Raw genomic sequence first — 57,671 nt, forward strand, 5'->3', positions numbered from 1 at the left:
AGCGTGATGCTGTCCTCGTTCGGCTCGACCTTTTGGGACCAGTCAAAGAACGTCGAGAAATGATCGTGTTCGCTGTTGTGCACGAACTTCGCATTGACCTGATAGCCGCCCTGATGGCCGGCGAAGTCCCAGGCGCGGGCGTCCTGACGCGCGAAGGAGACATAGGCCGAGTTGCCATTGCCGAACTCACCCGTATCGAGGCGTGCGAAGGTGCGGAACGTGGACCAGCTTCCGAATACCTGTTCAATCTGCGCGCCGCGCTTCTTCAGCGGGTCCTGCGTCGTGAACTGGAGCGTACCACCGAGGTTGGATGTGGATGCCGTGCCGAGCGCACCGGCACCCGAGGAGACCGACGCCGAGCCGATGTTCTCGCTGATTGCCGCGCGCTGCGGGGACAGGCCGTCATAGTTGCCATAGGCCTGATCGCCCAGCGGAATGCCGTCGAGCGTGTAGCCGAGCTGGTTCTGGTTGAAGCCGTGAACGTAGAGCGAGGAGTTCTGCTCGTTATTGCCCCACGGATCGGCGTTGTTGAACACGACGCCCGGCAGCATTTCCAGCGCCTTGATCGGGTTCACGCCCGGAAGGATACGCTGGATCTGGACGTGGCTCAGCCCCTGTTCGGAGCGCGTGCGGCGTGCGGTGATGACGAGCTGTTCCGTACCGCCGGCCACGGCGTCAACCTTGGCCTTGTGTTTGGTGTCATGTCTGGCGGTCGTGTTTTTTTTCGTTCCTGTCGTTGCTGCCTCGACAGGATGGGGAAGGGCTGCAGCCAGCGCAAATGGCGAGCAGAAAACGGTCAGGAGCAGGCGGGAACGCAGCAGGTTGCGCGGCATTGAAAGTCTTTCCGGATGGAGAAGAGATCGAACGCGGCGGACCCTAATCTTTCCTGAAAGAACTGCGTGTGAAGCTCCTGTGAACGTACCGTTGCAGAACTGTGACAGCCGTCAGACCGTCTGCCATCCCAGCCCGACGATGGCGACGCGACGGCCCAGCGGCGTCTCCTGAAGGACGATAACCTCGCGCTCTTCCAGATAGTTCAGCTGCCGCCGGGCGCGGCCAAGCGAGTGTGTTCCATAGGCGCGAGCCAGAGCTTCGTCACCCGGGCAGGTTTCGCCGTCGAGTGCGGTGCGGGCGAGGAGCAGGAAGACGCCCTGCACATCTTCGGGCAGGGTCGCAGCGATAGCCTGGGCCTGTTTCCAGTCCTCGCTTTCGGAACGCTCGCGGTCCAGCCCGGCGCGGATGGTGGCCAGCATCCGGTGGAACGGTCCCAGTTCCAGCACATTGCGCGACAGGCCCTGAATCCTCGCCCGGAGCTGGAAGTCCTGATACAGGGTGGCCAGCGGTTTGTAGTCCGAACCTTCCCCGGCCACGACCTCGGCCACCAGCGACCAGAGCTGGTCAGGATCGGCTTCGACGACGACGGCTGCCGGAGCGGGTTCTTCGGCCTCGCGTTCGGCGCCATAAGCATCGAGCTGTGCCAGCAGGTCCGGCGGGGGCGGACGGGATTCCCGGCGGGGACGGGGTGTAAACTCGTGGACCGGCTCGAGAATGATGTCCCGCAGGTCTTCGGCTGAGACAGGCTCAAGCGGCAGAAGAACCGGCCCCGTGGCGTGGCTCGCGGTCGTCACAGGGCCGATGGTCACCAGCTTCGGACGGCGGCTCAGGGCCGGCCCGAGCGCCATGAACTGACCGCGCGCCAGATCCCGGAAGGACTCCGCCGCCCGGCGCTCCATGCCCAGAAGATCGGCCGCACGCGCCATGTCGATATCAAGGAAGGTCCGGCCCATGAGGAAGTTGGAGGCCTCGGCCGCGACGTTCTTGGCCAGCTTGGCAAGACGCTGCGTTGCGATGACACCGGCCAGACCGCGCTTTCGGCCACGGCACATGAGGTTCGTCATGGCTCCGAGCGACAGCCGCCGGGCTTCATCGGACGTGTCGCCGCCCGCGACAGGCGCGAAGAGCTGGGCTTCATCGACCACGACGAGAACGGGATACCAGTGCGCGCGCGGGGCCTCGAACATGCCGTTGAGGAAAGCGCCGGCTGCCCGAAGCTGCATTTCCGCTTCGACCTGCTCAAGATTCAGCACCACAGACGCGCGATGGGCGCGCACGCGTTCGCCCGCCGCGCGCAGGCTGGCTTCGGACTGGTCTTCAACGTCGATCACCAGATGGCCGTAATGGTCGGCCAGGGTGACGAAATCGCCTTCCGGATCGATCATGACCTGCTGGACAAGGGTGGCCGTCTGCTCCAGCAGGCGTCGCAGAAGATGCGATTTTCCCGAGCCGGAATTGCCCTGGACCAGCAGGCGCGTGGCCAGGAGTTCCGGCAGATCAATGCAGGTGTCGGAGCCGTCGCGGCCCTGTCCGAGAATGATGGATGTCATGGCGTCAGGCGATAGCGGAATTGGACGATTCTAGCCACCCAAGGACGCCATTTGCTGCGGCATAGGCCGTGGAAAAACAGCCCTGAAGCAGATAACCGCCCGTCGGTGCCTCCCAGTCCAGCATTTCACCTGCCACGAAAACCCCGGGGCGGGATTTCAGCATGAACCGCTCGTCCACGGCATCCTGCCGTATGCCGCCGGCTGTGGAGATGGCGCGATCAAGCGCGTCCATACCGATCAGTGGCAGGGGAAGGGCCTTGATTGTCTGGGCAAGCTGAAGAGGCGTGACGTCTTTCGGGGTGGCGGATTTCAGAAGGTCACGGGAGGGGGCATCCAGCGACAGGGCCTTGCGAAGCCGGTTGCTCTGGCTCTCGCGTTCCCGCTGGGCCAACAGGCGTTTCAGGACGTCATCGACTGAAAGCGTGGGGCGGAGGTCGAGCGTAAGGACTGCGCGTCCTTCATTCAGGATGCTTTCCCGCAGATCTGCTGAAAGCGCGTAGAGTGCCGAGCCTTCCAGCCCGCGCGATGTGAGGGTCAGGTCGCCACGGGTCTGCCGCGTGCCGAAGGTCAAGCCAACGGAATGAAGCACGCTGCCTTCGTGCCTTGCCGCAAAATCTGCGGCCCAGTCGGGCAGGAAACCACAATTCGCGGGGGCGAAAGGCGCTGTCTCATCCGTCATGAAATCCGCCCAGCGGCCGTCCGATCCCAGCCGGGACCAGCTTGCGCCCCCCATTGTGAGAACGGTCGCATCGGCTCTGACGGATGTCTGACCGTCCGCCGTGTCGAAGCGCAAAGTTGCGCCGTCCCAGCCGACAAAACGATGCCGGGTGTGGATCTGGACGCCCTGTTCGGCCAGTCGGCGGAGCCAGGCGCGCAACAGGGGAGAGGCTTTCATGGCCGTAGGGAAGACACGCCCTGAGGAGCCGGAAAAGCAGGCCTGTCCAAGTCCCTCGGCCCATTCTGTTAAAGCGGATGGCGGAAACGCGCGGATGGCGGGTTCGAGCCAGTTCCGTGCTTTGCCATAGCGGCTCAGAAAACGGTCCAGCGGCTCCGAATGGGTCAGGTTCAGCCCGCTGCGTCCTGCCATCAGCAGCTTGCGTCCCACGCTTGGCATCCGGTCGAAAACCCTCACCCTGCATCCCCGCGCGGACAGGATTTCTGCCGCGAACAGTCCGGCGGGACCGGCTCCTATAATGGCGATGGATGGGGGAGGGGGCGCAGCATTCATAAGCGCCTGATTGCCATGTGAAGCAGGATTTGTCAGGCTCCGCGCCCGCAGTTCTGGCGGGAAAGGAACATGGCATGCAGGTTTTTGAGACAATCGGGGCATTTCGGGCAGCGCGGACGGCTTATCCGACCCTCGGTTTCGTTCCGACCATGGGGTTTCTGCATGAAGGCCATCTCGGGCTGGTCCGGCGGGCTAAGGCGGAAAACGGCGCGGTGGCGGTCAGTATTTTCGTTAATCCCACACAGTTCGGCCCGAATGAGGACTATGCGTCCTATCCGCGCGATCCCGAGCGAGATCTGGCGCTTCTGAAAGAGGCCGGGGCCGATCTGGTGTTTCTGCCAACGCCCGATATGCTCTATCCACCGGGTTCTGTCACCCGGATTGAAGTCGGCGGTGTAGCAGAAGAACTCGAAGGCCAGTCCCGTCCCGGACATTTCTCCGGTGTGGCGACGGTGGTCACCAAACTGTTCAACATCGTCCAGCCGCAGCGGGCTTATTTCGGGCAGAAAGATGCCCAGCAATGCGCGGTTGTGCGCCGCTTCGTGGCGGATCTGGATATTCCGGTTGAAATCGTGGTCTGCGATATTGCGCGTGAAGCGGATGGGCTTGCGCGTTCCAGCCGTAATGTGCGCCTGACAGCCGAAAACCGTCAGAAAGCTCCGGCCCTGTTTCGGGCTTTGCAGGAAGCCACGCGGCTGTTCCGTAATGGCGAGCGGGATGTGGACGTTTTGGAAAATGCCATGCGCGCGGTCCTGACCGAAGCCGGACTTCCGGATATCGACTATGCGACGGTTGTGAACGCAGACACGTTCCGCCGCGAACAGCCTTGTTCCGATAACGCTCTGGCGCTTCTGGCCGTGCGGGCCGGGGAGGTCCGGCTGATCGACAACATGCCGCTTTGAGTTGCTCACCCTTCGTGCGGTATAAGCATGCACTGCTGACGTACGGAGGATTTCAGGCATGCAGAAAACCATCATGCGTCGCGTGGCCCAGGGTCAGGGCCACGAACCCGCCGATCTGGTCATCCGCAATGTCCGGCTGTTCGATCTGGTCACGGGCGATCTTATCCCGACCGATATCGCCATCTGCGGCGATCGGATTGTCGGGACTTACGGTGAATACGAAGGCGTCCGGATGATCGATGGCGCGGGCCGGATTGCCGTGCCGGGCTTCATCGACACCCATCTGCACGTTGAATCTTCGCTCGTCACGCCGTTCGAGTTCGATCGCTGCGTTCTGCCGCATGGTGTGACAACGGCCATCTGTGATCCGCATGAAATGGCCAATGTGCTGGGACGTGCGGCGTTCGATTACTTTCTGGCTGCCGCCGAGCGGACCATCATGGATCTGCGCGTCAACCTGTCGAGCTGTGTTCCAGCCACGTCCATGGAGACATCGGGCGCGGTTCTGAACGTGGATGATCTGGTGGCGTATCGGGACCATCCGAAAGTGATCGGTCTGGCCGAGTTCATGAACATTCCGGGCGTTCTGAATGGTGATCCGGGTTGCGTGGACAAGCTGGCTGCTTTTGCGGACGGGCATATCGACGGTCACGCACCGCTCATGCGCGGCAAGGCCCTGAACGGCTATCTGGCGGCCGGTATTTCAACCGACCACGAAGCCACGGCTGCTGATGAAGCGCTGGAGAAAGTCCGCAAGGGCATGACGGTCCTGATCCGGGAAGGATCGGTCTGCAAGGATCTTGAAGCGCTGGTGCCGCTGCTGAACGTCGCGACTTCGCCGTTCTTCGCGTTCTGCACTGATGACCGCAATCCGCTTGAAATCGCCCATGAGGGCCATCTGGATTTCCTGATCCGCCGGGCCATCGAACTGGGTGTCGAACCTCTGGCCGCATACCGGGCTGCCTCCCTGTCTGCGGCCACAGCTTTTGGCCTGAAGGATCGTGGACAGATCGCGCCGGGCAAGCGCGCGGATATCGTTCTGCTCGATGATCTTGAGCGCTGTCAGGTGTCGGACGTCATTTCCGCCGGTCGTCTGGTGAATGATGCGCTGTTCGCAGGCCGCGAGATCGTATCGCCTGTCGGGCTGGAGAGCGTGAAACTGCCGCGTCCGGTCATCGCGCAGGACATGGTGGTTGAGGGCAGCGGGAAAGACCGCCCTGTCATGGGAGTCATTCCGGGCCAGATCATCACGGAATTCCTGCGGCTGGACCTGCCTGAAGACCATGGCCACGTTCTGCCGGATCTGGAACAGGATGTCGCCAAGGTCTGCGTCGTGGCGCGGCATGGGCATAACGACAACATCGGGCGCGGTTTCGTGCGGGGTTTCGGTCTGAAGGAAGGCGCGCTGGCGTCGTCCGTCGGGCATGACAGTCATAATATCTGCGTTGTCGGAACCAGTGACGCCGACATGGCCTGTGCGGTGAACCATCTGGAAAAAACCGGTGGCGGCTTCGTGGCGGTCCGGAATGGACAGGTCCTTGCAGACCTGCGTCTTCCGGTGGCAGGCCTGATGAGCGATGCGCCTTACGAGCAGGTCCGCGATGATCTCATCATCCTGCGCAAGGCGGCGAAGACGATGGGCGTTGTTCTGGAAGAGCCGTTTCTGCAACTGGCCTTCCTGCCGCTACCCGTGATTCCTCATCTCAAGATTACGGATTTCGGGATGATCGATGTCCGGACCATGAGCATAGTCTGAAACAGGAAAAGGAAGTCTCGGCCTGAGATTGATCTCGGTCGGGACAGCCACGCTGATCAGGCAGAGTGTATCTGGTTTTGGGGAGTGGTGGACCTGACGCGATTCGAACGCGTGACCTTTGCCTTCGGAGGGCAACGCTCTATCCAGCTGAGCTACAGGTCCATGCGCCCTCAGATAACTGCTTCGGCGACAGATTGCCAGCCCTCTTTTTTGAAAGTTCTGTCGTCCGGACATACGCTTGGCAGAAGGTCATGGAAAAGTCTGTGTCTGGGCAGTGGCCTGCCATGCGGCAGCAGCGATATCGCCGCCTGATGGCAGGAAGCGGTTGGGGTCTGTCAGCCACGAGACGGCATCCTGTGCCGCGCCCCGGTGGTCCCGGCTGAGAAGATGATGGGCGCCGGGCAGTTCGTCGATCCGCGTGTCGGGGGGCAGTTTGCGCAGCAGACGCGCCGTGAAGGGTGGCAGGACGAACTGGTCACGGCCACCAAAAATAATGAGCAGCGGGGTCCGGGCCCGGGGGGCGGCCTTGTAGGCGGCCTGCATCAGAAGGGTCAGGCCATAGAGCGGATGGATCGTCGAACTGTGCAGGGTGAGGGGATCGAAATACATCCGCCGCAGGGCCTTGAGGTTGTCGCTTGCAACCCGGTGACCGGGAACGGCCGATCCGTCGAGCTTCCAGTGCGGGGTCAGGAGATCAAGACCGCCCAGAATGCTCTCCCAGGGCTGACCGATATCGAGCGCCGCAGGGGCAAGCAGGATCGTGCTGCTGATATGGGGCGTGTCTGTCGCGGCCAGAAGCAGGGCTATGGCACCCCCCATGCTTTCTCCCATGACGTGAATGGGTGTGCCGGGATAGCGGGTGTGCAGCCAGAGCACCTGTTCGCGGGTGTCCTGCACCAGTCTGGCCGTGCTGCTCCATTCCCCCCGGTCCGCAGTTCCGCCAAAGCCCCGGATGTCCGGCGCGACGAGCATAAAGCCCTGGGTCGTGAAGACCGGTGAGGCGAACTCCCAGGCATCCCGGCTGTCGCCGTAACCGTGCAGGGCCAGGATGATGCCGCGGGGGCTGGGTGTGAGGGCCGGATACAGTCGCAGGGGAATATGGGCGCCATCCGACATGTCGAGTGTGAGTGTCGGGGGGATGAGGGCCGTTTCCTGTGCTGTCGGATGCAGGTCCGGAATATGGGGTGCCGTGCAGCCCTGTAGCGCCAGCGGGGTCATCAGGCAGAGCAGTCCGAAGGAAAGACGTCCGAGGCGGTTTGAAACGGAAGGGAATGAGCCTATCATCACGGATGATTTTAGAACGTCCGCTCCTTCGGGGCGAGAAGGGAGACATTCGTGCCGCCAGAAAAACCTGATCTGGGAAAAGCCGATCTGGAAAAGCCTCATCTGGTACTGATCGACGGGTCCGGTTTCATCTTCCGCGCGTTCCATGCCCTGCCGCCGATGAGCAGCCCCCAGGGTGTGCCGGTCAATGCGGTCTATGGCTTTACGAACATGCTGGCGCGTCTGCTGCGGGACCATGTGGGAACGCATCTGGCCGTGATCTTCGATGCCGGCCGCACGACGTTCCGCAACGAGATCTATCCACAGTACAAGGCACACCGGCCGGAAGCTCCGGAAGACCTGCGCCCGCAGTTCGGCCTGATCCGCGATGCTACGGCGGCTTTTAACGTGCCGTCGATCGAGCTTGCCGGATGGGAAGCGGATGACCTTCTCGCGGCCTATGCCAAAGCGGCCGTGGAAGCGGGCGGCTGCTGCACCATCATTTCGTCTGACAAGGATCTGATGCAGCTCGTGCGTCCCGGCGTCGAGCTGATGGACCCAATGAAGCAGAAGCCGATCCGCGAGGCCGAGGTCGAGGCCAAGTTCGGTGTCCGTCCCGATCAGGTCGTGGACGTACAGGCTCTGATGGGGGATTCGACGGACAATGTTCCCGGTGTGCCCGGCATTGGTCCGAAAGGTGCGGCGCAGCTCGTAAACGAGTACGGCACGCTGGAGCAGATCCTCGCCGCCGCGCCGGGCATGAAGGCGTCCAAGCGGCGTGACAATCTGATCGAGCATGCCGATGCCGCGCGCATGTCCCGCAGACTGGTTCTGCTGGACGATAACGCGCCGATGCCGCAGCCGATCAGCGACCTTGGCTGCCGCGAGCCTGTTCGCGAGACCCTGCGGGACTGGCTGGAAGAAATGGGGTTCCATTCCACCATCCAGCGCATGGGGCTGGGTCTGGCCGCAAAGCCGCGCCCGTTCACGCGCCAGATTGTCCGGCCTGAGGACAAGGCGGCTGCACGGGAGGAGGCTGCGGCCGTCACGATCCCCGATGCGGCTTATGGTCCGTATGAGACCGTGACGGACATGGACGCGCTGGACCGCTGGATTGCGGACGCGCGGGCCGCGGGCGTGGTGGCCGTCGATACCGAGACGGACAGTCTCAATGCTCGGCAGGCCAATATGGTCGGGCTGTCGCTGTCGGTTGCGCCGGGGAAGGCCTGTTATGTGCCGTTCCTGCACGAAACCATACGCGACCTGCTGGAAGAAGATTCGACCGGGGAAGCTTTCGTTCGTCAGCTGGATCGTGCCGAGGCGCTGGAGCGTCTGAAGCCGCTGTTGCAGGATGCGTCCGTCCTGAAGGTGTTCCAGAACGCGAAATATGACCTGACCGTCTTTCGTGGCGCGGGCATTCCCGAAATCTCGCCCATCGACGATACGATGCTGATTTCCTACGCCCAGTCCGCCGGTGAGCACGGGCAGGGCATGGATGAGCTGTCGGAACTGCATCTGGGACACACGCCCGTCACCTATGATTCCGTGACGGGGACGGGGCGCAAGCGCATTCCGTTCGCCCAAGTGGCGATTGATACCGCGACCGCCTATGCCGCCGAAGATGCCGATGTCACGCTGCGTTTGTGGCAGGTGCTGCGTCCGCAGTTGCGGATCCGGAAGGCGCTGGCGCTGTATGAGGAAATCGAGCGTCCGCTGATCCAGATCCTGACGGATATGGAAGATGTCGGCATCAAGGTGGACGCTACCGAACTGCGCCGCATGTCCGTTGATTTTGCTGAGCGTATGGCGACGATCGAGCAGGAAATCCACGAGCAGGTCGGGCGGAGCTTCAATGTCGGCTCCCCCAAGCAGCTTGGTGAAATCCTGTTCGATGAAATGGGTCTGCCCGGCGGCAAGCGGACGAAGAGCGGAAGCTGGGGCACGGATTCCGGGGTGCTGGAATCCCTGGCCGAGCAGGGGCATGAACTACCGCAGAAAATCCTGGCCTGGCGTCAGTTGGCCAAGCTGAAATCTACCTATGCCGATGCGCTGGTCCAGCAGATGGATCAGGACACGCAGCGGGTTCATACGTCCTTTCAGATGGCCATCACCACGACGGGGCGGCTGTCTTCGAACGAGCCGAACCTGCAGAACATTCCCATCCGGACGGAAGAAGGCGCGCGCATCCGTAAGGCCTTCGTGGCCGCACCGGGCTGTGTTCTGCTGTCCGCGGATTACAGTCAGATCGAACTGCGTCTTCTGGCCCATGTTGCGAAGATCGAACCGCTGCTTGAGGCGTTCCGTCTGGGGCAGGACATTCATGCCCGCACGGCGTCCGAAGTGTTCGGCATTCCGCTTGAAGGCATGGACCCGCTGACCCGTCGCCGGGCCAAGGCCATCAATTTCGGCATCATTTACGGCATCTCGGCCTTCGGTCTGGCGCAGCAGCTCCAGATTTCACCGGGCGAGGCGCGGTCCTATATCGATGCCTATTTCGCCCGCTATCCCGGCATCCGCGCCTATATGGAGCGGACCAAGGAAGAGGCGAAAAAGCACGGCTATGTCACGACGCCGTTCGGCCGCCGCTGCTATGTGCCGGGCATCACCGAGAAGAACGGTGCCCGCCGCGCCTATGCCGAGCGTCAGGCCATCAATGCACCGCTTCAGGGTGGGGCAGCAGATATTATCAAGCGCGCCATGGTCCATCTGGCGCGGCGTCTGCCGGCGACGGGTCTGAAGGCGAAAATGGTTCTTCAGGTGCACGATGAACTGCTCTTCGAAGTCGAGGAGCAGGATGCAAAGGCGCTGGCGGATTTCGTTCGCACGGAAATGGAAGGGGCCGCCAAACTCGACGTGGCCCTTGAAGTAGAAACCGGTATCGGCCCAAGCTGGGCTGACGCACATTAAAGACAGGAAGGTCATGCAGACCAATCACGAACGCCGCAAGCGGGTCGGCAATCGCATCATCTGGAGCGTTCTCGCTGTGGCGGCCGTTCTGGGATATGTCGGCTTCCATCTTGCGTCCAATGGTGGTCCGGGCCTTCTGGTCCAGTCCAATGGCAATGAGGTCGGCGGCAGCTTCCGGCTGGACTCGCTGGGCGAGAGCACCGTCACCGAAGGCGATTTCCACAACACCTGGATGCTGGTCTGGTTCTTCGATGCCAACTGCCCCGAGGACAAGTGCAAGCCCGTGCTGAAGAGCATGGAACAGGCGCTGGTCACACTCCGGGCCGAGGGTATCCGCGTCTCGCCGCTGGCTGTCTCGCTCAATCCGTTCGACGAGGCTGACCCGCTCAAGGAATATGTCCTGCCTGTCGCACCGCATGTCATGCCGTTCACGGCCACGCCGAACATGATCAAGGCCATGACGGCCGAATATCATGAGCCGCTCCAGAAGGAGGGTGACCATTTTGTTCCAGCGCCGCAAATCGTCATCATGGACCCGAACGCCCGTTATGCCGGCACCATTCCGGCTGATGGCAACGCAGATGCTCTGATCGCGCGTCTGCGTGAACTGGCGAAGCGCTGAATGAAGCGGGGGGCTGCGCTTCTCGCGGCGGGGCTGTTTCTGGGGCTTGGCGCTTCTCAGGCACTTGCCGGAGAGCAGATCCCGCCTGACTGGAACGGCATCACGCTCGGCAGTCCCCACCGCGGCGGCACGCTGCATCTGACGGCGGATGGCCCCGGCGGGACGCTGGACCCGCAGATCAATTACGGCACCCAGTACATGCAGGTGTTCGTCAACATGTACGACCCGCTGCTGACTTTCCGTCTGGCGCGGGGAACAGCGGGGCTGGAGGTCGTGCCGGACCTTGCCGATGCCATGCCGGTCATCAGCCCCGATGGTCTCACATGGCGCCTGCATCTGCGCCCGGGGCTGCATTTTTCCGATGGCGCGCCCGTTCGTGTCGAAGACGTGGTGGCCTCATTCCGCCGGATTTATCGCGCGGGGAGCCCAACCGCGGCCTCGTTCTATGGCGGCATCGCAGGCGCTGAGGAATGTCTGGAAGCGCCCGATCGCTGTACGCTGCCCGGCGTTGAGGGGCATCCGGAAACCGGCGAGATCGTCTTCCATCTGACGAAGCCGGACGGCGAATTTCTCTACAAGCTCGCATTCCCGCACGCTGTAATTCTGCCGGCCTCAACCCCGGTTCATGATATGGGCGGCACAACGGTCCCTGGGACCGGGCCGTATCGCATCACGCAGTACGACCCGGGACACGGCATGGTTCTGGAGCGCAACCCGTACTTCCACGTCTGGAACCCCCAGGCCCAGACGGACGGTTTCGTGGATCGCATCGAATATGATTTCGGGCTGTCGGACGAGGCGCAGGTCACAGCGGTCGAACAGGGGCGGTACGACTGGATGCTGGATGCCAAGCCTGCCGACCGGCTGGGAGAGCTGGGCGCGAATTACACGTCCCAGGTTCATATCGAGCCGCTTCTGGGCCTGTATTATCTGGCGATGAACACGCATGAAAAGCCGTTCACGGATGTCCGCGTGCGCCGGGCGGTCAGCATGGCCGTCAACCGCCATGCGATGACAATCCTGTTCGGTGGCAGCGCGATTTCCGAGCCTTTATGCCAGATGGTGCCGCATGGGATTCCGGGCGCCGATCTGGGGCTGGACTGCCCGCAGGATCTGGAGGGTGCGCGCCGTCTGATCCATGAAGCCGGGGCGGATGGTGCGTCCGTCACGCTGGTCGTTCCCAACCGGGCCATGGAACTCGGGATGGGTACCTATCTGCGCAATGCCCTGCAATCCGCCGGGCTGAACGCCCAGCTTCGCCCGATCACGGCCGGGCTTGCGGAATCCTACGAGCAGAACACCGCCAATCACGTCCAGATCGCGCTGTCCTACTGGTTCGCGGATTATCCGTCCGCCTCAACCTTTCTCGACGACCTGTTCGGCTGCGACAATTACCATCCGAACTCGGCCGTTTCACCGAACTACACGGGCTTCTGTGACCAGCACGTCCAGGCCCTGTTCGATCAGGCCCGCTCCCAGACAGACCCGGCCAAAGCGTCTCCGATCTGGCAGGAAGCAGGACACGCTGTCATGCAGCAGATGCCCGGCGCCCCCATGATCCAGATGCGTACCGTCGATTTCGTCTCCAGACGGCTGGGGAACTATTACTCGACACTCCTGAACCATATGCTGTTTTCACATGTGTGGGTGCAATGACGAAAAATGGCAAATTAACCTGATATATTATCGTGGCATGGAAAATATTTGCTTATAGCGGTGGTAATTAGGTTCTGTATAGCCTCATCCGGAACAAGGTATGGATCATAATTGAAGTTATTCATGTCGGGCACATCGTATTTCATGAGAGACCAGAAATATACTACAGGTATGACTGTGATAGATGTTTGCCCTGCTTTGTGAATATGTACATCTACACATAATAGGATGCTTTTGGGTGTCGTTCCCGAAACTTGGGGAGCAATGGGTCTGGTGATATCCGCCTTGGAATATGTGACTTCCTCCAAAGGGATGGACGTCTCCAGCAAGGGAGGAACTTCCCATTTCTGCCCCAGATGGTCTTCACCTAAAACGGTAATGTCTACGGTTTGACCCGTATCGGTATAGAAAAAGAAAGAACGGCTCCCGGGAAGCCAATTATAATTCAAATGGATTTTACCAGAGGCATCGTTGGACGATAGCTGAAGAGCGAGATCTCCAAAAATCGAGAAGCATCCGGGAATAGGTCGAAAATCGTTTCCGTCATGCCACAGACATTTATAGGCGAGGCCATAATTGTTATTGAGGGGTGCCTGCGTGCCTCTTTCATCCAGCATGAGATGATTCATGATGGTTATCAGGCTGTTTTCAGTCTCGGTTGTATTGCCGGGATCAAGATGAAGCTGATTGTCACAAAGGCGCATCTTTCGGGCAACGACAGCTTGAGCGCCCTTTTCTCCCAACACGAAGGATTTTCCGGTTTGGAAACGCTCGTTGAGAGAAAGTCCTTGACGGAGGTCGATCTTGAAGGCTGTTGCCGGATAGTCTGCTGAGCCCGAAAAAACACCTGCGATGTCTGTATTGGTTGTGAAATCAACAGGACGGTCAGCTAAAAAATTTCGCAGATCTTCCAATCTTCGAATAGTTTCAGCTTTCTCCCGCAGTTGATAACAGAACTTCTGGATAGTTGCCGCATCTCCTGCCCCACCGATTGCGAAGACATTGTTGAGTCGCATGATCTTTTGTTGGGCCGATTGGATTTTCGGTATGGACTTGCTGAGCGGCATGACGATGCCATCGTCAACCGGGGTGCCAAAATGGAAGACGGCCATGTCACCGATGAGAACAGGCACGCCATCACGGATTTCTGCGATAATTACTGTCATCTAGCTAAATTTTATTCTGTTACAACCCGATATCGCTGCGAAAGATTTTATCTTCCCACTGGATCGCGGATGCCCCTTCATAGGCCAGCTTCCGGGCCTCTTCTGGTGTCGCCGCTTTTGCGCAGACCGTCAGCACGCGCCCGCCATTTGCGACCAGAACGCCATCGACCAGTCTCGTACCCGCATGGAAGACCGAGACGCCCGGAACGGCCTCGGCGCGTTCGATCCCGCTGATCCGGCCCCCCTTTTTCGGGGCATCCGGATAACCGTTCGCAGCCAGAACCAGCGAGATCGAGTGCTCGTCGGAAAATTCTGCTGCTGCGTGTTCGAGACTGTCCTGTGCCAGTGCAGCGAGGATCGGCAGCAGGTCCGATTTCAGACGGATCAGCAGCGCCTGCGCTTCTGGATCACCAAAGCGGACATTGTATTCGATCAGCTTCGGTCCTTCGCTGGTCAGCATCAACCCGGCGAAGATCACGCCACGGAACGGCGTGCCGCGTCGGACCATCTCGGCCAGCATCGGGCGGACCATGCTATCGAGCGCCTTTTCCTGCATGACTCGATCGAAAGCGGGGGGAGGGGAAATCGCGCCCATGCCGCCGGTATTTGGGCCGGTATCGCCATCGCCAAGGCGCTTGTGATCGCGGGCCGCACCGATGAGCACGGCCTTGTCGTCCGAGCAGAAAGCGAAGAGCGAGACTTCCTCGCCCACCAGACATTCCTCGATCACAAGTGGCATGCCGAGTTGACGGATGGCGTTCTCGGCCTCTTCAACGCTCTGGGCGACAACCACGCCCTTGCCGCCAGCCAGGCCGTCGGCCTTGATGACGATCGGAGCGCCACGACGACGTACGAACTCAATGGCCGGAGCTTCCTCTTCAAAGCGCTCCCAGCGCGCCGTCGGGATACCGGCCGCGTCAGCCACGTCTTTCGTGAACGCCTTGCTGCCTTCCAGCAGGGCCGCCGCCTTCGTCGGACCGGCGCACGGAATGCCCGCTTCGGCGCAGGCATCTGCCAGACCGGCCACAAGCGGTGCTTCCGGACCGGGCACGATCAGGTCGATCTTCTGCTCCTGCGCGAAACGCACCAGCCCCGCGACGTCATCCGCCTTCAGCGGAACGAGCGTTGCGACCGATGCCATGCCGGGATTGCCCGGTGCCGCATAAAGGGCGGTCAGACCCGGTGAGCGCGCAAGACATGTAGCCAGGGCATGTTCACGCCCTCCGGACCCGACCAGCAAAACGCGCATTCCGCTTATCCTTTATTATGCAATCGTGGGCTTCGTTTGACGGCGTGCGTAGCATAGACTGACGCCATGATGGAGAGTGATGGCGCATCGATCCGCGGGAATGTTCCGCAATATTCGGTTTCCGAGATTTCCGGGGCGATCAAACGCACGCTGGAGAGCGGATTCGGCCGCGTGCGCGTGCGCGGTGAGGTCACGGAACTCAAGCGCTATCCCTCCGGGCATGTCTATCTGTCGCTCAAGGATGAGGGCGGCAAGATCGCCGGTGTGATCTGGCGCGGGAGTGTTTCGCGCCTTGGCATGGCGCCTGAGAACGGCAACGAGGTGATCGCAACCGGCCGCGTCTCGGCCTACGGCGAGCGTTCCAGCTATCAGCTTGTCATCGACCGCATGGAGTTCGCGGGCGAGGGGGCGCTTCTTGCCAATATCGAGCGCCTGCGTCGCAAGCTGCTTGAAGAGGGCCTGTTCGATCCCGAGCGCAAAAAAGCCATTCCGTTCCTGCCGTCTCTCGTGGGTGTCATCACGTCACGCTCCGGCGCAGTGTTGCACGATATCATCACGACAATTAGTCGTCGCTTCCCGCGGGATGTGCTGCTTTGGCCGGTTCCGGTTCAGGGTGAAGGCGCGGCCGCCCAGATCGCAGCGGCCATTGAAGGCATGTCCGTCCGCCGTCCGCGCACACCGGATGTGCTGATCGTCGCGCGTGGCGGTGGCTCGCTTGAAGACCTGATGGCGTTCAATGACGAGCGCGTCCTGCGTGCCGTGGCGAACTGCCCGGTGCCGATCATTTCCGCTGTCGGCCATGAAACCGACACCACACTGATCGATCTCGTCTCGGACCGCCGGGCGCCCACGCCGACCGCTGCCGCCGAAATGGCCGTGCCTTTGCGCTCGGAGATGGTCGCGGATATGGCGCATCGCAATGCGCGGCTGACGGGTGCGCTTACCCGTATCATCCAGACAGCCCGCGCGCGACTGGATCAGGCCGCCGCCCGTCTGCCCGATCTGCCCGGCCTGCTGGATTCCGCCCGGATGCGCCTGGACGATCGGGGCCAGCGTCTCGATCTGGCGCTTCCGTCCTTTGTTATGCGGGTGCGCAACCGGCTGGATGCACCGGGGATGCACCTGCCATCGCCGGAACTTCTGATCGGGCGCAGTCGCGCGGGGTTGCAGGCTTTGCGTCTGCCTGCGCCCGAGCTTCTTGTCAGCCGCGCCCGTACCCGCCTGACGGCCCCCACGACTCATCTGCCTAGCCCGGAACTGCTAATCGAGCGCCGCCGGGCCGCCCTGCGTGTGGTTTCTGGTGAACTGGATACGGCCTGGCAGCGCGCGCTCCAGACCTTCCAGCTCCGAACGGAACGCCAGCGCCTGTCGCCTGATATTCTCAGAAGCGCCATCCGTCTTCAGCAGGCCCGGCTTCAGGGACTGGGCAGCCATCTTGAGGCCGTCTCTCCCCGTGCCATCCTCAGCCGGGGTTATGTCCTGGTGCAGGATGTGAACGGGCAGCCCGTCACGAGTGCGGAGGCCCGTCCCATCGCGGATCGCGTCGTTCTGTCTTTCGCCGACGGTGATCGTGGGGCAAGACTGGACAGCCTGTCGCCGCAGGGCGATCTTGGGCTGTAATCTTTCATCCACCCGATCTGTGATCCGGAGTCTGCATGCGTTCGTTCTGGTTGAGTCTCGTTGCCCTGCCGCTGCTTGCAGCCTGTGCCCAGCAGCCGACGGCGCCAGCGCGTCCGGCGGGCTCGCCTCCGACGCAGGCCAAAATCCCGCCGCAGGATTTTGCGCCAGGTCTGGCCGAGGAGACGTCTGAAGACGGCAAGAAGAAGCTGTTCAACGATCCTTCGGCCCCGCTGAATACGCCGCTCTGTGGAACGGCGCTTCAGGAGCAGGCGCAGGCGGGGGCGGCGATCTACCCGCAGAGCGTGGCGAGCACGAGTTCCTGCCCGCGCAATGCCTGTTTCCAGCCGCTGACCGGGACCTATATTGCGGCAACCGGCGCACAGAGCGTCTGCCGCTAAAGCAGACTTCAGGGTTTATCTGGGACAAAAGAAAAAAGGCCGGTCGGGATATCCCGACCGGCCTTTTTCATGGTTCGCGGAACGCGCTGACGGATCAGCGCTTCCACCAGCCGGCACGACGCTTCGTCGGCGCGACTTCATCGATGTTCACCGGCTGAAGGATATTTCCTTCCTCGGTGGTCGGAGCCTCGACAGGCTTGGCCTTCGCTGTGCGACGGGCGCGGGTGCGCTTCGGCTTGACGGCTTCTTCGGAAACAGTCTCCGCGGGAGCCGCAGCGACTTCGGCAGTGGGCTCAGCCGGGGCTTCAGCTTCGACGGGCTGAGCCTTTGGCGTCCGGCGGGTCCGGGTCCGACGCGGCTTGGGCGCCTCTTCGGCCACAGGCTCTTCCGGAGCTGGAGTGGCTTCTGCCGCCGGGGCTGCTGCTTCCGCAACTGTCTCGGCCGGAGCGGCCTCCACAGCCTTGGCGCGGGTCGGACGACGTCCGCGACCACGACGGGGCTTGGGGGCCTCCTCGGCCACCGGTTCTTCCACGACGATGGTCGTTTCAGCAGTCGGAACCTGCTCGATCACGATTTCCGTGGGCGTGCTGATCCCGGTCTGAAGGGCCTCGGTTGTCCCTTCAAATTCGGCCTGCTCGATCACGTCGAAGATGTCGAAGCTGCCACCGAACGGATCGGCAGGCGTCGGACCCGTATAGCGACGCGGTGCCGGACGCTCCTCGCGCTCTTCACGACGACGCGGGGTGCGGGCCGGGGCAGGCGCGTTCGAACGGGTGGTCGCAGCCGGGCGCGCCGGGGCGACGTCACGAACCTCGGATACGGGCTGTGCAGCCGTATCTTCAGACTCTTCGGTGTCTTTGACGACGCGCTTGAAGCGGGTGCGGCGACGGCCCGGGATGATACCGTTTTCGTCAGCGGCTTCGGGAGCAGCGATCTCGCGCGTTTCAGCCTTGGGGGCATCCTGCTCCTGGCTGTTTTCCGCTGTCGGCATGTCTTCGTTCTGCTCACGACGGCCACCACGACGGCGGCGACGGCGGCGACGGCGACCGCCGTTGCTTTCCTCTTCGCTCTCGGATGTGGCTACGTCCTCGATAATCTCGGCGTCGACAACCGGCGTTTCCGTCCGCACGACGACAGGCGCTTCTTCCTCGATGATTTCGATCGTACGGACATGCTCGGGAGCACGCTCGACAGCGCGTTCCGGCGCACGGACCTGGGCGGGAGCCGGGGTCTGGGCCTGCAGGCGCTCAATGCGCATGTCAGCTGCCGCCAAGTTTTCTTCCGTACGGAAAATCACCTGCATGCGGTGATGGCGTTCAATGTCCGCCAGCCAGGAGCGCTTGTGGTTGAGGATGTAGAGCGCGATGTCGGAGCCCACATGCACTTCGATTTCGGCCGAACGCTGACGGGCGCCTTCCTCGTCGATGGCGCGCAGGACATGCAGGGCCGAGCTTTCTGTTCCACGGATGAAGCCGGTACCCTGACAGTGCGGGCAGGGCGTCAGGACGGATTCCGCGATGGACGGACGCAGGCGCTGGCGGGACATTTCCAGCAGACCGAAATGTGAGATGTGTCCGACCTGGATGCGTGCGCGATCGGAGCGCAGGGCTTCCTTGAGGCGCTTCTCTACCTGCGCGTTGTGGCGGCGGCTTTCCATGTCGATGAAATCGATCACGACCAGACCGGCCAGATCGCGCAGACGCAGCTGACGGGCGACTTCCTCGGCGGCTTCGAGGTTCGTGCGCAGGGCCGTCTCCTCGATGTTGCGCTGCGAGGTGGACTTGCCGGAGTTCACGTCGATGGCGACGAGGGCTTCGGTCTGGTTGATGACCAGATAGCCACCCGACGGCAGACGGGCCGTCGGCGAGAACATCGCGTCCAGGTGGCCTTCGACATTGTAGCGTGCGAACAGACTCTGGCCACGGTTCTGCCAGAGCTTCACCTTGTTGGCATTGCTCGGCATCAGCAGGCGCATGAACTCGCGCGCGCTCTTCCAGGCGGCTTCGCCATCCACGAGGATGTCTTCGATATCCTTGGAATACAGGTCGCGGATGACGCGCTTGATGAGGCTTGCTTCCTCATAGACCAGCGTCGGCGCGACCGAGGACAGGGCGTGCGAGCGGATGTCGTCCCAGAGCTGGAGCAGGTATTCGCAATCGCGCGTCACTTCCTGCGCGGGACGGCCGGCACCGGCCGTGCGGACGATCATCGCCATGGATTTCGGCAGGTCCAGTTCCGCGATGATGTCGCGCAGCCGGCGACGGTCGGAATCAGACGTGATCTTGCGCGAGACGCCACCACCACGCAGGGCGTTGGGCATCAGGACACAGTAGCGGCCGGCCAGGGAAATGTAGGTGGTCAGGGCCGCGCCCTTGTTGCCACGCTCTTCCTTGACGACCTGCACCAGCAGTACCTGGCGGCGGCGGATGACTTCCTGGATCTTGTAGTTGCGCAGGAAACGGGCCGTACGACGTGAGGATGCGCTTTCCTCACCCGTATCGTGCTCGCCGCCGACGGTCTCGGGCGCGCGACGGTCATGGTTGTCGCCGTCCTCGCTGTCCGTAGCGTCTTCGGAAACCGTTTCGGTCTCGGCATCATCGGAAGCCTCACCGCGCTCGGCAATTTCCTCTTCCTGGAGCGCGATGAGCTTCTCGCGGTCTGCGACAGGGATCTGGAAATAGTCGGGGTGGATTTCGCTGAAGGCGAGGAAGCCGTGGCGATTGCCGCCATATTCGACGAAAGCGGCCTGAAGGCTCGGCTCTACGCGAATGACCTTGGCAAGATAGATATTGCCCTTGAGCTGCTTCTTGGTCGATGTCTCGACGTCGTAATCTTCGACGCGGTCACCATCCATGACCACAACACGCGTTTCTTCCGCGTGTGTGGTGTCGATGAGCATACGCTTGGTCATGGAAAACTGAACTCCACGACGCTCCACAATGGCTGCCTTGGCCGGGCGGAACGTCAGATTGTGTGGGGTGGAGGGAACGGCGCAGTCCGAACGCAGAACGGCGGGACACGTTGGGTCCCGTTCCGATAAGGTTTCTGGCTGCAAGCACGTTGAGTGACATTCGTCCCCTGAACAGACGGCCGGTCCAGAAGCTGGAGCCGGGTGAAAAACCTGATCCGGACGGGCATTTGGGCCTGTGCCGGAGTACAATTTCACCAGTTCGATCCGGTCAGGACAGGATACGGAGGGCTAGTCACGCAACTGTCAAACGACGGGACGTCGTGGTGGGAACAGGAAAAGGCGGGAGCGGTACGGGAAAGGCGTGAGCCCGTGTCCGGTCGGACCGCGCTTTACAGGTCCCTGACACACAGGATGGCCGAAACCGCCTTCCGTGGCAAGCGCGGCGTTTTTCATTTGTCCGTGCGATATTTTCCAGCGCCATCGTGCCATGTTCCTGACAGGGTTTCATGCTGTATGGTTCTCCGTCATTCACCGCTGTACCGGGGAACAAGGGATGCTCACGCGACGCACACTGGCCGGTGGTCTGTTCACGGGGCTTTCAGGGCTGCCGTTGCTGCTGCCCATGACGGCGTTCGGGCGTCATCCGCTCCATGGAAAACTGCACACGCCCGCCGTGCATCGCGGTGTTGCACCTCCGAAGCCGCTCGTCATGCTGGATCCTGGCCATGGCGGGAAGGATCCCGGTGCGATCGGGATTTCCGGCACCTACGAAAAGCATATTGCGGAAGCCGCCGCCTCCGAACTGAGCCGTCAGCTCCTCGCATCGGGCCAGTACCGTGTCGCCATGACACGCTCCGAAGACCGCTTCATCCCGCTGGAAGGACGCGTCGAACTGGCCCAGCGGCATCAGGCGCATCTCTTCATTTCCATGCACGCAGACGCCCTGCATGACAGGGATGTGCGGGGTGCAAGCGTCTATACACTGTCCAGTGGCGCTTCGGATGCGCAGACGGCCTCTCTTGCTCGGACGGAAAACAGTGCGGACCGGTTTGCCGGGCCAGCCTTTCACGGCATGTCGCCCGACGTGCAGCAGATCCTGGCCAGTCTTGTTTCCGAAGAAACGCGGCGTGGTTCGGCGCATATGGCGGCAAGTGTCGTCAATTCGTTCCGGAACAGGATCGGACTGCTAACTCATCCGTCACGTCATGCAGCGTTCGTGGTTCTGAAATCGTCCGAAATTCCGTCCGTTCTGGTGGAAATGGGATTCATGTCCAACCGGCTGGATGAAGCGGCACTGCGTCAGGCCGTGCATCGCACGCAGGTCGCCAGCGCCATGAAAACAGCCATAGACCGCTATTTTGCTACTCATGCCGGTGTCATGACGGGCTGATCCGCCCTCCATGCAATGGAGAGTTCATGGTCATGCGGGTTGCGCATGAGGAAAGAATCGGTCATTTAACGCAGCCATGACGTTTCTTTCGATCCTCTCGCTTCGACTTATCGGCCCCTGAACGCCTTTCCAAGGCGGACAGCGCTCCGTTGCGTTCAGGGGATAACAGACCGAAAACCATCCTGAACCAGACGAGACGATCACAATCATGAGCTTCCAGCATCCGTCTTTCGGCACGATCGCCGACGACCGCGTCATCATTTTCGACACCACGCTGCGCGACGGCGAACAGTCCCCCGGCTTTTCGATGAACCTCGAAGAGAAGCTCCGCATGGCCCATGCGCTGAGCAATCTGGGCGTGGACGTGATTGAGGCTGGCTTCCCGGTGGCTTCCGAAGGCGATTTCGAGAGTGTGCGTCGCATTGCCGAAGATGTCCGTGGCTCGGTGATCTGCGGTCTGGCCCGCAGCGGTGGCAAGCGTGATATCGAATCCTGCGGTGAGGCACTGAAGAAGGCCGAGCGTCCGCGCATCCACAACTTCATTTCCACCTCGCCGTTGCACATGAAGTACAAGTTGCGGATGGAGCCGGAGACGGTTCTGGAAATCATCGCCTCGGGCAACCAGAAGGCACGCCAGTTCACGGATGACGTCGAATGGTCGGCCGAGGACGGTTCCCGCACTGATCCGGACTTCCTGTGCCGCTGCGTGGAAGTGGCGATCCGTAATGGCGCCAACACGATCAACATTCCCGATACGGTCGGCTTTGCCACGCCGGAAGAAATGCGCGCCATCTTCACCATGCTGCGCGAGCGCGTGCCGGGTGCGGATCAGGTCATTTTCTCCGCACATAACCACAACGATCTGGGCCTCGGCGTTGCGAACACGCTTGCGTCTGTCGAAGGTGGCGCACGTCAGATCGAATGCACCATCAACGGTATCGGCGAGCGCGCAGGCAATGCGGCGCTTGAAGAAATCGTCATGGCGCTGCGGACCCGTCACGACCAGTACGGCAAGACGACCGGCATCGAGACGACGAAGCTGCTGGGTATGTCCCGCATGCTAGCCACGATCACGGGCTTTGATGTCCAGCCGAACAAGGCCATCGTCGGTCGCAATGCCTTTGCGCATGAAAGCGGCATCCATCAGGACGGTATCCTGAAGAACGCCGCGACCTATGAGATCATGACGCCGGAGAGCGTGGGCTGGAACAAGACCTCGCTGGTCATGGGCAAGCATTCCGGCCGCGCGGCGTTCCGTGACAAGCTGGCGCAGCTTGGTTACCCGCCGTTGGAAGACGAGGCCCTGAATGCCGCGTTCGCGCGCTTCAAGGATCTGGCCGACAGCAAGAAGGTCGTGTTCGATGACGATATCCGCGCGCTCGTCGATGACGAGAGCCGCGATCACGAGCGGGTCCACCTGATTTCGCTGGAACTGGCGTCCGGCACGAAGCAGAAGTCCCACGCCAAGCTCGAAATCAGCGTCGATGGCGCCATCCAGTATGCAGCCGTCAGCGGCAACGGACCGGTCGATGCGGCCTTCCGCGCCATTGGGGAAGCATTCCCGCATACGGCCGAACTCGCACTGTTTTCGGTTGCCAATGTTACCGAAGGCACGGATGCCCAGGCTCGCACCACGGTGCGCCTGCAGGAAAACGGCAAGCTCGTGGACGGGCAGGGGGCCGATGCCGATACGGTGGTGTCCGCCGTCCGCGCCTATATCCATGCGCTGAACAAGCTGCTGACCAAGCGTGAGCGGACGGAGCCAGAAGCGCTGTCCTGATCCTCAGGAACAGGACGCTTTCACGAAACAGGCATGCGGGGAGACCTGCATGCCTGTTTTTTTGACACGGATATAAATAACTAAATATAATAGTTTATATAAGAAGTAGACAAACATAACACGATCGGTATGGTTCCCTTATCTGTGGAATAAGGGACTGTCATGCCGCATTCATGGCTTTATACGCTTTCAGGACTGCTGGTTGGTTTTCTGGTGGGAATGACCGGTGTGGGTGGCGGCTCCCTGATGACACCGCTGCTGATCCTGCTTTTTGGCGTCAAACCGCAGTCGGCTGTGGGGACGGATCTTCTCTATGCCGCCATTACCAAGATCTTCGGCACGGCGCTGAATCGCCATCATGGTGTTGTACGCTGGAGAATCGTTCTTCTTCAGATGGCCGGCAGTCTTCCCGCAGGACTCCTGTGCCTGATTTTCCTGCGCCATTTCGGCCCGAGTCCGTTTGTCTCGAAGCTGATTACCGAAGTGTTGGGCGTGGCGCTCCTGCTGACGGTTCCTGCCATCCTGTTCAAGCCATGGCTCCAGAAATGGTCCATCGGTGCGGGAACGCTGCGCCCGCAGACCGTTGATGTACTGACGGTTTTTCTGGGTGTCGTGCTGGGTACGCTGGTGACGCTGTCGTCGGTGGGGGCGGGGGCCATCGGAATGGCGGCGCTGACGGTGCTTTATCCACGGGTCAGCACCCGGGAACTCGTGGCGACTGATATCGCCCATGCTGTTCCGCTAGCGCTTCTGGCGGGTGGCGGACACTGGCTTCAGGGCGCGGTTGATACCGTTGTGCTGGTGGAACTGCTTATGGGGTCCATTCCAGGCATCCTGCTCGGGACGCTGCTGGCTGGACGTCTGCCAGAGGATGCGCAGAGATGGTTTCTGGGCATCCTCCTGGCGATCATCGGTCTGAGAATGATCTGAGACCGATGGTTTCGGACGTCAGGTCTCAGTAACCGTAACCGCCCTGATAGTTCTGGGCAGGCTGCTGCTGATAGCCACCCTGCTGTGAGTATCCGCTGTTGGCCGGATACTGGCAGTTCGTGTTGGGCGGGCACTGATACTGGGGCTGCTGGCAGGTGGTGCCTGGAGGACACTGGTACTGCGGCTGCATGTACTGGCCCTGCTGCTGCGGATACGCACCCTGCTGGCCGTTGTAATAACCCTGCTGCTGGCCATTGGCATAGCCGCTCTGATAGCCGGGGCGATTAGGCGTGGTGAGTGCACCTGCGCCGGCGCCCAGAACGCCGCCAGCCAGCGCGCCGATCGCAGCACCGCGGCCACCGCCGGCGAGAGCACCGATCGCAGCACCCGTTCCGCCGCCGAGAAGGCCGCCTCCCAGTGCGCGCGAGCCAGGATCATAGTTTCCCTGACATCCACCAAGAGCCATGACTGTGGCGAATGCTCCAACCAGCGCCGTACCGCGCAGGGCAGAGTGGGAAAAAGCGGTCCTCATAATCCGAATCCTTGATCGTCTCTAACGGAAGGGAGCGCTTCTTATAGCTCAATATCCGTTGCGTGGGCGGTTGGGCGTTGTCGCTGCACCAACTGCCGCACCTGTGCCGGCTCCGGCAAGGGCTCCGATGGCAGCGCCCGTGCCACCGCCCGCCAGTGCGCCGATGGCCGCACCACCGGCACCGCCGATCAGGGCCCCCGATCCGGCGCGGGCACCACTGTTATACGGGCTGCCGCACCCCGTGAGCGCGACGCTGCAAAGAGCCAGAGCTGCCAGAAAGCGGGGTGTTGTGAAGGTCTTCATGACAAAATATCCTGTTGAGCGTTCCGGTTCGCAGTCCGATGATCGGCGCGAGGGAACGGTTTCGCGGATCTAGACACACAGAACGTGACAGAAGGGTGGCAGGATCGGGGCGCACGATTATTTTTTTCGATGTCCCCTGATGGGATCTGTACGATCCATTAAGACCCGGCGCATTATATTGACTCTCCGGGCCTTGCTGAACCTGCTGTGTCTGGTTAAGTCCACCCGCGGGGAACCGCCCCGCAATCACGATCCGCCATCTGTCCCCCGCACAGAGCCGCGCCAGGAGTTTTGGATGTTTTCTCGTCTGCTGGGTCTCATGTCTGCCGACATGGCCATCGACCTCGGCACTGCCAACACGCTCGTTTATGTCAAGGGTCGCGGCATTGTTCTCGACGAACCGTCCGTTGTGGCGATCGCCGAGGTGCGGGGCAAGAAACAGGTTCTTGCAGTTGGTAACGAAGCCAAACAGATGGTTGGCCGCACGCCGGGAAACATCACGGCCATCCGTCCGCTGCGCGATGGTGTGATCGCAGACTTCGAAGTCGCGGAAGAAATGATCAAGCATTTCATCCGCAATGTTCACAACCGCCGCGCCTTTGCCAGCCCGCAGATCATCATCTGCGTGCCCTCCGGCGCCACGGCCGTTGAACGCCGCGCGATCCAGGAAAGTGCCGAGAGCGCGGGTGCGCGCAAGGTGATGCTGATCGAGGAGCCCATGGCGGCAGCCATCGGCGCGGGCCTTCCGGTCACGGAGCCTTCGGGCAGCATGATCGTGGATATCGGCGGCGGGACGACGGAAGTAGCTGTCATTTCCCTTGGCGGCATCGTCTATGCGCGCTCGGCGCGCGTGGGCGGGGACAAGATGGACGAAGCCATCATCTCCTATATTCGCAAGACCTATAACCTTCTGGTCGGCGAAAGCTCGGCAGAGCGTATCAAGATCGAGCTTGGCTCGGCCATGATGCCGGATGATCCCGCGAACCCTGACGGCCCGCTGACGGAAATCAAGGGCCGTGACCTCATCAACGGCGTACCGCGCGAAGTGATCGTCAGCCAGGCTCAGATCGCCGAAAGCCTGGCCGAGCCGGTCATGCAGATCGTCGATGCCGTGACGACCGCGCTTGAGAACACGCCGCCCGAACTGGCCGCCGACATCGTGGACAAGGGCATCGTCCTGTCCGGTGGCGGTGCGCTGCTGTATCGTCTGGACGAGGTGCTGCGTCTGTATACGGGTCTGCCCGTGACGGTCGCGGAGAATGCCCTGTCGTGTGTGGCACTCGGAACGGGGCGGGCGCTTGAGGAAATGCGTCGTCTGCGCAGTGTTCTGAGCAGCATGTACTGAGGACTTGGCTGACGCCGGATGCTGTCCATCCATGCCCGGCAGGTGCTTGCAAAGGCCGTCCTGCCTATCCTGATCCTGCTGGCGGTCGGGCTCGTCCTTCTCGGACTGGTTCGTCGTCCAGCCGTTGACGGGGTGCGTCTGATGGCGACGGATTTCATGGCACCGGCCTATCATGGACTGGTCTGGCCGCAGGAGCGGGCGAAGGTCTGGCTGACGGATCTGCGCGGTGCGACGGATCTGGCGAAGGAAAATGCCCGTCTGCGAGACGAAAACCGCGCCCTGCGACACTGGTATGATGTCGCCGTAGCACTCGCGGCGGAAAATGGCCGCCTCAAGAAAAGCCTGCACTGGATCCCCGAGACGGTGCCCCAGTATGTGACCGGCCGGGTGACGCGCGACGATGGCGGACCGTATTCACGCGCGGTCCTGCTGGATGTCGGAAGCGGCCATGAGGTCCGGATCGGGGATGTCGCGCTGGATGCCGCCGGACTGCTGGGGCGTGTCACGGAGGTCGGCCCCCATACGGTCCGTGTCCTGATGATTAACGACGATGCGAGCCGTATTCCCGTGACCCTCGGAAGCTCGCATGGCGATGCGATCATGGCCGGGGATGATACGGCGTCCCCACGCCTGATCTTTTATCCGCAGGACCACCATCCCGTTGAAGGCGAGCGTGTGGAAACCCGCGGCCAGAGCACGATGCCGGCCGGACTGCCGGTGGGCACGGTCCATTACAGCGCGCCCAATCGGCCGGTTGTGGTACCGGATGCGGATCTGGACCGGCTGGATATCGTCCGCGTGTTCGATTACGGCGATGACGACTCGCAGGCTCCGGACGCACCCGGACGCGTGCGCGTGAAGAAATTGCCGCAGAACCCGCTGACCGGTCCCCTGCCGTTCTCATGGCTGCCCAACCTGCCGGACATGCCGGGGCGGGGAGGGCAGTAAGCGTCATGGTTGCCGAGAACTCCACGCCGCATCTGCATTCCGCCGTCGAGCCGAAACAGACCTTCCGCCGCGCGCTCGATATGGCTGCCAGGGCGGCCATGCCGTCCCTGTTCATCGTGTTTTCCGCAATCCTGCTGTCTGCGCCGTTCGGTATTCCCGGACAGGCGCAGCTTCAGTTCGGGATTGCGATGTGTACAGTCTGGTTCTGGGCCTACAGCCGTCCGCGCTCTATGCCCGCTCTTGCGGTTTTCCTGTGTGGACTGGTGGTGGAGATCTTCAGCTTCGGGCCGCCGGGAACCGTGCTGCTGTCCCTGCTGGTGATCTACGGTGTGGCGCATCACTGGCGCTATGGCCTGTCTCGTCTGGGCTTCATTGCGGGATGGCTGATTTTCAGCATTTTTGCCGCTCTCGCTTCCTTTTTCCAGTGGGCGCTCGTGTGCCTGCATGCCGTGGCACTTCTTTCTCCTGCACCCGGCCTCTTTCAGGCAGCGCTGACAATCGGTATCTATCCCAGCCTGACAGCGCTGTTTGTCTGGGGACGCCGTACATTTGCCAATCCCGATCAGGCCTGACAGCGTCTTTCGTATTCCGCATGCCCCATGCCGTGCGGAGAGCTGCTTTCTTTTCCGGATCCTGAATTCCTGCCCTGATGTTTTTCCGAAACAACCCTTTCCGGTCGCGGATGCGCCAGAAGCGCCAGGCTGAGCCTGTGCGCTCGGGGCGTGGCGTTTTCACGCGCCGCGCTCTGCTGGTGATGGCGGTGCAGGCGGGTGTGCTCGGCGTGCTGGGGAGGAGGCTCTACAATCTTCAGGTCGTGGATGGCGGTCATCTGCGCCAGCTTGCCGAGCGCAACCGGACCAGCAAACGCCTGCTCGCTCCGGCGCGGGGCACGATCCATGACCGTTTTGGTGTGGCGCTGGCGGACAACAAGGTGAGTTGGCGCGCGCTTCTGATGCCGGAAGAGACGACGGATATTCCGGCCGTTATCGAACGTTTCTCCCAGATCGTCCCTCTGGACGAGCATGACCGTGCCCGGATCGAACGCGACCTGCGGCATGTTCATAAATACGTCCCCGTCACCCTGCATGAGTTCCTGTCCTGGGACGACATGGCGCGCATCGAGCTTAATGCGCCGTCTCTGCCAGGCGTTCTGGTCGATGTTGGATCGACGCGGCTTTACCCGTTCAAGGATCTGACGGCCCATATCGTGGGCTATGTCGCTCCTCCCAACGAAGAGGACGTGGCAAAGGACACGACGCTTTCGCTTCCGGGCATGCGCGTCGGGCGTGCCGGGATTGAGCAGACGCAGGAAGCCGTGCTGCGCGGTGAGCCAGGCTCCGTGGAGATGGAAGTCAACGCGGTCGGTCGTGTCATTGGCGAGATCGATCGCGTGGAAGGCCAGCAGGGCGAAGATGTGCGCCTGACGCTGGATTCCGTGCTCCAGCAGCAGGTGCTCAACCGCCTTGAGGATCGTGTCGCCAGTGCGGTGGTCATGGACTGCCGCAATGGCGAGGTGATGGCGATGGTCAGCACGCCGTCCTTCGATCCGTCGCTGTTTGACTCCGGTGTCAGCCACGCGCAGTGGAATGAATGGGCCAATGATCCACGCACCCCACTGGTGGACAAGGCGGTGTCCGGCCTTTATCCGCCCGGTTCGACCTTCAAGCCTGCCGTAGCCCTTGCTGCTCTGAAATCCGGTTCCGTTACGGCACAGGACCGTTTTAATTGTCCGGGGTATTATGATCTCGGCGGGGTGCGTTTCCATTGCTGGAACCGCTGGGGGCATGGCCTCATCAACATGCGCGAAGGCCTGAAATACTCCTGCGACGTCTATTTCTATGAAGTGGCGCGCCGCTGCGGCATGGACCCGATCCAGGCCGTGGGTAATGCGATGGGGCTGGGCGTCAAGCTGGACATCGAACTGCCGCATGTCCGCTCCGGCGTCATTCCTACTCCGGAATGGCGGCAGAAGCACGGCTTCCACTGGAACGGTGGCGACACGGTGAATGCCGGCATCGGGCAGGGCTTCGTGCAGGTGACGCCCTTGGCGCTGGCCACGTATGTCTCGCGCATTGCTTCGGGCCGGGATGTGCAGCCGCATCTGTTGCGGGCAACCAATGACCAGATGTCCGCGATGGCTTCCGTGGACGATGTGGCCAAGGTCGATCTGCCGCCCGAGTATCTGGACGTGGTGCGCGGGGGGATGTTCGCGGTCGTCAATGACCCGCACGGTACGGCACCCAAGGCACGGCTGGATCTGCCGGGCATCCAGATGGCGGGCAAGACCGGCTCCGCGCAGGTGCGGCGCGTGTCGCGCGCGCTGCGTGAATCCGGACACTTCAATTCCATGAACCTGCCCTGGGAGTATCGTCCCCATGCGCTGTTCATCTGCTTTGCGCCTTATGACAATCCGAAATACGCGGTCTCGATCGTTGTGGAGCATGGTAACGCGGGTGCGGACGAAGCGGCCCCACTGGCCAAGCTCATCATGACTGACACCCTGCTGCGTGATCCGGCTAGTGATGTGCGTCCGTCTGCACCCGTGGTTGCTCCGGCTACGGAGCCTGCCGCAGATCGTGCCCAGCCTGCGGATACAGCGCCCACTCCGGCTCCGCAGCCAACAGGACAGGGGCAGCCAGATCCGGGAGCGGCGCAATGAGACGGAACGGCATGAACACGTTCGGCTTCCTTAAATCCGACCGGCGGCTCCTGCGGGCCGAACCCGATTTCCGTCCGATGGCGCGCCTGCTTCAGGTCAACTGGCTTTATGTGCTGCTGGTCTGTGTGCTGGCAGGCGTCGGTTACATTGCGCTCTATTCGGCCGGTGGCGGGTCTGCCAAGCCGTTTGCCGGGCCGCAGATGGTGCGGTTCGGTTTTGGTCTTGTGATGATGATCGCCGTCTCGCTCGTCAGTCCGCGTATCCTGCGCATGGCGTCCCTGCCGATCTACCTGCTGTCCGTCACGCTGCTCGCCCTCGTGCTGCGGATGGGACATGTAGGCAAGGGGGCGGAACGCTGGATCAATCTGGCGGGCATGCAGTTCCAGCCTTCCGAATTTGCCAAGATCGGGCTCGTGCTGATGCTGGCAACCTGGTTTCACCGCATCGGCAATGAGCGGATGGGCAATCCGCTGCGCCTGATCCCGCCAGCGCTGCTGACTTTGCTGCCGGTTCTGCTGGTGCTGAAAGAACCCAATCTCGGGACGGCGACCATCATCGGTGTCATTGGGGCAACGATGTTTTTCGCCGCTGGAATGCGGCTGTGGCAGATCGTCCTTCTGGTGGCTCCGCTGCCGTTCATGGGAAAGTTCATCTACAGCCATTTGCACGACTATCAAAAAGCCCGGATCGATACCTTCCTGCATCCCGAACATGATCCGCTGGGTGCAGGCTACAACATCATCCAGTCCAAGATTGCGCTCGGCTCTGGCGGCATGTGGGGCGAGGGATACCTCCATGGCAGCCAGGGCCAGCTGAACTTCCTGCCGGAAAAACAGACGGACTTCATTTTCACCATGATCGGGGAGGAATGGGGTTTTGTCGGCGGGGTCGCTGTCATCACCCTGCTCGGAACGCTCGTCATGGGCGGAATGCTCATTGCCATCCGCAGCCGCAACCAGTTCGGGCGGCTGCTGGGTCTGGGTATTGCGATGGATTTCTTCCTGTATTGTGCCGTTAACCTCTCAATGGTCATGGGCGCCATCCCGGTGGGCGGCGTGCCGTTGCCGCTGATCTCCTATGGCGGTTCGGCCATGCTGACGATGATGTTCGGCTTCGGCCTGCTCATGTCAGCCTGGGTGCATCGCAATGAGCGTGATCCCGGCACGGAAGACGATGACGACGACTAGCCCTGAAGCAGGTCTGCCAGATCGTTCTGCAAAGTGAAGGGCCGTGCAGGGGCTGCAGGCTCCAGAAGGGGCACGCCGCACATCATCAGGAAATCCGCAATCCGGTCTAACATTTCCGGATCGCGCGTTGGATCATCCGCGCTGCCCTGAGGCACCCAGATCAGGGTCTCGTAACGCGCCCGCGTCAGAAGAACGCGATAGGTGTTCAGCCGCCACAGCGTCGCCTCTGCTGTGCTGACCTTGGCCCATTTCGTGCCTGAAAAGCGGCGAGGTTGCCAGCAATCGCCTGATGGCGCGCGGATCAGATCGCCGTCCCAGCACAGTCCCACAAAATCCAGTTCCAGCCCCTGAATGGCAAACTCCGTCGCACAGGTCTCCAGCGCATCAGAGGCCCGGATATCCCGATCTGGGACCCAGCGGTTCAGGAACCATTGGGAGACCGCCTTGTCGTCCATATGCGGGACTTCACAGCCAAGCCCTTCGGCCCGCAGCCGCTTGGCCTTTGAACTCGCCACCAGTCCGCACCGATAGGTCAGGCGTGAGCGGTGTCGTAGCCCCGCGCGCAGATCGTTCAGACTGCGTGTGAGACGAAACGGCAGGTCCGTCTGGGCGGCCAGCCGTCGGGCCGTCTCGACGTCTCCGTTCAAAACGGCGTTGACCCAACGCGGCGCGGTTTCCTCGCGCAGGGAGCGGATGGCCACACCGAGATGCAAAAAGCGCTGCCGTCCGGCTTTAAGCGTTGCGGGCAGATGCGTCAGATCCCCGGTTCCGATCACGTCCGGAGCCGTCTCGACGCGCCAGGCCGGGCGGCTCAGAAGGGCCTCACCCCAGCAGGCCAGACCGCCTTCACCGTCATTGATTTCCTGCCCATGTCCAATCAGGCACAGAATGGCCGCGAACCCGTCATGCCGTCCCATGATGTCCAGCAGATGCGCAGGTTCGGACTCTGTCAGCTTCACATGCCGTGACGCACTCTTGCGCACGGCCTGAGCCTGCGTCCAGCAGCGCTGGGCCTCGTCGATGACCATGACATGCTCAGGCGGACATTCCGCTGGTCGCCCGACATAGTGATCGCGGAATTTCGTCAGGGACTGGATGGTGGACTCCATCCGCTGCTCCACGAGAAGGCGCTTTTGTCCACGACTGACGGTATCGCGCGTCAGGGCCTCGCGCAGGACCGAGACAAGGGTGGGGTTCCCTGTCAGGAACGTGGCACCTGTTCCGTCACTCCCATCCGCAAAGGCGGCCTTCAGCCCACACAATGTCTTGCCCGCGCCGGGAATACCCGAGACGAACACGATCACCTTGCGCTCTTCCGTCCGGGCAGTTTCCAGAATGCTGGCGATGCAGGTCGAGGTCTGCGTCAGGTTTGTCGCATCGGCACGGGCCGTGTGGATATCGGCAACGCTATGTGTCGCGTAGATCTGCCGTGCCGCTTCCACAATGCTCGGGACCGGATCGTAGGGAGCGTGTTCCCATTGCGCGGGGATCAGCGGATTTTCGGTATGAGCCGTTTGCACCGCTAGCGTGGTCAGGAGCGTTTTCAGCCCGGTTGCATTGACGCGCTGAACCTCTGTGACGCCCAAAGGCAGCAGAAGCGGCGTTGTCTGAGCGCGGGGCGGCGCATCCGTGGCGACCAAAACGGGAATGAGCGGATGAGACCGGCTGGCGGCATGAAAATCCAGCAGGTCGAGCGCATAGCCTTCCGTCTGGGAGAGAGCGGCCGCGTCGTAACTGGACGCGCCGATCTTGAATTCCAGCACGTAAATTGCGCCCGGCGAGACCAGAACGGTGTCGATCCGGCCGCCAAGCCGCGGGATCGGGAATTCAAACAGAACCTGCCAGTTCTGTGCGTTGGGAATTGTCGGTAGAATGTCTCGCAGAAGATCGATCTGCGCTTGCCAGGCGCGAGCCTGCTGCGGCTCGCCCTGAAAACGGTTCTGCACCACCTTGTGGGATAGGGCGGCGCAGAGCTGGTCCGGGGGAGTGTGAAGGAACGTGGTGACGGATCCGGACCACCACGCTCCCATGGCCTCAGCCCTCGATCTGGCCGAAATCGGCGATCAGGGTCGTTGTCTCGCGGAAGCGGGACAGAAGCTTGAGGCGGTTGGCGCGCACTTCCGGTTCCGGCGCATTGACCGTCACGGCCTCAAAGAACCGGTCCAGCGTCGGACGCAGGGCCGCAATAGCCTGCATCGCATCGGTGAAGCGCTCTTCCTTCAGGGCTGTCTCGATCGCGGGGACCGCCTGATCCAGACCGGCAGCCAGAGCGCGTTCCTCGTCTTGCGTATAGAGGGCCGGATCGGGCGCGCCGGTATGCGGGCCGTCCTTCTTGTCTTCGATGCGCAGGATGTTGGCGGCGCGCTTGGCGGCGGCGAGCAGGTTGCGCCCGTCTTCCGTCTGGATCATCTCGGACAGGGCCGAAGTCCGGGCTAATATCCGATTTAAATTGCCATCCAGATACTTCTCTGGTTCCGGAGAGCCATTTTGAAAATACTCTCCGGAATCGTCAAAGCGTTTTCCAGAAAAACAAGCATCCAAAACGTCATATCTCTGGCCTTCATTGCGAAGGAGAACACGGAGCCTTTCTTGAATGAAGGGCATTAATTTTGTTCTGAAATTAGTATTGGAAAAATAGAGACTGGCTCGGGCAAGTAGCGAATCTATATCTATTTTCAGCCCGTTGTCACGGATCGTGCGGATGATACCGAGTGCCGCACGACGCAGTGCATACGGATCGCCCGAACCGCTCGGTAGTTCACCGATGGCAAAGAACCCGGCCAGCAGGTCCAGCCGATCCGCAAGGGCAACCGCGACCGAAACCGGTGCCTTCGCGGTGTCGTCGGACTGACCGCGCGGCAGGTAATGCTCGGCCACGGCACGGGAGACGGCGTCGTCCTCGCCATCATGGGCTGCGTAATAGCCGCCCATGACGCCCTGAAGTTCCGGGAACTCGCCGACCATCCCGGTCGTCAGATCCGCCTTGGCCAGCAGACCTGCGCGTTCGGCCTGGGCGATCTGCGCGCCATCAAGCCCCATGGCCTGCGCCACGGTGCCTGCAAGCTTCGAGATCCGTTCAGCGCGTTCGGCCTGCGTGCCGAGCTTGGCATGGAACGTCACGGCTGCCAGTGCCGGAACGCGGTCGGCCAGTTTGGTCTTGCGGTCCAGATCCCAGAAATGCCGCGCATCGGCAAACCGGGCGCGGAGCACGCGCTCATTGCCTGCCGTGGTCAGCTTGCCGCCATCCTTGAACGGCAGATTGCCGACAAATGCGAAGTACGGCGCGGCCTTGCCGTCCGGATTGCGGAGCGCGAAATAACGCTGATTGATCCGCATGGAGACCTGCATCACTTCGGCCGGCAGATCCATGAACGCAGCGTCGATCTTGCCCAGCAATGGGACCGGATATTCGACCAGACCGCAGACCTCATCGACCAGCCCGTCATCCTGCACGACCGTAATGCCATGCTGGTCCGCCAGACGCGCCACACCGGTACGCACCATGTCGCGGCGGCTGTCCATGTCCACGATGACCGAGCGCGTCTCAAGCTCTTCCTGCCACTGCTGGCCGGACAGGATCTCGAACGGGCCCGGAGCCAGAAAGCGATGGCCTTCGGAGAGGTTGGATGCCTTCAGACCATGCGCGTCATCCCCGTCGCGGGCGAGGGCGAACGGCACGACATGCCCGTTCAGCAGGCAGGCGATCCGGCGCAGCGGGCGGACCCAGGTGAAGTTCGAGCCCGCACCCCAGCGCATGGATTTCGGCCAGGGGAACTTCCACAGAAGCTCGGGCACGGCCTCGGCCACGCGGCTTTCCGCGCTCACCGGATCGAGCGACTTGTTCAGGACCCAGAAGCCGTTTTCCAGCGTCAGTTCATCGGGTGTGACGCCATGCTTGCGGGTGAACCCGGCCAGAGCCTTCTCCGGCGCACCTTCACGCGGGCCGCGCTCGGACACGCTGCGGGCCGGGATTTCGGCATTGACGGTCAGGATTGCCGCGATGCGACGGGCGCCAAAGAATGTGCGCAGATCGCGCGGGTTCAGGCCATCCAGTGCCTTCGTCAGCAGCGAACCCAGATCATCGGCCGCGCGGGCCTGCATGCCGGAGGGGATTTCCTCGCTGAACAGTTCGATAAAGAGTTCAGCCATGGGACGTCTCCTCCTCACCGGCGAGCCAGGCTTCGCAGGCGGCTTTGGCAAGCGCTCGGACGCGCCCGATATAGGATGCGCGCTCGGACACGGAGATCACGCCCCGTGCATCAAGCAGATTGAACAGATGCGAGGCCTTGAGGCACTGGTCATAGGCGGGTTGGGCCACACCGGCCTCGGCCAGGCGCATGGACTCACGCTCGGCATCGTTGAAATGGGTCAGCAGCATCTGCGTGTCGGCAAGTTCGAAATTATGGCGCGAATAGTCCTGCTCGGCGCGCAGGAACACATCGCCATAGGTCAGGCCCTTGCCGTTGAAATCGAGGTCGTAGACGTTCTCGACGCCCTGCACATACATCGCCAGACGCTCAAGCCCGTAGGTCAGCTCTGTGGACGGCATGACGGTCGGAATGCCGCCAACCTGCTGGAAATAGGTGAACTGCGAGACTTCCATCCCGTCACACCAGACTTCCCAGCCCAGTCCCCAGGCGCCGATGGTCGGGTTTTCCCAGTCATCCTCGACGAATCGGATATCGTGCAGCTCAGGGTCGATCCCGATGGCGCGGTAGCTGTCGAGCAGAAGCTGCTGGCTGTCTTCCGGCGTCGGCTTGAGCAGCACCTGATACTGGTAATAGTGCTGAAGGCGGTTCGGGTTTTCGCCGTAACGGCCATCCGACGGACGGCGGCAGGGCTGCACATAGGCGGCGGCCCAGGGCTTGGGACCGAGCGCGCGGAGCGTGGTGTGAGGGGAGAGCGTGCCTGCTCCGAGTTCGGTATCGTAAGGCTGCAAAATGGCGCAGCCCTTCTCGGACCAGAATTGATGAAGGCGCAGGATCAGGTCCTGAAAACAGAGCGGCCGGGTCGCAGACAATTCGATAGGCTCCGGTTGGCAGAAATCGGGCGCCACCTTACAGGCACAGTCCCGGAACCGGAAGGGAGCGTCATTTCGTGATCTTGTGGCGGATCTTGTAGACTGCGTGCGCGTGCATCATATGATTGACGCTCTGCAATTTCTTCATCTGGAAGGATGATGACGATGAACAACGAAGAACGCGATCTGATCGCCCGTTTCGTCGCCCGTGTCGGGGGAGGGCCGCAGGTCACGGGGCCTGGACAGCCGCCGGCCGCGCCCCTGCCGCCGATCGACCCTGAAGCGGACCGCTTCATCGCCGAGAACTTCCAGAAATATCCGGAAGCCCGCTATCGCGTCACCCAGATGGCCGTGGTGCAGGAAGCCGCGCTGGCGCAGGCACAAAACCGCATCCGCCAGCTCGAGTTCCAGCTTCAGCAGGCCCAGCAGCAGCTCGCACAGGTGCAGCAGTCAGGCGGCGGTTCCAAGCCTGGCCTGTTTGGTGGCCTGTTCGGTGGTGGCAACCGTCCGCAGCAGTCGGCACCGCCGCCGGGCTGGGGTTCGCAGGCCGCTCCGCCGCCAAACTTCATGCCGCAGCAGCAGTATGCCTATCCGCCGGGTTATCAGCCGGGCATGTTCCAGCGTGGCGGTTCAGGCTTCCTTGGCTCTGCCCTGACGACGGCTGCGGGTGTGGCGGGCGGCATGATGGCCGCCAATGCGCTTGAAGGCCTGTTCTCCGATCATCATGATGCTGGTGATGCCGCCGGTGGCTGGGGGGCGGGTGGCGACACCATCATCAATAACTACGGCAGCGATGCATCGGCGGCCGATCCCTTCGGCGGCTCTGGCACTGATGCCAGCAATTTCTCCAGCTCCGACTTTGGCGGCGGCGATTCTGGCGGCGGTGACTTCGGTGGTGGCGATGGCGGCGGCGGATTCGACGACATGTTCTGATTCTGTCCTCGCCAGACAGATGTTTTTCAAAGCCCGTCCGGACCTGAGGTCCGGGCGGGTTTTTTGATGTTTGCCAACCGGGCGGCCTATGCTGCGTTCGCTTTCATGACTGTCCCCATTTCCCAGCCGGGAGGCCATACTCGATGTTCCAATCCGCCCCGACCGCCGATTTCCGCGATCTCTGTGCTTTTGATGCGCTTGAAGATGGGAAAATCACGCCGTTTTCCCTGGACGGCACGCCGGTGGTGCTCATCCGGGATGGGGAAAATGTGCATGGTTTTGCCGGAAAGTGCCCCCACAAGGAGGCACCGCTGGAGCAGGGGGCTTTTTGCAAGACGGAAAAAGGCAGTGTGCTGGTCTGTCCCTGGCACAAGGCGGTTTTTGATGCGACGGATGGCAGCCTCGTCGAACCACTGGCGCTCGATCCCCTGCCGCAGTACCCGGTGCAGATCGTTGATGGCCGTGTGCTGGTCGGGCTGAAGCCGAAGCAGCGTCAGGCTCCGGAAAAACGACAGGAAAACGAAAGTGTCCTGCTTCTGGGCGCCGGGGCTGCGGCTGTCAGTGCGGCGGTGACGCTTCGCGCGGAAGGGTTTGCGGGCACCATCACGATGGTCAGCGAGGAAAAGGATCTTCCTTATGACCGCACCGCCCTGAGCAAGACCGTTCTCGTCAGCGAATCCGAAAAGGCCCATGCGCCCCCGGTTCGGGAAGAGGAATTCTATACCCAGCGCGGCATTACTCGTGTCCGCGGGCATGTGGCACAGTTCGATCCGCAGACCCGCAAGGCTAAATTACAGGACGGGACGGAACTGACGGCCGATCATGTCCTAATCGCGACGGGGGCCGTGACCAGAAAGCCGGATATTCCGGGCGTGGACATGAAGGGCGTCTATACGCTGCACCGTGAGGCGGATGCGGAGCGGATCGCCGCCATTCTGGATCCCGATCTGGTAGTGACGATCGTGGGGGCAGGGTTCATCGGGCTTGAAGCCGCCTCGTCCCTGCGGCAACGCGGCGTGGGCGTGACGATCATCTCCGACAGCGAAATCCCGATGGAAAAGCAGTTCGGCCGCGAAATCGGTATCCGTCTGCGCCAGCTTCACGAAGAAAACGGCGTGGCGTTCGTCTCGGATGCGCGGGTCACGAAGATCTATGCCGAGGACGGCAAGGACGGAACGGCTTCGGGTGTGGAACTCGACGACGGCACCCGTCTGCCTGCTGCTTTCGTGTTGCTGGGCGTGGGTGTGACACCAGCCACGGATTATGTGTCGGGTCTGGAGCGCGATGAGAGCGGCGCGATTGTCGTGAACGGTCAGATGCGCGTGACCAGAGGCGGTGAGGCCGGGGTCTATTCCGGTGTGTATGCGGCCGGGGATGCCTCCGCCGTTTTCCATGACGGCGCACCACGGCGAATCGAGCACTGGCGTCATGCCGAAGTGCAGGGGCGGATCGCGGCCCTGGCCATGATGGGACATGACACACCCAACGTGCCGATGCCGTGGTTCTGGACGCAGCAGTTCGGCAAGAAGATCGAGCTTCTGGGCTGGGGGGAGAGCTTCGATAACGTGGCGCTGGAAGGCGATATCCGCGGATTCAAGTTCCTCGCGACCTATCTCAAAGACGGCAGCCCCATCGCCCTGGCCGGGGCCGGGCATGCCGCCGACATGGCGCGGGCTGCGGTCGATTTCGATGGTTTCATGCAGGAAAAGGCCTGAACGCGCCCCCGAGGTCGCAGAAAACTTGACATGAGAGGGCCGTCCCGGCTTCCTGCGCCCACTTATCCGCACAGGACGTTGAAGAGGCCCGACATGCATCCATACCGCACCCATGACTGTAGCGCCCTGCGTGAGGAGAATGCCGGGCAGATTGTCCGCCTTTCCGGCTGGGTGCACAGCAAGCGCGATCATGGCGGCCTGCTGTTCATCGACCTGCGCGACCATTACGGCGTGACGCAGATCGTCATCCCTGCCGGCACGGACCTGCTGGAAAAGGCCGAGCGCCTGCGCGTCGAGAGCGTCATTACCGTGACTGGCAAGGTCGTGGTCCGTCATGGCTCCCAGCGCAACCCGAACCTGCCGACCGGTGACGTCGAAGTCCTGGCTGATGCCCTTGAGGTCCGCTCCAGCGCTGAAGTGCTGCCGTTCCAGGTAGCGGGCAACGAGAACTATCCCGAAGACCTGCGTCTGAAGTACCGCTACATCGACCTGCGCCGCGACAAGATGCACCAGAACATTATGCTCCGCAGCAAGGTCATTACGAGCCTGCGTCGCCGCATGATCGAGCAGGGCTTCACCGAGTTCCAGACCCCGATCCTGACGGCTTCGTCCCCTGAAGGTGCGCGTGACTTCCTCGTCCCGGCCCGTCTGCATCCGGGCAAGTTCTATGCCCTGCCGCAGGCGCCGCAGCAGTTCAAGCAGCTTGCCATGGTCGCCGGTTTCGACCGCTACTTCCAGATCGCACCCTGCTTCCGTGACGAAGCCTCGCGCGCTGACCGCAGCCCGGGCGAGTTCTACCAGCTCGATTTCGAGATGTCCTTCGTCACGCAGGAAGACGTCTTCACGGTGCTCGAACCCGTCCTCGCCGGCGTATTCAACGAATTCACGCCCGAAGGCTGGAAGATCACGGACGGCGCATTCCCGCGTATTCCGTATGCCGACGCCATGCGTGACTACGGTTCCGACAAGCCGGACCTGCGTAACCCGCTGATCATCAAGGACGTCACGGATGCCTTCCGCGATTCCGGTTTCGGCCTGTTCGCCAAGATCGCGGCTTCCGGTGGCCAGATCCGTGCCATCCCGGCTCCCGGTGCGGGTGACCGTCCGCGCGGCTTCTTCGATAAGCTGAACAGCTGGGCTCGTGAAAACGGTGCCGGTGGTCTGGGCTACATCATCTTCGAGGAAGAGGGTGGCAAGGGGCCGATCGCCAAGAACCTCGAAGCCGATCGCGTCGAGAGCATTCGTGAAGCCTGTGGCCTGAAGGCCGGGGATGCCGTGTTCTTCGCCGCAGGCAAGGGCGATGAAGTCGCCAAGTTCTCCGGCGTTGTCCGCACCAAGGTCGCAACCGAGCTGGATCTGATCGAGAAGAACGCGTTCCGCTTCTGCTGGGTCGTGGACTTCCCGATGTATGAGCTGAACGAGGAAACCGGGAAGGTCGATTTCTCGCACAACCCGTTCTCCATGCCGCAGGGTGGCCTCGAAGCGCTGAACACGAAGGATCCGCTGACGATCAACGCCTACCAGTACGACATCGTCTGCAACGGCGTGGAACTGTCCTCGGGCGCCATCCGGAACCATCTGCCGGACGTCATGCTGCGTGCGTTTGAAATCGCGGGTTATGGTCCCGAAGTCGTGGAAGAGCGTTTCGGCGGTATGCTGAACGCCTTCCGTTACGGTGCCCCGCCGCATGGTGGTGCAGCGCCGGGCGTGGACCGTATCGTGATGCTGCTGGCCGATGAGCCGAACATCCGCGAAGTCATTCTCTTCCCGCTTAATCAGAGCGGCGAGGACCTGATGATGGAAGCCCCGGCTCCGGTCGAACCGGCCCGTCTGAAAGAGCTTCATCTGGCGCTCGACCTGCCGAAGCCCAAGCCGACAGCCAGCAAGTAAGCCTTAAGCAGTCTCATCCGCTGTTTCAGAACCGGCATCTTCCATTCGGGAGATGCCGGTTTTTTTATGTCGCCTGCAACACTTCGTCATTTCTGTCGTTGGAGAAACAGATCCCAATATCCAAGGCAGACTTTCCCATGGCTGACGACAAGAAGAACGCCTTCCTGACAGACGTGCAGACGCTGCGGGCGAATGCAAAGAAATCCCTCGACGACGGTGCCGTGACCGCCACCTACAAGGGCGACGTCAAGACGACGATCGACATTCTTCAGGCCGTCGTGGCGACCGAACTGGTCTGCGTCCTGCGCTACACGATGCACGCCATTTCCGTCGAAGGCCTGACCAGCGAGAGCGTGGGGGCCGAGTTCAACGAGCACGCAGCGTCCGAGCGCAAGCATATGCTGGCCGCTGCCAACCGCATCGACCAGCTCGGTGGCGTGCCGAACTTTAATCCGGAAGGCCTGGCCACGCGTTCCGCGACCGAATACGGCAATGGCGGCAATCTTGTTGAAATGGTGAAGCAGGATCTGATCGCCGAGCGCGTCGTGATCGAGCATTATCAGGAACTGATCCGCTATTTCGGTGACAACGATCCCACGACCCGCATCATGCTCGAAGGCTTCCTGGCCGACGAGGAAGATCATGCTACCGATCTGCACGACCTGCTGGTCGCTCATGAAGGCAAGCCCTTCCTGAACTGATCGCGGTCCACCGGACACCTGAAAAAGGGCGCTTCCTGCCACGGGAAGCGCCCTTTTTTGCGGTTATGCGGGTATCACGAAATCCGGAAACATAAAATTATGCACTGCCCGGATTCCGCCACAGATGCGCCTCAGACGCGCCAACACAAGCCGTGCATCATCTTTCCGTGACAAGGCGTCATGAGAAGGAGAGCATTGATGCTGAAACATCTGTCAGGGATCTTGGCTGTTTCCGCCCTGTTTGCAGGTACGATGGCGATTGCGCCAATGACGGGAACAGCCCATGCACAGTTCGTGCCCTATAGTGGCCCTTACCGCCAGCCGCCTCCGCCCCCGCATGTTCTGCCCGAACCTGTCCCGCCCCATCATGGCGACATGCGCTGGATTCCGGGGCACTGGCGCTGGAGCGGGAACGGCTATCAGTGGCAGCCGGGCCATCTGACGCGACGCTTCAATCTCCGTCACGCCTGATACGGGCAGGGCCGGAGCCGTGTCTCCGGCCCCCTTGTGCTGTCAGACCGTGACCAGAACCGGAACGTGGTCGGAGGCCTTTTCCTTGGCGCGCTCGTCCCTGTCGATCACGAAGGATTCCAGCCGTTCCGTCAGGCGGGGGGACAGCAGCGCATGATCGATCCGAAGCCCTGAATTCCGCTGGAACGCTGCCGCCTGATAGTCCCAGAACGTATAATGACGGCCGGTGGGTTGCAGGGCGCGCAGGGCATCCGTCAGCCCCATCCATTCCAGCCTGCGGAAAGCCGCCCGCGTCTCGGGGCGCACCAGCGCATCATCCGGGGAGAGGGCGCCAGGAGCCAGATCTTCGTCCGTCGGGCAGACATTGAAGTCCCCGATGAACGCAAACGGCTTTTCCGCATCCAGCAGAACCCGCGCCCGCGCCGCCAGCGCGTCAAAAAAGGCGAGCTTGGTCGCGTAACCGTCCTCACCGCCGGAATTGCCGTTGGGCAGATAGAGATTACCGATCGTTATCCCGTCGAGTTCCGCTTCGATGTAGCGGGCAGACGGATGATCGAAACCCGGTAGCGTATGGTGCGTGACGGTAAAAGGCCGCCGCCCGATCAGGGCCACACCGTTATAGGCCTTCTGCCCTGAGGTCGCGACATGCAGTCCGGCTTCCGCGAATACGGCCGGAAACTGGCTGTCCTCGCATTTGATTTCCTGAAGGCCCAGCAGGTCACATTCCGGATGACGCTTCAGCCAGTCCTGAACATGATGGGCGCGGGCGCGGATGGAATTGATGTTCCAGCTTGCGAAGGTGAACGGCGTGGCACTCATCGGATCAGGCCAGCGAGAAGCTGGTGCCGCAGCCGCAGGACGAGGCGGCATTGGGGTTCGTGACCGTGAAATGCGCGCCCATCAGCTTGTCCACGAATTCCAGTTCGGCGTTCTCCAGCAGGTCGAGGCTGGTCGTATCAACAAACACTTTCGCGCCGTCCCGCTCAATGACGACATCATCCACAGCCTGATCCCGTTCCAGCCGGAACTGGTACTGAAACCCGTTGCAACCACCCGCCAGAACCGCAACGCGCAGGGCGAGCCCTTCCGGCTCGGGCTGGGCTGCGATGATGTCCTTAATGCGGGCGGCGGCGCTGGCGGAGATGCTGAAAGGCACGGTGTCGGACATGGGCGTATATTCCCGGAATCTGAAAAGGCGGCTGGACCCTGCTGGACCCAGCAAGACGGCTGCGGTCCTGATTATATGGTCAGAGCGGCGTTAAGGGCAAAGGCCGTGTGGTTGCACGCGCGCCGGGCTGGCGTAGAATGAAACTGTGATCCGGCCGGAAACGGCGCTCTACCGGCCATGAGGCTTCGGGGCAGGGGTTACAGCCAGACGGCTCACACACAGGACATGTCTTGATGGTAGCGATCTACGCGGTACAGGACTCCGGCTCCCGGGGACGGCTCTATCCCGAAGTGGAAAGCCCCGTCCGCTCCCCCTGGCAGAGGGACCGTGACCGTGTGCTCCATTCCGCAGGCTTCCGGACCCTGCAATACAAGACGCAGGTCTTCATCAACCACGAAGGCGATTTCTTCCGCACGCGCCTGACGCATTCGCTCGAAGTCGCGCAGATCGCGCGCTCCATTGCCCGCAGTCTCGACCTGAACGAGGATCTGACGGAAACCGTCTCGCTTGCCCATGATCTCGGTCACACGCCGTTCGGGCATGCCGGTGAGGACGCGCTCGCGCTCGCCATGAAGGACTGGGGCGGTTTTGACCACAACACCCAGTCCCTGCGTCTCGTAACGGCTCTTGAAGCTCGCTACCACGCCTTCGATGGCCTGAACCTGACCTGGGAGGCGCTGGAAGGATTGGCCAAGCATAACGGCCCGGTCAAACGTCCGACGCCCTATTTTGTGGACTACGACGCAAAACACCATCTGGACCTGCAAAGTCACGCCTCGGCCGAAGCGCAGGTCGCGGCCATGTCGGACGATATCGCCTATCACGGCCACGATCTCGATGATGGCCTGCGCGCCGGGCTGCTGTCCTTCGAGGATATCGAAGACCTGCCACTGGTCGGCGAGGCCCTGCGCCGGTCCCGCGAGATGGAGCGTCAGATCGGGCGGGAGGCGTCCGATCAGGCCCAGCGCGTGCGTCATGAAACCATCCGCGTCGTCATCAACCAGCTCGCCACCGACCTGACGGATCAGACGCGCCGCAATCTCGAAGCGCTCAACCCGCAATCAGCCGACGATATCCGCCAGGCCGGTTATCCCGTGGTGGCGTTCAGCCCGGAAATGCGCGAGGCCAACAAGGCCATTCGTAAATTCCTTTACGCCCGCATGTACCGGCACTGGCGCGTCAACCGCATGGCGCGCAAGGCGAAGATCGCGGTGCGGGAAATCTTCGACATTCTCTCCGAAGATCCTGGCCTGCTGCCCGATCCGCTGCGCGGTCATGCGAAAGCCGCCGATGACGTGCAGCGCAGGCGTCTGGTGGCCGATTATATTGCCGGAATGACCGATCGTTTCGCGATGGAAGAACATCGACGGTTGACGGACCTCTCCGTGCTGGGCTGATAGAGCCTCTGATTTGAAGACGCGTTACAGGAATCGAGCTGAAATGGCCGCTGACACCACGACCCTTACGACTGACTGTCTCTTTGCCCGCACCCGGGTTCAGGTGTGCGACGCTCTGCGATCGGTCGTCCCCGGCCTGCCGGAAGAGGTGGTGCAGCGCGTCGATCTGACGCCCACGCGTGACCCGTCCCACGGTGACATGGCGACGAACGCCGCCATGCTCGCCGCCAAGCCCGCGCGTCGCAAACCCGCCGAAATCGCCGCCGAACTGGTCGAGAAGCTTTCCGCCCTGCCGGAAGTCGCCAAGGCTGAAGCTGCAGGCCCTGGCTTCGTGAACCTGACGCTCAAGCCTGAAGTCCTGCAGGGCGTTGCCGTCTCGATCCTCAAGGCTGGTGACCGCTATGGTCGCTCTACGATGGGGCAGGGGACGCGCGTAAACGTTGAATACGTCTCCGCCAACCCGACCGGCCCGATGCATGTTGGTCACTGCCGTGGTGCGGTCGTCGGTGATGCGCTGGCCAATCTGCTCGAAGCGGCCGGCAACACCGTCACGCGCGAATACTACATCAACGATGCCGGCACGCAGGTCGTCGCCCTGACCTGGGCCACATACTGGCGCTATCTTCAGATCATCGGCACGGAGATTTCCGCAGACGATTTCAGCCCGCTGACCCCGAACGGCCTGCAATATCAGGGCGAATACCTGATCCCTGTTGCCCAGAGCATCGCTGACAAGCACGGTCGCACACTCGCCAACCCTGACGGCAGCCCCGCCGATCCGTCCGTCTGGTTCGAAACCGTGCGTCGTGAAGCCCTGACGCAGATGATGGCGGCCATCCGCGAAGATCTGGAAGCGCTGGGCATTTCGCACGAAGTCTTCGCCAGCGAAGCCGAAACGCTGGCCAGTGGTCGTGTGGATGCCGCGATCGCAAAGCTCGACAGCAAGGGCCTGCTTTATGAAGGCGTGCTGGAGCCGCCGAAGGGCAAGATGCCGGAAGACTGGGAAGCCCGTCCGCAGACGCTCTTCCGCTCGACCGAGTTCGGCGACGATCAGGACCGCGCCCTCCGCAAGTCCGACGGCACCAACACCTATTTTGCCAATGACATCGGCTACCACGCCCAGAAGGCCGAAAACGCCGACGTCCTGATCGACGTCCTCGGCGCCGATCATGGTGGGTACGTCTCCCGTATGCGGGCTGCGATTTCCGCCCTGACAGATGGCAAAACCGGCTTTGAAGTCGTGATGTGCCAGATCGTCCGCGTCGTGAAGAACGGCGAGCCCGTCCGTATGTCCAAGCGTGCCGGCACGTTCGTCACCCTGCGCGATCTGCTGGACGAAGTGGGCCGTGATGCCGTGCGCTTCACGATGCTGACCCGCAAGGCCGACGCGCAGATGGAGTTCGATCTGGATGCCGTCGTGGCCCAGACGCGCGACAACCCGGTGTTCTACGTGCAGTACGCCCATGCCCGCTGCCGCTCGGTCCTGCGTTCGGCCGAGACGATGTTCGGCGCAGACGCCGTGACGCCGGAAGCCCTGTGCAGCGCCGATCTGTCCAATCTGTCCTCGGATGTGGAACTGGCCGTCCTGCGCCGTCTGGCCGCGTTCCCGCGCAGCGTTGAAGCTGCTGCGACGGCGCGTGAGCCGCACCGGATCGCGACCTATTGCATTGATCTGGCGTCCGATTTCCATGCTCTGTGGAACCGGGGCCGCGAAGACACTACCCTGCGCTTCCTGCACGAGAACGACCGTGCAACCAGCCTTGCCAAGCTGGCGCTGGTTTCGGCCATCGCGGGAACGCTGCGCTGTGCCCTCACCATTCTCGGCGTCGTGCCGGTAGAGGAAATGCGATGACCCCGGAAAACGATCAGGACCGCAACCGCCCCGATCCGGGCGATTACGCCCGTACCCCGAAACAGCCGGCGGGTCCGGCTCCGGGAACACGTCCGCAGGCGCGTTTCGACCGCGAACGCCTGAGCAACGATTATGACGACGAACCCCCGCCGCGTCGCCGCCCGGCTGCCGCCGGCGGTGCGTCCGGGGCAGGACGTCTGACGTCCGTGCTGGGCAACGACCCCGCCACCCGCAAGCTGGTTGGTGGTGCGGTCGGTATCGGCGTCGTGCTTCTGCTGGCTGTCGGCGGCTGGTCGCTCATGGGCAGCCATCATGGCGGCATTCCCATCATTGGTCCGCCGCCGGGCCCTGTGAAGGACCGTCCGGCCGATCCGGGCGGGATGCAGATCATGGGCGGCGATGACGGCGACACCGACATGACCGGCAACGGCGAGGCACATCTTGCTCCGGGTCCGGAGCAGCCGGACACGAAGGCACTGGCCCGTCAGTATGGCGTCCCGCCCGGAACGCCTGCGCCGGAAACGCCAAAGACCGACGCCCTCAAGGCAGACGGTGCGGCACCGGATAACGCTCCGGCAGCCCAGACGCCTGCCATCCCGCCTGAAGCCGCCGCGCCAGCCGACACGGGACAGATGTCTCCGGGCACCGCGCTTCCTGCCACGGTCCCGGAAAAGCCGCAGGATCAGACCGCCGCATCTGCCGAGGCGCCGAAGGCTGCACTGCCCAAGGAAGCGCCGAAAAAGGAAGACGCGCCTGTCCATCATGCAGCGCGACCGGCTGAGAAGCCGCTGCCCGCGCCGGTTCCGGAGCCTGAGAATGTCGGACCGCCGAAAGCCGCCGCTCCGGCTGCGGAAAAGGCGGAAACATCGGGTGGGACGCATGAAGTCCAGCTCGGAGCGCTCGACAGCGAAGCCGCGGCCCGCAAGGAATGGGACAGCCTGCGCCATCAGGCGCCGGCCCTGTTCGCAGGCCATACGCCGCTGTTCGAGAAGACCACCCGTGGGGACCATACCTTCGTACGTCTGCGGATCGGTGGCTTTGCGGATCTCAAGTCTGCACGCGCCTATTGCGTGAAGCTGCACGCGCAATCCGTCGCCTGTACGCCGGCCCAGTTCTGAGAGCTGGCGTTTGAGCGAGACACTTCATCTGACGCTTGACGGGTTCGAGGGGCCGCTGGATCTGCTCCTCGATCTGGCCCGCAAGCAGAAGGTGGATCTGGCAAAAATCTCCATCCTGCAACTGGTGGAGCAGTATCTGGCTGTCGTGGAAAAGGCCCGTGCGGAAGCGCGGAGCCTGCGGCTGGAACTGGCGGCGGACTGGCTGGTCATGGCCGCCTGGCTCGCCTGGCTGAAATCCAAGCTGCTCCTGCCTGCCGAAAACGAAGACCCCGACGCTGAAGACGCGATCGAGCTTCTTCAGGAACGCCTGATCGAACTGGAACGGATGCGTGCCGCCGCCCAGTGGCTGGCCGAACAGCCCCGTCTGGGCATCGACGTGTTCCGGCGCGGGGAAGGGGAAGACCATACCGAAATTGACCGCTCCGGCCTGCGCGTGGATATGCCCGCGCTGATCACGGCCTATCTTTCCGCACGTCGCCGCACGGGCCGCAGACGCATCTATGCTCCCCGCGCCCGTCGCTACTGGAGCGTGCAGGATGCGCTGTCCCGCCTCAAGCGTCTGCTTGGAACCGATAGGGTCGTCGGCTGGCACACCCTGACCTCCCTGCTGCCCGATCCTGAAGAGCTGGATGGCGAGGAGGGGCCTTATGGTCGCAATGCCGCTCTGGCAGGAACGCTGCTTGCGGGGCTCGAAATGGCGAAGGGCGGGGCGCTCGAACTGCGCCAGCCTGAAGCATTCGGGGAGATCGAGTGGCGGGCTGCGGCATCATGACGGATCCATCCGCGCTCGACCGCGCCTGCCTGCTTGTGGAGGCACTGGTTTTTGCCAGCCCCGAACCCGTCAAACCCACCGCCATCGCCGAACTTCTGAAAGCGCAGTCGGTCACTGTTGCCGTTGATGATGCGCTTGCAGCCGTGCAGACGCGCTATGCCGATCATGCCGTGGAAATGGTGCTGGTCGCGGGGGGATGGCAGTTCCGCACCCGACCGGAATTTGCATCCGCCCTGACCAAAGTCGTGGAAAAGCCCCGTCGCCTGAGTCGCGGCGCGATGGAGACGCTGGCCATCATCGCCTATCACCAGCCCTGTACCCGTGCGGAAATCGAGGCCATCCGTGGCGTCTCGCTCGGACAGGCCATTCTTGACGCCCTGCTGGAAGACAGCCTGATCGTCCCCAAGGGCCGCAAGGAAGTTCCCGGACGTCCGGTTCTGTGGGGCACCACGGCGAATTTTCTAGAAAGTTTCGGCCTGCCGGATCTTGGAGGATTGCCGCGCAGGGAGGACTTCCTGCTGGATCGTGCCCCCACGGAAGCAGAAGACACTGCATCTGCCGTAGGCGGAACGGAGCAGACAGGCTAGGAATGATGCATGTTTGACTTCAGTTTCTCGGAAATCGCGCTGTTCGTGATGGTGGCGATGGTCTTCATCCGTCCGAAGGACCTGCCGGTTGCCATCCGCACCCTGTCGAACGGGTTAAAGGCGATGCGGCGCATGGCGGCTGAATTCCAGTCCCATGTGGACGAGATGGTCCGTGAAGCCGATCTCTCCGAAGCGCGCGACCAGTTCCGGGACCTAAAGAACTTCAACCTGCGCGACCGTGTCACGAAGGCCATCGACGGCGACAATTCCATCCGCCGCAGTCTGGAACTCGACACGCCCGCAAAAGCGTCCGCTGCCGATCTTCCAAAAGTACCGCCGGCACCACCGCTTCCCCCCCCGCCCCTGACCGATCTGGAAACGGTGCCCTACAATGCCCGTCCGCAGTTCGAGCCGGCCGTGGATCTGCCTGTCGAACCGGAACCCGAGCCCAACGACGATGTCGTGACCGCGCCGTCCATTCTGCCGCCCAGCACGGCGAGGCGTCTCCTGCATGAGCGCGCGCGATGGCGTGCGCCGGACATCCTGCCGCCCATCCGCGCCATTCACGCGGGCCGGCGCGTGACCATTGCGAGCGGAAAGGACGGCGAATGACCGACACCGACAGCATCAACGATACGCCGATGCCGCTCCTCGAACATCTCGTGGAACTGCGCAAACGACTGATCTGGTCGATCGTGACCTTCGTGATCGCCTTTGCCATCTGCTACCATTTCTCGGGCGAGATCTACCGGTTCCTTGCGGCCCCGCTCGGCAACATCATGCGCAAGAACGGCGAACAGCCGCACCTGATCTATACCGCGCTGTATGAGGCCTTCTTCACCTATATCCGCGTGGCCGTTTTCGGGGCGACCTGTCTGTCCTTTCCGATGATCGCCATTCAGGCTTGGATATTCATCGCGCCCGGCCTGTATCGCAGCGAAAAGCGTGCCTTCGCCCCGTTCCTGATCGCAACGCCGATCATGTTCCTGATCGGCGCGGCGCTCGCCTATTATGTGGTGTTCCCTTACGCATGGCAGTTCTTCCTGTCGTTCCAGACGCCGCAGGACGCCAATGGCGGCATGCAGATCGAACTTCAGGCGAAGGTTTCAGAATATCTGACTCTGGTCACGAAAATGATCCTGGCCTTCGGGGTCTGCTTCGAGCTTCCCGTTGTCCTGACGCTGCTGGTGCGCGTCGGTCTGCTCAGCGTGGCGCAGTTGAAGCGTTTCCGTCGCTATGCCGTTGTTGCCTCATTCGCACTCGCCGCCGTCATCGCGCCGCCTGATGCGATTACGATGCTGAGCCTCGCCATTCCCCTCGTCGCACTGTACGAGATATCCATTCTCACGGCCCGGTTCGTTGAACCGAAACCCATGGCCGCTGATGAAGACTGATAATACCTGCCGGAGCCCTGAACCATGCATGACCTGAAAGCCCTGCGCGCCGACCCGGCCGCTTTTGACGCTGCTCTCGCACGTCGGGGCCTGTCACCCGTGGGACAGCAGCTTGTCAGTGATGATGAAGAACGCCGCGCCGCACTCGCCGCGCTTCAGGAAGCACAGGGCGCACGCAAGGCGCTGGCCAAGGAAATCGGCCTGCTCAAGCGCCAGAAGCTCGATACCGCCGAGATCGAAGCAAAGGCTGTGGCCCTGCGTGACCAGATTGCCGGTCTGGAAGAGCGTGCCAACACGATCCAGACCCGTATCGACGACGTGCTGAAATCCCTGCCGAACCGCCTCGATGCCTCCGTGCCGGACGGAAAGAGCGAAGGCGAAAACGTCGTCGTCCATGTCCGTGGCGAAAAGCGCGAATTTGCTTTCGAGGCAAAGCAGCATTTCGAACTGGGCGAAGCGCTGGGGCTGATGGATTTCCCGACCGCCGCCAAGCTGTCGGGCACGCGCTTTGTCGTCCTGCGCGGTGCGCTCGCCCGTCTGGAACGCGCGCTCGGCCAGTTCATGCTCGACACCCACACGACCGAGTTCGGCTACAGCGAAACCAGCGTGCCGCTGTTGGTCAATGACGACGCCATGTATGGCACGGACAAGCTGCCCAAGTTTGCCGAGGACTCGTTTCGTACCGAAGACGGCCGCTGGCTGATCCCGACCGCCGAAGTCCCGCTGACGGCCTCTGTCATGGGCGATATCCTCCCGACCGATGCCCTGCCGATCCGCATGACCGCGCTGTCGCAGTGCTTCCGGTCTGAGGCCGGCTCGGCCGGACGTGACGTCCGCGGCATGCTACGCCAGCACCAGTTCACGAAGTGCGAACTGGTTTCCGTCGTGAAGCCCGAAGACAGCGACGCCGAGCACGAGCGCATGACGCAGGCCGCCGAGACGGTTCTGGAGCGTCTGGGCATCACCTTCCGCCGGATGCTGCTCTGCGCGGGCGATACGGGCTTCGGTGCGGCCAAGACGTTTGATCTGGAAGCCTGGCTTCCGGGCCAGAAAGCATGGCGCGAAATTTCTTCGTGCTCGAATACGCGCGATTTTCAGGCACGCCGCATGAATGCGCGCTATCGTGCCGAGAATGGACCGGCCTTCGTCAACACGCTTAACGGGTCCGGTCTTGCTGTCGGTCGGACGATGATCGCTGTTATGGAGACATATCAGAACGAAGATGGCAGCATCGATATTCCAGAGGTTCTGCGTCCTTACATGGGCGGGCTGAACCGCATCGGCTGAGGACTTTCAGGCATGATCACGATCCGTCGTTTCGCGTTGGCTCTTCTGGCCGCAGGCTCCGTTCTCGCCTCATGTCCCGCCGAGGCGGACAGCATGCGCACCCTGCACGGTGAGGCGCTGTACCGTGAGCGCATGGCCCTGCCGCCGGGTGCCGTCCTGAGTGTCTGGATCGAGGATACAGGTGCCACGCATGGCGCCCCCCTGGTCATGGCCGAGCAGCGCGAAGAGATCCATCGTGGCGTGCCCATCCCCTACACACTGACCTACCCGGTTCTGCCGCCGGGCGGACATTACGTGCTGAATGCCGAAATCACGGTCGAGGGACGCAGGCTTTTTGCCACGCCGGACGGCGGCACGCCTCTGGATCATCCCCGGCTCCTGCTGCGGCATGTGGCGGGCACGGCCATCCGCGCGCCTTACGGGACATGGCGGATCCAGAGCGTGGGCAATCTTCATTTCGACAATACTGCCGAAGCGCCTGGCCTGACCCTGCAACAGGATGGTACGGTTTACGGCACGGATGGCTGCAACCGTCTGATGGGGCATTTTACCCTCTCAGGGCAGACGCTTCATTTCCTGCCTCTCGCCATGACCCGGAAGGCCTGTCTGCCAGCCCTGATGACGCAGGAGCAGCAGATCGGGGCTTTTCTGCCGAGCGTGACCTCATGGTCGCGTGACAGCGAAAATCATCTGGTGCTTCATGGAAATGGGTCTGTTGGCAGCACAATGGTTCTTGTCCCACAGGATGCCCAGTAGCCTTTCCAGCCAGCCATCTCTGGTCGGATTTCAAAAAAACTTTTGCTGTGTCACGCTTTTTTCGAAGGACAGAGGGGTATCACGCCTCTTTCCCTGAAAGCGGAAATAGGACTAGTATGATCCAGCTATCTCCATATTCCAGATGGATTGAGCAAAAAGATCTTCTCCCGTCATTGCGGGAGTCCTCTGACCGGCAGAGGTTTTTTGTCGCATGGCGTGACGCGCTATTGCTATCAGGCCGGAGGCTTGGGAATGAAAACAACGATCCAGCTTGGGCTGGGACAGAAATGGACGGCATCGGCCACTGCGAAGCAGGGGGCAGGTGAGGTCAGGGAGATCATGACTCTCGGAGCCGGTCGGGTTGGTTTCCGGGTGGAAAACCAATCGCTGGCTCTGACGCAGGTCTCCGAGGCGGCGTATAGGGTATGGATCACAGAGACGGAGGCCATATTGACCAGAGATGCCATCCCAGCGGCGCAGCTTTCTCCGGGGCTTGAACTCGGTCGTCGCATCCGGCTTCTGCGGGAAATGGCCGGGCTAAGCCAGCAGCAGCTTGCGGAAAAAGTTGGAATTTCGCGCTCGGCCGTTGCGTTCTGGGAAACGGGCCGCTCGGGTCATGTCGGCAAGCATCTGGGAAGCCTCGCGCAGGTTCTGGGCGTCGAGCCCGAGGTCCTGCTGACAGGGATGGCCTACAAGGCCATCCAGGCGACTCTTACTCCAGACGAAAACACGATGCTTACCCTCTACCGGCAGCTTGATCCCCTCATCAAGCTTCAGGCCCAGAAATGGATCGAGCGTCGGGTGCGCAACAAGACGGACGAAGAGCAGGACACAAAGTCTGTCCGTCAGTCTAAAAGGGCCTGATCTCCCGGCCTGACAGGTGTCAGGCCGGCCTGCGTTTTATGACGGCCGCTTGCGCGGTCCCCCCGGTCGCCGGTTTCCTTTTGCAGGAAAGCTGCGGCCGCCCGGCTTTTTGGGGCCGGAAAAACCCGCCCTGCTGCCCGGTCTGTCGGTATGGCCGCTGCGGCCTGGGCGGCCCCCGACGCGCTGCTGCTTCTGACTCTCGCGCATCCGGCTCTGTGTTCGCAGGACCTGCTCGATCCAGTCGTTGAGAATGGACGTGTTGATTTCCGCGTCCTGCCGGGCCGGATAGGCGTCGGGGAACCGCAGCGCGAGCCAGCGCCATGCCACCAGCCGCTTGTGCCGCTTCTCCGCCCGCTCAAGTTCCTCACGCCCGGCCTGCTCCGGATGCGGCAGGCGTCCCGTGCCCGGCGGTGGCACCGGCCGGCCCGCAGCATGGTCCGCCGCCCACTGGACAAGCCGCTGGATACCGTTATCGCGCTCGTCAATCGGGCACATGGCGTAGGTCCAGCGCGTCGACAGATCGAGGTTTTCCACGCCTTCGAGAGCGGCTGCGATTTCCAGCGCCTGTTCCATATCGGCGAGGCGGTAGTTCGGGTCATCCGCCCGCAGAACGGCGTGTTTGATGCGGGTCAGGACACCATAGAGACTGTCGCTGCCGATCTCTTCGGCCACGGCCCGGACAATGTCCGAATCCGGCTGCACGAGAGGGCGCAGTTCCTTGATCTCTTCGGGCGGGGCGCTCAGCATTTTGCGGACAAAGGTCGGGCTGCCGGCACCGGCGAGCACACAGACCAGCCCGCTCTCATGCTTGCCGTAACGTCCCGCGCGGCCGCCGATCTGCTTGACCTCCTGGGAGACCAGATCGCGGGTCTGACGTCCATCGAATTTGCGCAGCGCACTGAACACCACGCGCCGGATCGACAGGTTCAGTCCCATGCCGATCGCGTCCGTCGCAATCAGGATATCGGCCTCGCCATTATTGAACCGGGCGGCTTCGGCGCGGCGGACTTCCGGGCTCAGGGCTCCGTACACCACGGCAACACGACGCCCCCGCGCCATAAGCTCGGCGCGGAGATCCAGCACTTCGCGGCGGGAGAAAGCGATGACGGCATCGCTGGGCTTCAGCTCATCGAGATGCAGCGTCTCGCCTGCCTTGAGCGGGCTCTTGCGTTCGAGATGGATTTCATCCACCGGATCGTCGCAGAGTTCGGCAATGCGCTTGACCAGCGGAATACAATCCGCCGCCCCCAAAACGAAAACATGCCGGGCGGGGACACCCATGATGGCGGCCGTCCAGGCGGCACCACGGTCCGGATCGGCGAGCATCTGCGCTTCGTCGATGATCGCCACGTCCACCGGATTGTGGAACGGACACATTTCGACCGTCGCTGCCAGATGGCGCGCGCCCGGCATTTCAATCCGCTCTTCACCCGTGGACAGGGACGCCGGAACGCCGCGTGAGAGCAGGGACTCGCGGAATTCGTGGGCCAGCAGTCGCAACGGTGCGAGCGCCAGACCGCTCTCGGCATTCGCCAGCGCATTGAGCGCCGTATAGGACTTTCCGGAGTTCGTCGGACCCGTCACCAGCGTGATGCGGCGTTTCAGCGCACGCGCCGTGCGGAAATGTCCGGCAAACCGGTCCAGCGCGGCTACGCGGGCAATGGCGGCATTACTACCCGCCTTGTTGCCCAGATCCAGAACTTCCGGCCGGTCCTTGGTTCCGCTGCGCCACTGCGGAAGGAACGTCCGGAGCCGCTTGAGCTCCGACGGGTCGAAGAAGAACAGTTCGATCCCGTCCGGACGGGTTTCGCGGCGGGCGATGGGAATCCGGTTTTCGGCAATCCAGCGCAGGGCCTCGCGGCGCGAACAGTGCAGGACATTCGGCAGCTCATCGAAGCTGACCAGCCCTTCTTCCCACTGGCGCAGACGCTCAAGCTCACGCGCCCTGCGTTCTTCCGCACGGGCCTGAATATCGGCCTGTTCGCGGGCACGGCGTTCTTCGGCAATGCGCAGATCGTCCTCGAAGCCGAGATCGACGCTGCCGAATGCGGCTGCGATGCTCTGCGACAGCTTTTCAAGCTGGCCGCTCGACAGGATCACGCCGGTATCGGCTAGATCGGCGCGGACATCTTCCAGCACGGCACGCGGGGAGTCGCCCATTTCCTGCCAGCGCGCCATCAGGACATCATCAAGCGTCCGGCGCAGGGCTGGCATGTCGGCACGCGGATCATGGATGCGGGCCGCGGCTTCCTGCGTATCCGGCTTGCCGACCCAGACTTCGCCGGCCCTGCGGCACACATTCATGAGCTGGGAGGCCCAGGTCTTGCGGCGCACGACGCACAGCGCCTCGATCAGTCCGTCATGGGAAAGGGTCGCCTCCGGCCCTTCAAGCCTGCGCGCAACCTGCCGCAGCAGGGCAGGGCGCTCGCGCGGCGTGATGTCGAGCGGGATCCCGAATTCAGCCTCGGCCCGCTGAAGGGCGCGTTCGGCCGGGGAAAAAGAGTCGGAAAGAGTGGCGTCCGGCATGGAGTCGTCTGTCATAAGAGTCTTGTGCGTCATTCCGGCATGCGCTTCAACGCGCATGGGTTTCCCGAGCGGCAACGATTGGGCTAAAAGACCCGACCATTATCAGGTCCGTGACCTGTTATCCGTTCCGAACCGGAGACAGAACCAGACATGTCCACCCCGACTTTTGCCGCCCCGACTCCGACCATCGACGAGCCCCTGACCGGCCTGGTGCCGTTCGAAGGCCATCCGAAGCAGTACCGCCTTGCCGAACCCAGCAAGGAATACGCCCATCTGTATCCGGCGAAGGTGCTTACGGTCCATCACTGGACGGACCGCCTGTTCAGCTTCACCACAACGCGTGATCCCGGCCTGCGTTTCGAAAACGGCCAGTTCGCGATGATCGGCATCGAAGTCGAAGGCAAGCCGCTGCTGCGCGCCTATTCGATCGCGTCCGCCAACTATGAAGACCACATGGAGTTCCTCTCCATCGCGGTTCCCGATGGCCCGCTGACCTCGCGTCTGCGCCATGTGAAGGTGGGCGATACGGTCCTGATCGGCCGCAAGCCGGTTGGCACGCTGCTGCTCGACAACCTCAAGCCGGGCCGTAACCTGTACTTCCTGTCCACGGGGACGGGTCTGGCGCCGTTCATGAGCCTCATCAAGGATCCCGAGGCTTACGAGCGCTATGAGAACGTGATCCTCAGCCACACCGTCCGTATTTCGGGCGAGCTGGCCTATGAGAACCACATCCGCCACGAACTGCCGGAGCACGAGTTCCTGGGCGAGTTCGTCAAGGACAAGCTGCGCTACTACCCGGCCGTGACCCGCGAAGACTATGCCGTGACCGATCGCATCACCAAACTGATCGAGACGGGCAAGATCTTCGAGGATCTGGGCATTGACAAGCTCGATCCCGAGCATGACCGCGTCATGATCTGCGGTTCTCCGGAAATGCTGGCCGACACCGAAGCCCTTCTCGAGCGTATGGGTTTCGTGGAAGGCAATATGAGCCATCAGGGTTCGTATGTCGTTGAAAAGGCCTTTGCCGAGCGCTGAGGTCTCAAGAGGCACGAAAGGCCGGGATGATGCAGGATTTTGATCTGTTCGTTATTGGTGCCGGTTCGGGCGGGGTGCGCTGCGCGCGCATTGCCGCCCAGAACGGAGCGCGCGTCGCGATTGCGGAGCGCCGACACTGGGGCGGAACCTGCGTCAATCTCGGCTGCGTACCCAAAAAACTGATGGTCTATGCGGCCGAATATGGCCGCGAGATCGCCGATGCGCCGTCCTATGGCTGGGACGTCAAACCGGTTGCGCATGACTGGTCCACGCTGATCAGCGCCAAGGACCGCGAGATCGAGCGCCTGAACCGCATCTATGTCTCGATGCTGGAAAAGGCCGGGGTCACGCTGTTTACGGGTGATGCCAGCTTCGTGGACGCCCATATGGTCGAAATCGGCCCGTCCGAACTCGCGCCGGATGCGTCCGCCCAGCGCGTCCGGGCAAAGAACATCGTCATCGCCACGGGCTCCACGCCCACGCGCCTGAACATTCCCGGTGCCGAACATGCGATCGTCTCGGACGATGCCTTCCATCTGGCTGACCGTCCCGAGCGCGTCGCCGTGATCGGCAGCGGCTATATCGGCATCGAGTTTGCCGGGATTTTCGCGGGGCTGGGTTCGAAGGTCGATCTGGTCTTCCGCCAGCCTCATCCCCTGCGCGGTTTTGACAACGAACTGCGCGCCCATCTGGCCGAACTGCTGCCGCTGAACGGTATCAAGGCGCATCCCGGTCGCTCCCCGGAGCGGATCGAAAAGGTTGCGGACGGCTATCGTCTGCATCTTGAAGGCGGGGATGTCATCGAGACGGACTGCGTGTTCATGGCGACGGGCCGTCACCCCAATCTGGCCCCGCTGAAGCTCGACAATGCAGGCGTTGCCACGTGGGATGGCCGTATTCCGGCCAAGCCCGATGATGCGACGACCAACGTGCCGGGCATTTATGCCATCGGGGATGTGACGGACACCTATAACCTTACGCCCACGGCCATTGCTGAAGGCCACATTCTGGCCGAGCGTCTGTTTGGCGAACCGGGCCGCGAATGG

47 protein-coding genes and 1 tRNA gene (2 of these 48 running past the window's edge) are annotated in these 57,671 nt (G+C 62.2%); 32 read left to right on the forward strand and 16 right to left on the reverse strand.

Translation table 11 applies throughout. From position 1 onward, the window contains the following. The 3 genes from HKD27_RS01085 to HKD27_RS01095 all read right to left on the reverse strand — a co-directional run. Positions 1-833 carry the 5' portion of a TonB-dependent receptor gene (locus tag HKD27_RS01085; RefSeq protein ID WP_194688216.1) on the reverse strand. The gene continues 1,564 nt to the left of window position 1, outside the view, so only the first 833 of its 2,397 coding nucleotides appear in the window; the start codon lies at positions 831-833; its stop codon lies off the left edge, out of view. A gap of 111 nt (positions 834-944) precedes the next feature. Then, entirely contained in the window at positions 945-2,384 is a 1,440-nt protein-coding gene (locus HKD27_RS01090) for an ATP-binding protein (protein ID WP_194688215.1), read from the reverse strand. Positions 2,385-2,388: 4 nt separating this feature from the next. After that, the gene (locus HKD27_RS01095) at positions 2,389-3,612 is read right to left on the reverse strand and encodes a TIGR03862 family flavoprotein (RefSeq protein ID WP_194688214.1); all 1,224 of its coding nucleotides are present in this window, start codon (positions 3,610-3,612) and stop codon (positions 2,389-2,391) included. Positions 3,613-3,686: 74 nt separating this feature from the next. Here HKD27_RS01095 and panC point away from each other — a divergent pair, with 74 nt between their 5' ends. Both panC and ade read left to right on the forward strand, forming a co-directional pair. Beyond that, positions 3,687-4,514, forward strand: coding sequence for a pantoate--beta-alanine ligase (gene panC, locus HKD27_RS01100; protein WP_194688213.1), 828 nt, complete (start codon positions 3,687-3,689; stop codon positions 4,512-4,514). 58 nt (positions 4,515-4,572) lie between these two features. After that, the gene (ade, locus tag HKD27_RS01105) at positions 4,573-6,270 is read left to right on the forward strand and encodes an adenine deaminase (RefSeq protein WP_194688212.1); all 1,698 of its coding nucleotides are present in this window, start codon (positions 4,573-4,575) and stop codon (positions 6,268-6,270) included. 85 nt (positions 6,271-6,355) lie between these two features. On the opposite strand, the gene HKD27_RS01110 is transcribed toward ade, so the two are convergent. Then, positions 6,356-6,432: transfer RNA gene (locus HKD27_RS01110), tRNA-Arg, on the reverse strand. An 87-nt stretch (positions 6,433-6,519) separates the two neighbouring features. Next, positions 6,520-7,488 carry an alpha/beta hydrolase gene (locus HKD27_RS01115; protein ID WP_228518249.1) on the reverse strand — a complete coding sequence of 323 codons (969 nt, stop codon included), beginning with the start codon at positions 7,486-7,488 and terminating at the stop codon, positions 6,520-6,522. A 117-nt stretch (positions 7,489-7,605) separates the two neighbouring features. Between HKD27_RS01115 and polA the strand changes: the two genes are divergently transcribed. The 3 genes from polA to HKD27_RS01130 are packed head-to-tail and all read left to right on the forward strand — an operon-like array spanning position 7,606 to position 12,718. Continuing rightward, the gene (polA, locus tag HKD27_RS01120) at positions 7,606-10,440 is read left to right on the forward strand and encodes a DNA polymerase I (RefSeq protein WP_370544212.1); all 2,835 of its coding nucleotides are present in this window, start codon (positions 7,606-7,608) and stop codon (positions 10,438-10,440) included. Between the two features lie 13 nt (positions 10,441-10,453). Then, positions 10,454-11,062: an SCO family protein gene (locus HKD27_RS01125; protein WP_194688211.1), complete on the forward strand. Its 609-nt coding sequence runs from the start codon at positions 10,454-10,456 to the stop codon at positions 11,060-11,062. Then, complete coding sequence (locus tag HKD27_RS01130; protein ID WP_194688210.1) at positions 11,063-12,718, forward strand: ABC transporter substrate-binding protein; 1,656 nt, start codon at positions 11,063-11,065, stop codon at positions 12,716-12,718. 14 nt (positions 12,719-12,732) lie between these two features. On the opposite strand, the gene HKD27_RS01135 is transcribed toward HKD27_RS01130, so the two are convergent. Together HKD27_RS01135 and purD are read right to left on the reverse strand one after the other, a co-directional pair. Continuing rightward, positions 12,733-13,884 carry a hypothetical protein gene (locus HKD27_RS01135; protein ID WP_194688209.1) on the reverse strand — a complete coding sequence of 384 codons (1,152 nt, stop codon included), beginning with the start codon at positions 13,882-13,884 and terminating at the stop codon, positions 12,733-12,735. 19 nt (positions 13,885-13,903) lie between these two features. After that, positions 13,904-15,133, reverse strand: a complete 1,230-nt coding sequence (gene purD, locus HKD27_RS01140) for a phosphoribosylamine--glycine ligase (protein WP_194688208.1) — start codon at positions 15,131-15,133, stop codon at positions 13,904-13,906. A 66-nt stretch (positions 15,134-15,199) separates the two neighbouring features. On the opposite strand from purD, the gene xseA reads away from it, so the two are divergent. Both xseA and HKD27_RS01150 read left to right on the forward strand, forming a co-directional pair. Then, complete coding sequence (xseA, locus tag HKD27_RS01145; protein ID WP_194688207.1) at positions 15,200-16,753, forward strand: exodeoxyribonuclease VII large subunit; 1,554 nt, start codon at positions 15,200-15,202, stop codon at positions 16,751-16,753. A 35-nt stretch (positions 16,754-16,788) separates the two neighbouring features. Continuing rightward, complete coding sequence (locus HKD27_RS01150; protein WP_062495776.1) at positions 16,789-17,151, forward strand: hypothetical protein; 363 nt, start codon at positions 16,789-16,791, stop codon at positions 17,149-17,151. A 94-nt stretch (positions 17,152-17,245) separates the two neighbouring features. Here the strand turns inward: HKD27_RS01150 and HKD27_RS01155 are convergent, their stop codons facing one another. Then, a complete protein-coding gene (locus HKD27_RS01155; RefSeq protein ID WP_194688206.1) occupies positions 17,246-20,062 on the reverse strand; it encodes an Rne/Rng family ribonuclease in 2,817 nt (938 codons plus the stop codon). Between the two features lie 553 nt (positions 20,063-20,615). Here HKD27_RS01155 and HKD27_RS01160 point away from each other — a divergent pair. The 3 genes from HKD27_RS01160 (at position 20,616) to HKD27_RS01170 (ending at position 24,162) form a co-directional block, all read left to right on the forward strand. After that, the gene (locus HKD27_RS01160; RefSeq protein WP_194688205.1) at positions 20,616-21,452 is read left to right on the forward strand and encodes an N-acetylmuramoyl-L-alanine amidase; all 837 of its coding nucleotides are present in this window, start codon (positions 20,616-20,618) and stop codon (positions 21,450-21,452) included. 208 nt (positions 21,453-21,660) lie between these two features. After that, a complete protein-coding gene (locus tag HKD27_RS01165; RefSeq protein WP_194264201.1) occupies positions 21,661-23,232 on the forward strand; it encodes a 2-isopropylmalate synthase in 1,572 nt (523 codons plus the stop codon). Positions 23,233-23,394: 162 nt separating this feature from the next. Further along, positions 23,395-24,162, forward strand: a complete 768-nt coding sequence (locus tag HKD27_RS01170) for a sulfite exporter TauE/SafE family protein (RefSeq protein ID WP_081108443.1) — start codon at positions 23,395-23,397, stop codon at positions 24,160-24,162. Positions 24,163-24,187: 25 nt separating this feature from the next. On the opposite strand, the gene HKD27_RS01175 is transcribed toward HKD27_RS01170, so the two are convergent. Further along, positions 24,188-24,694, reverse strand: a complete 507-nt coding sequence (locus HKD27_RS01175; RefSeq protein WP_194688204.1) for a hypothetical protein — start codon at positions 24,692-24,694, stop codon at positions 24,188-24,190. Positions 24,695-24,742: 48 nt separating this feature from the next. Then, positions 24,743-24,997: a glycine zipper domain-containing protein gene (locus HKD27_RS01180; RefSeq protein ID WP_194264199.1), complete on the reverse strand. Its 255-nt coding sequence runs from the start codon at positions 24,995-24,997 to the stop codon at positions 24,743-24,745. A gap of 295 nt (positions 24,998-25,292) precedes the next feature. Between HKD27_RS01180 and HKD27_RS01185 the strand changes: the two genes are divergently transcribed. The 5 genes from HKD27_RS01185 to rodA all read left to right on the forward strand — a co-directional run bounded on the left by HKD27_RS01185 (position 25,293) and on the right by rodA (position 31,136). After that, a complete protein-coding gene (locus tag HKD27_RS01185; protein WP_194688203.1) occupies positions 25,293-26,342 on the forward strand; it encodes a rod shape-determining protein in 1,050 nt (349 codons plus the stop codon). A gap of 18 nt (positions 26,343-26,360) precedes the next feature. Beyond that, positions 26,361-27,290 (forward strand): rod shape-determining protein MreC, encoded by a 930-nt coding sequence (mreC, locus tag HKD27_RS01190; RefSeq protein ID WP_194688202.1) that lies wholly within the window; start codon positions 26,361-26,363, stop codon positions 27,288-27,290. Between the two features lie 5 nt (positions 27,291-27,295). Continuing rightward, entirely contained in the window at positions 27,296-27,862 is a 567-nt protein-coding gene (locus HKD27_RS01195) for a hypothetical protein (RefSeq protein WP_172492920.1), read from the forward strand. A 77-nt stretch (positions 27,863-27,939) separates the two neighbouring features. After that, the gene (mrdA, locus tag HKD27_RS01200; protein WP_194688201.1) at positions 27,940-29,949 is read left to right on the forward strand and encodes a penicillin-binding protein 2; all 2,010 of its coding nucleotides are present in this window, start codon (positions 27,940-27,942) and stop codon (positions 29,947-29,949) included. 11 nt (positions 29,950-29,960) lie between these two features. Continuing rightward, complete coding sequence (gene rodA / locus HKD27_RS01205; RefSeq protein ID WP_370544214.1) at positions 29,961-31,136, forward strand: rod shape-determining protein RodA; 1,176 nt, start codon at positions 29,961-29,963, stop codon at positions 31,134-31,136. Here rodA and HKD27_RS01210 read toward each other — a convergent pair. Genes HKD27_RS01210 through HKD27_RS01220 form a run of 3 tightly spaced genes read right to left on the reverse strand, consistent with a single transcriptional unit; the run spans position 31,133 to position 36,156 of the window. Continuing rightward, complete coding sequence (locus HKD27_RS01210; RefSeq protein WP_194688200.1) at positions 31,133-33,166, reverse strand: DUF2075 domain-containing protein; 2,034 nt, start codon at positions 33,164-33,166, stop codon at positions 31,133-31,135. The genes rodA and HKD27_RS01210 overlap by 4 nt on opposite strands. A 4-nt stretch (positions 33,167-33,170) precedes the next feature. Then, positions 33,171-35,285, reverse strand: a complete 2,115-nt coding sequence (gene glyS, locus HKD27_RS01215; protein ID WP_194688199.1) for a glycine--tRNA ligase subunit beta — start codon at positions 35,283-35,285, stop codon at positions 33,171-33,173. Next, positions 35,278-36,156 (reverse strand): glycine--tRNA ligase subunit alpha, encoded by an 879-nt coding sequence (locus HKD27_RS01220; RefSeq protein ID WP_041112029.1) that lies wholly within the window; start codon positions 36,154-36,156, stop codon positions 35,278-35,280. Before HKD27_RS01220 ends, glyS begins: the two co-directional genes overlap by 8 nt. Before the next feature lie 165 nt (positions 36,157-36,321). On the opposite strand from HKD27_RS01220, the gene HKD27_RS01225 reads away from it, so the two are divergent. From HKD27_RS01225 to HKD27_RS01245, 5 genes are all read left to right on the forward strand, one after another. After that, positions 36,322-37,089 carry a DUF2076 domain-containing protein gene (locus tag HKD27_RS01225; protein WP_062495939.1) on the forward strand — a complete coding sequence of 256 codons (768 nt, stop codon included), beginning with the start codon at positions 36,322-36,324 and terminating at the stop codon, positions 37,087-37,089. Between the two features lie 143 nt (positions 37,090-37,232). Then, positions 37,233-38,804, forward strand: a complete 1,572-nt coding sequence (locus HKD27_RS01230) for an apoptosis inducing factor family protein (RefSeq protein WP_194688198.1) — start codon at positions 37,233-37,235, stop codon at positions 38,802-38,804. A gap of 93 nt (positions 38,805-38,897) precedes the next feature. Next, complete coding sequence (aspS, locus tag HKD27_RS01235) at positions 38,898-40,694, forward strand: aspartate--tRNA ligase (protein WP_194688197.1); 1,797 nt, start codon at positions 38,898-38,900, stop codon at positions 40,692-40,694. 137 nt (positions 40,695-40,831) lie between these two features. Further along, on the forward strand, positions 40,832-41,395 hold the full coding sequence (locus tag HKD27_RS01240; protein ID WP_062456268.1) for a bacterioferritin: 564 nt from the start codon (positions 40,832-40,834) through the stop codon (positions 41,393-41,395). A gap of 198 nt (positions 41,396-41,593) precedes the next feature. Next, on the forward strand, positions 41,594-41,866 hold the full coding sequence (locus HKD27_RS01245) for a YXWGXW repeat-containing protein (RefSeq protein WP_024716818.1): 273 nt from the start codon (positions 41,594-41,596) through the stop codon (positions 41,864-41,866). A 42-nt stretch (positions 41,867-41,908) separates the two neighbouring features. On the opposite strand, the gene xth is transcribed toward HKD27_RS01245, so the two are convergent. Beyond that, a complete protein-coding gene (gene xth / locus HKD27_RS01250) occupies positions 41,909-42,685 on the reverse strand; it encodes an exodeoxyribonuclease III (protein ID WP_194688371.1) in 777 nt (258 codons plus the stop codon). 4 nt (positions 42,686-42,689) lie between these two features. Beyond that, a complete protein-coding gene (locus HKD27_RS01255) occupies positions 42,690-43,034 on the reverse strand; it encodes an iron-sulfur cluster assembly accessory protein (RefSeq protein WP_194688196.1) in 345 nt (114 codons plus the stop codon). A gap of 233 nt (positions 43,035-43,267) precedes the next feature. Here HKD27_RS01255 and HKD27_RS01260 point away from each other — a divergent pair, with 233 nt between their 5' ends. The 10 genes from HKD27_RS01260 (at position 43,268) to HKD27_RS01305 (ending at position 53,061) form a co-directional block, all read left to right on the forward strand. Then, positions 43,268-44,431, forward strand: a complete 1,164-nt coding sequence (locus HKD27_RS01260) for a deoxyguanosinetriphosphate triphosphohydrolase (protein WP_194688195.1) — start codon at positions 43,268-43,270, stop codon at positions 44,429-44,431. Between the two features lie 43 nt (positions 44,432-44,474). Next, positions 44,475-46,283, forward strand: coding sequence for an arginine--tRNA ligase (gene argS / locus HKD27_RS01265; RefSeq protein ID WP_194688194.1), 1,809 nt, complete (start codon positions 44,475-44,477; stop codon positions 46,281-46,283). Continuing rightward, on the forward strand, positions 46,280-47,401 hold the full coding sequence (locus HKD27_RS01270) for an SPOR domain-containing protein (protein ID WP_194688193.1): 1,122 nt from the start codon (positions 46,280-46,282) through the stop codon (positions 47,399-47,401). The genes argS and HKD27_RS01270 overlap by 4 nt, the downstream gene beginning before the upstream one ends. A 10-nt stretch (positions 47,402-47,411) precedes the next feature. Further along, positions 47,412-48,173, forward strand: coding sequence for a ScpA family protein (locus HKD27_RS01275; RefSeq protein ID WP_194688192.1), 762 nt, complete (start codon positions 47,412-47,414; stop codon positions 48,171-48,173). Next, positions 48,170-48,760 (forward strand): SMC-Scp complex subunit ScpB, encoded by a 591-nt coding sequence (gene scpB, locus HKD27_RS01280; protein ID WP_194688191.1) that lies wholly within the window; start codon positions 48,170-48,172, stop codon positions 48,758-48,760. The genes HKD27_RS01275 and scpB overlap by 4 nt, the downstream gene beginning before the upstream one ends. 9 nt (positions 48,761-48,769) lie before the next feature. Further along, a complete protein-coding gene (locus HKD27_RS01285; RefSeq protein ID WP_194688190.1) occupies positions 48,770-49,372 on the forward strand; it encodes a twin-arginine translocase subunit TatB in 603 nt (200 codons plus the stop codon). Further along, positions 49,369-50,154, forward strand: coding sequence for a twin-arginine translocase subunit TatC (tatC, locus tag HKD27_RS01290; protein ID WP_062495817.1), 786 nt, complete (start codon positions 49,369-49,371; stop codon positions 50,152-50,154). The genes HKD27_RS01285 and tatC overlap by 4 nt, the downstream gene beginning before the upstream one ends. Positions 50,155-50,178: 24 nt before the next feature. Then, positions 50,179-51,441 carry a serine--tRNA ligase gene (gene serS / locus HKD27_RS01295; RefSeq protein ID WP_194688189.1) on the forward strand — a complete coding sequence of 421 codons (1,263 nt, stop codon included), beginning with the start codon at positions 50,179-50,181 and terminating at the stop codon, positions 51,439-51,441. Positions 51,442-51,453: 12 nt separating this feature from the next. Further along, entirely contained in the window at positions 51,454-52,197 is a 744-nt protein-coding gene (locus HKD27_RS01300) for an META domain-containing protein (protein ID WP_194688188.1), read from the forward strand. A 252-nt stretch (positions 52,198-52,449) separates the two neighbouring features. Continuing rightward, positions 52,450-53,061 (forward strand): helix-turn-helix domain-containing protein, encoded by a 612-nt coding sequence (locus HKD27_RS01305; protein WP_155723162.1) that lies wholly within the window; start codon positions 52,450-52,452, stop codon positions 53,059-53,061. A gap of 36 nt (positions 53,062-53,097) precedes the next feature. Here HKD27_RS01305 and HKD27_RS01310 read toward each other — a convergent pair whose 3' ends face one another. Beyond that, positions 53,098-55,602, reverse strand: a complete 2,505-nt coding sequence (locus tag HKD27_RS01310; protein ID WP_194688370.1) for a helicase-related protein — start codon at positions 55,600-55,602, stop codon at positions 53,098-53,100. Between the two features lie 135 nt (positions 55,603-55,737). On the opposite strand from HKD27_RS01310, the gene HKD27_RS01315 reads away from it, so the two are divergent. Together HKD27_RS01315 and gorA are read left to right on the forward strand one after the other, a co-directional pair. Further along, complete coding sequence (locus HKD27_RS01315; protein ID WP_062456300.1) at positions 55,738-56,625, forward strand: ferredoxin--NADP reductase; 888 nt, start codon at positions 55,738-55,740, stop codon at positions 56,623-56,625. Between the two features lie 26 nt (positions 56,626-56,651). Continuing rightward, positions 56,652-57,671: the 5' portion of a glutathione-disulfide reductase gene (gorA, locus tag HKD27_RS01320; protein ID WP_194688187.1), read on the forward strand. The gene runs 375 nt beyond the window's last position; only the first 1,020 of its 1,395 coding nucleotides appear in the window; its start codon is at positions 56,652-56,654; the stop codon falls past the right edge of the window.

Origin of the sequence: Gluconobacter sp. R75690 (assembly GCF_015244525.1) — a bacterium.
GTDB lineage: Bacteria > Pseudomonadota > Alphaproteobacteria > Acetobacterales > Acetobacteraceae > Gluconobacter > Gluconobacter potus.

Bases quoted from the DNA above. Each gene is read 5' to 3' on its own strand.
- HKD27_RS01090 (WP_194688215.1), bottom strand. From the start codon at position 2,384: ATGACATCCATCATTCTCGGACAGGGCCGCGACGGCTCCGACACCTGC.
- HKD27_RS01095 (WP_194688214.1), bottom strand. From the start codon at position 3,612: ATGAATGCTGCGCCCCCTCCCCCATCCATCGCCATTATAGGAGCCGGT.
- panC (WP_194688213.1), top strand. From the start codon at position 3,687: ATGCAGGTTTTTGAGACAATCGGGGCATTTCGGGCAGCGCGGACGGCT.
- ade (WP_194688212.1), top strand. From the start codon at position 4,573: ATGCAGAAAACCATCATGCGTCGCGTGGCCCAGGGTCAGGGCCACGAA.
- HKD27_RS01115 (WP_228518249.1), bottom strand. From the start codon at position 7,488: ATGACCCCGCTGGCGCTACAGGGCTGCACGGCACCCCATATTCCGGAC.
- HKD27_RS01125 (WP_194688211.1), top strand. From the start codon at position 10,454: ATGCAGACCAATCACGAACGCCGCAAGCGGGTCGGCAATCGCATCATC.
- HKD27_RS01130 (WP_194688210.1), top strand. From the start codon at position 11,063: ATGAAGCGGGGGGCTGCGCTTCTCGCGGCGGGGCTGTTTCTGGGGCTT.
- HKD27_RS01135 (WP_194688209.1), bottom strand. From the start codon at position 13,884: ATGACAGTAATTATCGCAGAAATCCGTGATGGCGTGCCTGTTCTCATC.
- purD (WP_194688208.1), bottom strand. From the start codon at position 15,133: ATGCGCGTTTTGCTGGTCGGGTCCGGAGGGCGTGAACATGCCCTGGCT.
- xseA (WP_194688207.1), top strand. From the start codon at position 15,200: ATGATGGAGAGTGATGGCGCATCGATCCGCGGGAATGTTCCGCAATAT.
- HKD27_RS01150 (WP_062495776.1), top strand. From the start codon at position 16,789: ATGCGTTCGTTCTGGTTGAGTCTCGTTGCCCTGCCGCTGCTTGCAGCC.
- HKD27_RS01155 (WP_194688206.1), bottom strand. From the start codon at position 20,062: ATGACCAAGCGTATGCTCATCGACACCACACACGCGGAAGAAACGCGT.
- HKD27_RS01160 (WP_194688205.1), top strand. From the start codon at position 20,616: ATGCTCACGCGACGCACACTGGCCGGTGGTCTGTTCACGGGGCTTTCA.
- HKD27_RS01165 (WP_194264201.1), top strand. From the start codon at position 21,661: ATGAGCTTCCAGCATCCGTCTTTCGGCACGATCGCCGACGACCGCGTC.
- HKD27_RS01170 (WP_081108443.1), top strand. From the start codon at position 23,395: ATGCCGCATTCATGGCTTTATACGCTTTCAGGACTGCTGGTTGGTTTT.
- HKD27_RS01175 (WP_194688204.1), bottom strand. From the start codon at position 24,694: ATGAGGACCGCTTTTTCCCACTCTGCCCTGCGCGGTACGGCGCTGGTT.
- HKD27_RS01180 (WP_194264199.1), bottom strand. From the start codon at position 24,997: ATGAAGACCTTCACAACACCCCGCTTTCTGGCAGCTCTGGCTCTTTGC.
- HKD27_RS01185 (WP_194688203.1), top strand. From the start codon at position 25,293: ATGTTTTCTCGTCTGCTGGGTCTCATGTCTGCCGACATGGCCATCGAC.
- mreC (WP_194688202.1), top strand. From the start codon at position 26,361: ATGCTGTCCATCCATGCCCGGCAGGTGCTTGCAAAGGCCGTCCTGCCT.
- HKD27_RS01195 (WP_172492920.1), top strand. From the start codon at position 27,296: ATGGTTGCCGAGAACTCCACGCCGCATCTGCATTCCGCCGTCGAGCCG.
- mrdA (WP_194688201.1), top strand. From the start codon at position 27,940: ATGTTTTTCCGAAACAACCCTTTCCGGTCGCGGATGCGCCAGAAGCGC.
- rodA (WP_370544214.1), top strand. From the start codon at position 29,961: ATGAACACGTTCGGCTTCCTTAAATCCGACCGGCGGCTCCTGCGGGCC.
- HKD27_RS01210 (WP_194688200.1), bottom strand. From the start codon at position 33,166: ATGGGAGCGTGGTGGTCCGGATCCGTCACCACGTTCCTTCACACTCCC.
- glyS (WP_194688199.1), bottom strand. From the start codon at position 35,285: ATGGCTGAACTCTTTATCGAACTGTTCAGCGAGGAAATCCCCTCCGGC.
- HKD27_RS01225 (WP_062495939.1), top strand. From the start codon at position 36,322: ATGAACAACGAAGAACGCGATCTGATCGCCCGTTTCGTCGCCCGTGTC.
- HKD27_RS01230 (WP_194688198.1), top strand. From the start codon at position 37,233: ATGTTCCAATCCGCCCCGACCGCCGATTTCCGCGATCTCTGTGCTTTT.
- aspS (WP_194688197.1), top strand. From the start codon at position 38,898: ATGCATCCATACCGCACCCATGACTGTAGCGCCCTGCGTGAGGAGAAT.
- HKD27_RS01240 (WP_062456268.1), top strand. From the start codon at position 40,832: ATGGCTGACGACAAGAAGAACGCCTTCCTGACAGACGTGCAGACGCTG.
- HKD27_RS01245 (WP_024716818.1), top strand. From the start codon at position 41,594: ATGCTGAAACATCTGTCAGGGATCTTGGCTGTTTCCGCCCTGTTTGCA.
- xth (WP_194688371.1), bottom strand. From the start codon at position 42,685: ATGAGTGCCACGCCGTTCACCTTCGCAAGCTGGAACATCAATTCCATC.
- HKD27_RS01255 (WP_194688196.1), bottom strand. From the start codon at position 43,034: ATGTCCGACACCGTGCCTTTCAGCATCTCCGCCAGCGCCGCCGCCCGC.
- HKD27_RS01260 (WP_194688195.1), top strand. From the start codon at position 43,268: ATGGTAGCGATCTACGCGGTACAGGACTCCGGCTCCCGGGGACGGCTC.
- argS (WP_194688194.1), top strand. From the start codon at position 44,475: ATGGCCGCTGACACCACGACCCTTACGACTGACTGTCTCTTTGCCCGC.
- HKD27_RS01270 (WP_194688193.1), top strand. From the start codon at position 46,280: ATGACCCCGGAAAACGATCAGGACCGCAACCGCCCCGATCCGGGCGAT.
- scpB (WP_194688191.1), top strand. From the start codon at position 48,170: ATGACGGATCCATCCGCGCTCGACCGCGCCTGCCTGCTTGTGGAGGCA.
- HKD27_RS01285 (WP_194688190.1), top strand. From the start codon at position 48,770: ATGTTTGACTTCAGTTTCTCGGAAATCGCGCTGTTCGTGATGGTGGCG.
- tatC (WP_062495817.1), top strand. From the start codon at position 49,369: ATGACCGACACCGACAGCATCAACGATACGCCGATGCCGCTCCTCGAA.
- serS (WP_194688189.1), top strand. From the start codon at position 50,179: ATGCATGACCTGAAAGCCCTGCGCGCCGACCCGGCCGCTTTTGACGCT.
- HKD27_RS01300 (WP_194688188.1), top strand. From the start codon at position 51,454: ATGATCACGATCCGTCGTTTCGCGTTGGCTCTTCTGGCCGCAGGCTCC.
- HKD27_RS01305 (WP_155723162.1), top strand. From the start codon at position 52,450: ATGAAAACAACGATCCAGCTTGGGCTGGGACAGAAATGGACGGCATCG.
- HKD27_RS01310 (WP_194688370.1), bottom strand. From the start codon at position 55,602: ATGACAGACGACTCCATGCCGGACGCCACTCTTTCCGACTCTTTTTCC.
- HKD27_RS01315 (WP_062456300.1), top strand. From the start codon at position 55,738: ATGTCCACCCCGACTTTTGCCGCCCCGACTCCGACCATCGACGAGCCC.